General features: G+C 68.5%; 59 protein-coding genes and 1 pseudogene (1 of these 60 cut by a window edge). 40 read left to right on the plus strand and 20 right to left on the minus strand.

Features of this window, described 5'->3' with window-relative positions:
- From secY to truA, 15 genes are all read left to right on the plus strand, one after another.
- Positions 1–935: the 3' portion of a preprotein translocase subunit SecY gene (gene secY / locus ABGB08_RS18005; RefSeq protein ID WP_155361225.1), read on the plus strand. The gene continues 379 nt to the left of window position 1, outside the view; 935 of the gene's 1,314 nt are visible here — the last part of the coding sequence; its start codon lies off the left edge, out of view; its stop codon occupies positions 933–935.
- Positions 935–1,588 (plus strand): adenylate kinase, encoded by a 654-nt coding sequence (locus tag ABGB08_RS18010; RefSeq protein WP_155361224.1) that lies wholly within the window; start codon positions 935–937, stop codon positions 1,586–1,588. The genes secY and ABGB08_RS18010 overlap by 1 nt, the downstream gene beginning before the upstream one ends.
- A gap of 108 nt (positions 1,589–1,696) precedes the next feature.
- Positions 1,697–2,512, plus strand: coding sequence for a type I methionyl aminopeptidase (gene map, locus ABGB08_RS18015; protein ID WP_347591643.1), 816 nt, complete (start codon positions 1,697–1,699; stop codon positions 2,510–2,512).
- Positions 2,513–2,576: 64 nt separating this feature from the next.
- The gene (locus tag ABGB08_RS18020; RefSeq protein ID WP_347591644.1) at positions 2,577–3,026 is read left to right on the plus strand and encodes a DUF1707 domain-containing protein; all 450 of its coding nucleotides are present in this window, start codon (positions 2,577–2,579) and stop codon (positions 3,024–3,026) included.
- A 77-nt stretch (positions 3,027–3,103) separates the two neighbouring features.
- A complete protein-coding gene (locus ABGB08_RS18025) occupies positions 3,104–3,622 on the plus strand; it encodes a hypothetical protein (RefSeq protein WP_155361221.1) in 519 nt (172 codons plus the stop codon).
- A gap of 489 nt (positions 3,623–4,111) precedes the next feature.
- Positions 4,112–4,252 (plus strand): hypothetical protein, encoded by a 141-nt coding sequence (locus ABGB08_RS18030; protein ID WP_347591646.1) that lies wholly within the window; start codon positions 4,112–4,114, stop codon positions 4,250–4,252.
- A gap of 77 nt (positions 4,253–4,329) precedes the next feature.
- Positions 4,330–4,752 carry a hypothetical protein gene (locus tag ABGB08_RS18035; RefSeq protein WP_347591648.1) on the plus strand — a complete coding sequence of 141 codons (423 nt, stop codon included), beginning with the start codon at positions 4,330–4,332 and terminating at the stop codon, positions 4,750–4,752.
- A 632-nt stretch (positions 4,753–5,384) separates the two neighbouring features.
- Entirely contained in the window at positions 5,385–5,606 is a 222-nt protein-coding gene (gene infA / locus ABGB08_RS18040) for a translation initiation factor IF-1 (RefSeq protein WP_030451477.1), read from the plus strand.
- 41 nt (positions 5,607–5,647) lie between these two features.
- The gene (rpmJ, locus tag ABGB08_RS18045; protein ID WP_003956441.1) at positions 5,648–5,761 is read left to right on the plus strand and encodes a 50S ribosomal protein L36; all 114 of its coding nucleotides are present in this window, start codon (positions 5,648–5,650) and stop codon (positions 5,759–5,761) included.
- A gap of 211 nt (positions 5,762–5,972) precedes the next feature.
- Positions 5,973–6,353 (plus strand): 30S ribosomal protein S13, encoded by a 381-nt coding sequence (rpsM, locus tag ABGB08_RS18050; protein WP_155351297.1) that lies wholly within the window; start codon positions 5,973–5,975, stop codon positions 6,351–6,353.
- Between the two features lie 35 nt (positions 6,354–6,388).
- Complete coding sequence (gene rpsK, locus ABGB08_RS18055) at positions 6,389–6,793, plus strand: 30S ribosomal protein S11 (RefSeq protein ID WP_020542285.1); 405 nt, start codon at positions 6,389–6,391, stop codon at positions 6,791–6,793.
- 88 nt (positions 6,794–6,881) lie between these two features.
- Complete coding sequence (gene rpsD / locus ABGB08_RS18060) at positions 6,882–7,508, plus strand: 30S ribosomal protein S4 (protein ID WP_155351298.1); 627 nt, start codon at positions 6,882–6,884, stop codon at positions 7,506–7,508.
- Positions 7,509–7,630: 122 nt separating this feature from the next.
- Complete coding sequence (locus tag ABGB08_RS18065; RefSeq protein ID WP_155351299.1) at positions 7,631–8,647, plus strand: DNA-directed RNA polymerase subunit alpha; 1,017 nt, start codon at positions 7,631–7,633, stop codon at positions 8,645–8,647.
- Positions 8,648–8,741: 94 nt separating this feature from the next.
- Complete coding sequence (gene rplQ / locus ABGB08_RS18070; protein ID WP_347591668.1) at positions 8,742–9,272, plus strand: 50S ribosomal protein L17; 531 nt, start codon at positions 8,742–8,744, stop codon at positions 9,270–9,272.
- A 72-nt stretch (positions 9,273–9,344) separates the two neighbouring features.
- Positions 9,345–10,157, plus strand: a complete 813-nt coding sequence (truA, locus tag ABGB08_RS18075; protein ID WP_347591670.1) for a tRNA pseudouridine(38-40) synthase TruA — start codon at positions 9,345–9,347, stop codon at positions 10,155–10,157.
- A gap of 174 nt (positions 10,158–10,331) precedes the next feature.
- Here the strand turns inward: truA and ABGB08_RS18080 are convergent, their stop codons facing one another.
- The 3 genes from ABGB08_RS18080 to ABGB08_RS18090 form a co-directional block, all read right to left on the minus strand.
- Entirely contained in the window at positions 10,332–12,131 is a 1,800-nt protein-coding gene (locus tag ABGB08_RS18080; protein WP_347591672.1) for a hypothetical protein, read from the minus strand.
- 938 nt (positions 12,132–13,069) lie between these two features.
- Positions 13,070–13,807 carry a hypothetical protein gene (locus tag ABGB08_RS18085; RefSeq protein WP_347591674.1) on the minus strand — a complete coding sequence of 246 codons (738 nt, stop codon included), beginning with the start codon at positions 13,805–13,807 and terminating at the stop codon, positions 13,070–13,072.
- A 61-nt stretch (positions 13,808–13,868) separates the two neighbouring features.
- Positions 13,869–14,597: a CAP domain-containing protein gene (locus tag ABGB08_RS18090; protein WP_347591676.1), complete on the minus strand. Its 729-nt coding sequence runs from the start codon at positions 14,595–14,597 to the stop codon at positions 13,869–13,871.
- 371 nt (positions 14,598–14,968) lie between these two features.
- Between ABGB08_RS18090 and rplM the strand changes: the two genes are divergently transcribed.
- Genes rplM through glmM form a run of 3 tightly spaced genes read left to right on the plus strand, consistent with a single transcriptional unit; the run spans position 14,969 to position 17,297 of the window.
- Entirely contained in the window at positions 14,969–15,412 is a 444-nt protein-coding gene (gene rplM / locus ABGB08_RS18095; protein ID WP_155361213.1) for a 50S ribosomal protein L13, read from the plus strand.
- 30 nt (positions 15,413–15,442) lie between these two features.
- On the plus strand, positions 15,443–15,964 hold the full coding sequence (gene rpsI / locus ABGB08_RS18100) for a 30S ribosomal protein S9 (RefSeq protein ID WP_155351306.1): 522 nt from the start codon (positions 15,443–15,445) through the stop codon (positions 15,962–15,964).
- 1 nt (position 15,965) lies between these two features.
- On the plus strand, positions 15,966–17,297 hold the full coding sequence (gene glmM / locus ABGB08_RS18105; protein WP_347591679.1) for a phosphoglucosamine mutase: 1,332 nt from the start codon (positions 15,966–15,968) through the stop codon (positions 17,295–17,297).
- Between the two features lie 88 nt (positions 17,298–17,385).
- Here the strand turns inward: glmM and ABGB08_RS18110 are convergent, their stop codons facing one another.
- From ABGB08_RS18110 to ABGB08_RS18140, 7 genes are read right to left on the minus strand one after another with little or no spacing between them, the layout of a single operon-like run.
- Positions 17,386–18,102 (minus strand): ABC transporter permease subunit, encoded by a 717-nt coding sequence (locus ABGB08_RS18110; protein ID WP_347591681.1) that lies wholly within the window; start codon positions 18,100–18,102, stop codon positions 17,386–17,388.
- Positions 18,099–19,007: an ABC transporter ATP-binding protein gene (locus ABGB08_RS18115; RefSeq protein ID WP_347591683.1), complete on the minus strand. Its 909-nt coding sequence runs from the start codon at positions 19,005–19,007 to the stop codon at positions 18,099–18,101. The genes ABGB08_RS18110 and ABGB08_RS18115 overlap by 4 nt, the downstream gene beginning before the upstream one ends.
- Positions 19,004–19,870, minus strand: a complete 867-nt coding sequence (locus ABGB08_RS18120; protein ID WP_347591685.1) for an ABC transporter permease — start codon at positions 19,868–19,870, stop codon at positions 19,004–19,006. The genes ABGB08_RS18115 and ABGB08_RS18120 overlap by 4 nt, the downstream gene beginning before the upstream one ends.
- The gene (locus ABGB08_RS18125) at positions 19,867–20,757 is read right to left on the minus strand and encodes an ABC transporter ATP-binding protein (RefSeq protein WP_347591687.1); all 891 of its coding nucleotides are present in this window, start codon (positions 20,755–20,757) and stop codon (positions 19,867–19,869) included. The genes ABGB08_RS18120 and ABGB08_RS18125 overlap by 4 nt, the downstream gene beginning before the upstream one ends.
- Before the next feature lie 36 nt (positions 20,758–20,793).
- Positions 20,794–21,375 (minus strand): DUF389 domain-containing protein, encoded by a 582-nt coding sequence (locus tag ABGB08_RS18130; RefSeq protein WP_347591689.1) that lies wholly within the window; start codon positions 21,373–21,375, stop codon positions 20,794–20,796.
- Positions 21,376–21,423: 48 nt separating this feature from the next.
- Positions 21,424–21,759 carry a hypothetical protein gene (locus tag ABGB08_RS18135; protein ID WP_347591691.1) on the minus strand — a complete coding sequence of 112 codons (336 nt, stop codon included), beginning with the start codon at positions 21,757–21,759 and terminating at the stop codon, positions 21,424–21,426.
- A 13-nt stretch (positions 21,760–21,772) separates the two neighbouring features.
- Positions 21,773–24,757, minus strand: coding sequence for a BTAD domain-containing putative transcriptional regulator (locus ABGB08_RS18140; protein WP_347591693.1), 2,985 nt, complete (start codon positions 24,755–24,757; stop codon positions 21,773–21,775).
- 234 nt (positions 24,758–24,991) lie between these two features.
- Between ABGB08_RS18140 and ABGB08_RS18145 the strand changes: the two genes are divergently transcribed.
- On the plus strand, positions 24,992–25,216 hold the full coding sequence (locus tag ABGB08_RS18145) for a hypothetical protein (RefSeq protein WP_155351734.1): 225 nt from the start codon (positions 24,992–24,994) through the stop codon (positions 25,214–25,216).
- Positions 25,217–25,260: 44 nt separating this feature from the next.
- Here the strand turns inward: ABGB08_RS18145 and coaA are convergent, their stop codons facing one another.
- Positions 25,261–26,184, minus strand: a complete 924-nt coding sequence (gene coaA, locus ABGB08_RS18150; RefSeq protein WP_246268974.1) for a type I pantothenate kinase — start codon at positions 26,182–26,184, stop codon at positions 25,261–25,263.
- A gap of 123 nt (positions 26,185–26,307) precedes the next feature.
- Here coaA and ABGB08_RS18155 point away from each other — a divergent pair, with 123 nt between their 5' ends.
- The 13 genes from ABGB08_RS18155 (at position 26,308) to tsaD (ending at position 38,465) form a co-directional block, all read left to right on the plus strand.
- Positions 26,308–27,729, plus strand: a complete 1,422-nt coding sequence (locus ABGB08_RS18155) for an alkaline phosphatase PhoX (RefSeq protein ID WP_347591696.1) — start codon at positions 26,308–26,310, stop codon at positions 27,727–27,729.
- 9 nt (positions 27,730–27,738) lie between these two features.
- Positions 27,739–28,089, plus strand: coding sequence for a holo-ACP synthase (locus ABGB08_RS18160; protein WP_347591698.1), 351 nt, complete (start codon positions 27,739–27,741; stop codon positions 28,087–28,089).
- A 44-nt stretch (positions 28,090–28,133) separates the two neighbouring features.
- Positions 28,134–29,585 carry an NAD(P)H-hydrate dehydratase gene (locus tag ABGB08_RS18165; protein WP_347591700.1) on the plus strand — a complete coding sequence of 484 codons (1,452 nt, stop codon included), beginning with the start codon at positions 28,134–28,136 and terminating at the stop codon, positions 29,583–29,585.
- Between the two features lie 46 nt (positions 29,586–29,631).
- On the plus strand, positions 29,632–30,783 hold the full coding sequence (gene alr / locus ABGB08_RS18170; RefSeq protein ID WP_347591758.1) for an alanine racemase: 1,152 nt from the start codon (positions 29,632–29,634) through the stop codon (positions 30,781–30,783).
- Positions 30,780–31,829 (plus strand): alpha/beta hydrolase, encoded by a 1,050-nt coding sequence (locus ABGB08_RS18175; RefSeq protein WP_347591702.1) that lies wholly within the window; start codon positions 30,780–30,782, stop codon positions 31,827–31,829. Before alr ends, ABGB08_RS18175 begins: the two co-directional genes overlap by 4 nt.
- Positions 31,830–32,043: 214 nt before the next feature.
- Positions 32,044–32,592, plus strand: a complete 549-nt coding sequence (locus tag ABGB08_RS18180) for a hypothetical protein (RefSeq protein WP_347591704.1) — start codon at positions 32,044–32,046, stop codon at positions 32,590–32,592.
- 407 nt (positions 32,593–32,999) lie between these two features.
- Positions 33,000–34,394 carry an IS607 family element RNA-guided endonuclease TnpB gene (gene tnpB, locus ABGB08_RS18185; protein ID WP_347591706.1) on the plus strand — a complete coding sequence of 465 codons (1,395 nt, stop codon included), beginning with the start codon at positions 33,000–33,002 and terminating at the stop codon, positions 34,392–34,394.
- A 28-nt stretch (positions 34,395–34,422) separates the two neighbouring features.
- Positions 34,423–34,881, plus strand: coding sequence for a tRNA (adenosine(37)-N6)-threonylcarbamoyltransferase complex ATPase subunit type 1 TsaE (gene tsaE / locus ABGB08_RS18190; RefSeq protein WP_347591708.1), 459 nt, complete (start codon positions 34,423–34,425; stop codon positions 34,879–34,881).
- 113 nt (positions 34,882–34,994) lie between these two features.
- On the plus strand, positions 34,995–35,633 hold the full coding sequence (locus tag ABGB08_RS18195) for a hypothetical protein (protein WP_347591710.1): 639 nt from the start codon (positions 34,995–34,997) through the stop codon (positions 35,631–35,633).
- A 38-nt stretch (positions 35,634–35,671) separates the two neighbouring features.
- Positions 35,672–36,190, plus strand: coding sequence for a class F sortase (locus ABGB08_RS18200; RefSeq protein ID WP_347591712.1), 519 nt, complete (start codon positions 35,672–35,674; stop codon positions 36,188–36,190).
- Between the two features lie 85 nt (positions 36,191–36,275).
- Positions 36,276–36,986 carry a tRNA (adenosine(37)-N6)-threonylcarbamoyltransferase complex dimerization subunit type 1 TsaB gene (tsaB, locus tag ABGB08_RS18205; protein ID WP_347591760.1) on the plus strand — a complete coding sequence of 237 codons (711 nt, stop codon included), beginning with the start codon at positions 36,276–36,278 and terminating at the stop codon, positions 36,984–36,986.
- Positions 36,987–37,018: 32 nt separating this feature from the next.
- Positions 37,019–37,450 (plus strand): ribosomal protein S18-alanine N-acetyltransferase, encoded by a 432-nt coding sequence (gene rimI, locus ABGB08_RS18210; RefSeq protein ID WP_347591762.1) that lies wholly within the window; start codon positions 37,019–37,021, stop codon positions 37,448–37,450.
- Positions 37,443–38,465, plus strand: coding sequence for a tRNA (adenosine(37)-N6)-threonylcarbamoyltransferase complex transferase subunit TsaD (gene tsaD / locus ABGB08_RS18215; RefSeq protein WP_347591714.1), 1,023 nt, complete (start codon positions 37,443–37,445; stop codon positions 38,463–38,465). Before rimI ends, tsaD begins: the two co-directional genes overlap by 8 nt.
- Here tsaD and ABGB08_RS18220 read toward each other — a convergent pair whose 3' ends face one another.
- From ABGB08_RS18220 to ABGB08_RS18245, 6 genes and pseudogenes are all read right to left on the minus strand, one after another.
- The gene (locus ABGB08_RS18220) at positions 38,466–39,071 is read right to left on the minus strand and encodes a response regulator transcription factor (RefSeq protein WP_347591716.1); all 606 of its coding nucleotides are present in this window, start codon (positions 39,069–39,071) and stop codon (positions 38,466–38,468) included.
- Positions 39,068–39,631 (minus strand): annotated as a pseudogene (locus ABGB08_RS18225) (histidine kinase); the annotation flags it as partial. The pseudogene ABGB08_RS18225 and the gene ABGB08_RS18220, both read right to left, overlap by 4 nt.
- 222 nt (positions 39,632–39,853) lie before the next feature.
- Positions 39,854–40,738 (minus strand): ABC transporter ATP-binding protein, encoded by an 885-nt coding sequence (locus ABGB08_RS18230; protein ID WP_347591718.1) that lies wholly within the window; start codon positions 40,736–40,738, stop codon positions 39,854–39,856.
- 75 nt (positions 40,739–40,813) lie between these two features.
- Positions 40,814–42,196: a hypothetical protein gene (locus ABGB08_RS18235; RefSeq protein WP_347591720.1), complete on the minus strand. Its 1,383-nt coding sequence runs from the start codon at positions 42,194–42,196 to the stop codon at positions 40,814–40,816.
- A gap of 185 nt (positions 42,197–42,381) precedes the next feature.
- Positions 42,382–43,569, minus strand: coding sequence for a class I SAM-dependent methyltransferase (locus ABGB08_RS18240; protein WP_347591722.1), 1,188 nt, complete (start codon positions 43,567–43,569; stop codon positions 42,382–42,384).
- A gap of 21 nt (positions 43,570–43,590) precedes the next feature.
- On the minus strand, positions 43,591–44,271 hold the full coding sequence (locus ABGB08_RS18245) for a Uma2 family endonuclease (RefSeq protein WP_347591724.1): 681 nt from the start codon (positions 44,269–44,271) through the stop codon (positions 43,591–43,593).
- Positions 44,272–44,564: 293 nt separating this feature from the next.
- On the opposite strand from ABGB08_RS18245, the gene groES reads away from it, so the two are divergent.
- The 4 genes from groES (at position 44,565) to ABGB08_RS18265 (ending at position 47,658) form a co-directional block, all read left to right on the plus strand.
- Positions 44,565–44,879 (plus strand): co-chaperone GroES, encoded by a 315-nt coding sequence (gene groES, locus ABGB08_RS18250; RefSeq protein WP_204044442.1) that lies wholly within the window; start codon positions 44,565–44,567, stop codon positions 44,877–44,879.
- 103 nt (positions 44,880–44,982) lie between these two features.
- Positions 44,983–46,605: a chaperonin GroEL gene (groL, locus tag ABGB08_RS18255; protein WP_347591726.1), complete on the plus strand. Its 1,623-nt coding sequence runs from the start codon at positions 44,983–44,985 to the stop codon at positions 46,603–46,605.
- Between the two features lie 268 nt (positions 46,606–46,873).
- The gene (locus tag ABGB08_RS18260) at positions 46,874–47,500 is read left to right on the plus strand and encodes a sigma-70 family RNA polymerase sigma factor (RefSeq protein WP_155351735.1); all 627 of its coding nucleotides are present in this window, start codon (positions 46,874–46,876) and stop codon (positions 47,498–47,500) included.
- Positions 47,497–47,658 (plus strand): hypothetical protein, encoded by a 162-nt coding sequence (locus ABGB08_RS18265; RefSeq protein ID WP_155336793.1) that lies wholly within the window; start codon positions 47,497–47,499, stop codon positions 47,656–47,658. Before ABGB08_RS18260 ends, ABGB08_RS18265 begins: the two co-directional genes overlap by 4 nt.
- On the opposite strand, the gene ABGB08_RS18270 is transcribed toward ABGB08_RS18265, so the two are convergent.
- Positions 47,619–47,996: a DUF5319 domain-containing protein gene (locus ABGB08_RS18270; protein WP_155336792.1), complete on the minus strand. Its 378-nt coding sequence runs from the start codon at positions 47,994–47,996 to the stop codon at positions 47,619–47,621. The two genes, ABGB08_RS18265 and ABGB08_RS18270, sit on opposite strands and share 40 nt — an antisense overlap.
- A 49-nt stretch (positions 47,997–48,045) precedes the next feature.
- The gene (locus ABGB08_RS18275) at positions 48,046–49,056 is read right to left on the minus strand and encodes a LuxR C-terminal-related transcriptional regulator (RefSeq protein ID WP_347591729.1); all 1,011 of its coding nucleotides are present in this window, start codon (positions 49,054–49,056) and stop codon (positions 48,046–48,048) included.
- Positions 49,057–49,591: 535 nt separating this feature from the next.
- On the opposite strand from ABGB08_RS18275, the gene guaB reads away from it, so the two are divergent.
- The 4 genes from guaB to ABGB08_RS18295 all read left to right on the plus strand — a co-directional run bounded on the left by guaB (position 49,592) and on the right by ABGB08_RS18295 (position 54,335).
- Entirely contained in the window at positions 49,592–51,073 is a 1,482-nt protein-coding gene (gene guaB, locus ABGB08_RS18280) for an IMP dehydrogenase (RefSeq protein ID WP_347591764.1), read from the plus strand.
- Between the two features lie 401 nt (positions 51,074–51,474).
- Positions 51,475–52,842, plus strand: a complete 1,368-nt coding sequence (gene iscB, locus ABGB08_RS18285; RefSeq protein WP_347591731.1) for an RNA-guided endonuclease IscB — start codon at positions 51,475–51,477, stop codon at positions 52,840–52,842.
- Between the two features lie 27 nt (positions 52,843–52,869).
- Positions 52,870–53,985 (plus strand): GuaB3 family IMP dehydrogenase-related protein, encoded by a 1,116-nt coding sequence (locus ABGB08_RS18290; RefSeq protein WP_174889903.1) that lies wholly within the window; start codon positions 52,870–52,872, stop codon positions 53,983–53,985.
- Positions 53,986–54,176: 191 nt separating this feature from the next.
- Positions 54,177–54,335 (plus strand): hypothetical protein, encoded by a 159-nt coding sequence (locus ABGB08_RS18295; protein WP_347591733.1) that lies wholly within the window; start codon positions 54,177–54,179, stop codon positions 54,333–54,335.
- Positions 54,336–54,554: 219 nt separating this feature from the next.
- Here ABGB08_RS18295 and nagA read toward each other — a convergent pair whose 3' ends face one another.
- Positions 54,555–55,688 carry an N-acetylglucosamine-6-phosphate deacetylase gene (gene nagA, locus ABGB08_RS18300; protein WP_347591735.1) on the minus strand — a complete coding sequence of 378 codons (1,134 nt, stop codon included), beginning with the start codon at positions 55,686–55,688 and terminating at the stop codon, positions 54,555–54,557.
- Positions 55,689–55,706 lie beyond the last annotated feature (18 nt).

Consider the following 55,706-nt stretch of genomic DNA (forward strand, 5'->3'; position numbering starts at 1 on the left):
CTGTGCTCCAGTCGACGGCTTTCGTGGCGCTGGCCCGATCGGGGCAGCTGTTCCAGAACAGCGCTGATCTCCCGGTGCTCCTGAACGACGACATCTTCACCGTCGTCACCATGGTCGTCACCATGACCGCGGGCACCGCCGTCATCATGTGGCTGGGCGAGCTGATCACCGACCGTGGTGTCGGCAACGGCATGTCCATCCTCATCTTCACCCAGATTATCGCGGTCTTCCCGTCCGAGCTGATGAACATCTTCCGGACCAAGGGCTGGTTCACGTTCGTCATCGTGATGATCGTCGGCGTCTTCATGGTCGCCGCGGTGGTCTTCGTCGAGCAGGCGCAGCGCCGCATCCCCGTGCAGTACGCCAAGCGTATGGTCGGCCGCAGGATGTACGGCGGAACCTCGACCTACATCCCGCTCAAGGTCAACCAGGCCGGCATCATCCCGGTTATCTTCGCCTCCTCGCTGCTCTACCTGCCGCAGCTGGTCGTCACGCTGTTCGCGAACAGCACCACGCCCAACGTGGTGGTCGAGTGGATCGCGCAGAACATGGCCACGGGGGATACCCCCATCTACATGGCCACGTTCTTCCTCCTGATCGTCTTCTTCACCTACTTCTACGTGTCCATTACCTTCAACCCCGTTGAAGTGTCCGACAACATGAAGAAGTACGGTGGGTTCATTCCGGGCATCCGTCCGGGCCGGCCGACCGCTGAGTACCTGAACTACGTGCTCACCCGGTTGACGGCGCCAGGCTCGTTGTATCTGGGCGCTATCTCCATGGTCCCGATCTTCGCGCTGGCGCTGGCCGGGGCGAGCCAGAACTTCCCGTTCGGAGGAACCAGCATTCTGATCATGGTGGGTGTGGGCCTGGACACGGTCAAGCAGATCGAGAGCCAGCTCCAGCAGCGTAATTACGAGGGCTTCCTGAGATAGTGCGCGTCGTCCTGGTCGGGCCCCCCGGAGCGGGCAAGGGGACGCAGGCCCAGTTCATCGCATCGCATCTGTCGATCCCGAAAATCTCGACAGGTGACATTTTCCGCGCCAACGTCTCGGGGGGCACGGAACTTGGGAAGCTCGCCAAGGGATTCATGGATCGCGGGGACCTGGTCCCCGACGAGGTGACGATCGCGATGGTTCGCGATCGGCTGGCGGAGAACGACGCGCAGGAGGGTTTCCTGCTCGACGGCTTCCCTCGGAACGTGGCCCAGGCCGAGGTGCTCAAGAAGATGCTGGCCGACTTCGGCATCGGGCTCGACCTGGTGCTGGAGCTGGTGGTCGACGACGACGAGGTGGTCCGCCGCCTGGCGGGCCGCCGTACCTGCCGATCCTGCGGCAAGGTGTGGCACGTGGACTTCGATCCGCCGAAGGTGGACGGGATCTGCGACGCCTGCGGCGGCGAGCTGTTCCAGCGCGACGACGATCGCGAGGAGACCATCAGGCACCGGCTGGAGGTCTACCAGGAGCAGACCGCTCCTTTAATCAGCTTCTATGCCGACGAGGGCATTCTGCGCGGGGTGGACGCGACCGGTCCGGTCGAGGAGGTCACCCAGCGCGCGATGTCGGAGCTTCGCCGGTTCGCCGACTAGGCGCTGGACCGGCCCAACCGATGACCGAGAACGCCACCCCATACCGTGGGGTGGCGTTCGGTCATTTTGCGGGAACATTCACGAAAACCACCCCAGGGGGTGCTGTAGGTGTTGAAGAAGAACAGGCACGGGATCCAGATCAAGACGCCGGAGCAGCTGCGCGGGATGCGCGCCGCCGGTCTGGTGGTGGGCCGCACGCTCGAACTGCTACGTGAGTCCGTCGAGCCGGGCATGACGCCGCTGGATCTGGATGTGATCGCCGAGAAGGCGATCAGGGACGCGGGCGCCGTGCCGTCCTTCAAGGGCTACCAGGGCTTTCCCGCGACCATCTGCGCCTCCGTGAACGCCGAGGTGGTGCACGGCATCCCGAGCCGGGCGCGGGAGCTGCGCGCCGGGGACATCATCTCGATCGACTGCGGGGCCATCCTGGACGGCTGGCACGGGGACGCGGCGATCACGGTGCCGGTGGGTCCTGCGGAGGAGCTGGATCCGAAGCTGACCGAGCTGATGCGGGTCACCGAGGAGGCCATGTGGCGCGGAATCAGCGCGTTGCGGGCTGGGGGGTATCTGTCCGACATCGGCCATCAGATCGAGCGTTACGCGCGCTCTCAGGGCCGCTACGGGATCCCGCACGAGTACGGCGGGCATGGGATCGGCACCGAGATGCACATGGATCCGTGGGTGGCCAATCACGGGCGTCCCGGGCGGGGGCCGCGGCTGGAGGTCGGCATGTGCCTGGCCATCGAGCCGATGCTCAATCTGGGTACGGACAAGACCCGGGTGCTGGCCGACGACTGGACGGTGGTGACGCTGGATGGGAAGGCGTCGGCGCATTTCGAGCACAGTGTGGCGGTGACCGAGAGTGGGCCGTGGGTGCTGACGGCGCTGGATGGCGGGGAGTCCCGGTTGAGGTCGCGCGAATGATGGCCGCGGTGGGCGGCTTTCACCGTACATAATGGGGTTTATTACGCAGAGCGAGGAGATGGCTATGGTGGCTAGCCCCGAGATGCGGGCCTCCGACGGCGATCGGGAGCGGGTCGCGGCCGCGCTGCGCGAGCACATGGTCGATGGCCGCCTCGATGTGGACGAGTTCAACGAGCGCCTGGAGCAGGTCTACAAGAGCCGCACGTACGGCGAACTGGCCAAGGTGACTTCGGATCTGCCCGCGACCGATCTGCACACGCTGTCCGCCACAACGCCTCAGCCGAGCCCGAAGTCGCGCAAGGACCCGAAGAAGGCCCGGGAGGAACTGCGCGCGAACTGGGCGATCTGGGCCTTCGCCAGCTCGATCAACTGGGTGATCTGGCTGATCGTGAGCACCACCTCGGATGGGCCCGTGTATCCGTGGCCGCTGTGGGTGATGGGTCCGTGGGGTGTGGTTCTGCTGCTCGGCACGCTTTCCGCGGCGGCGGGTGGCAATCGGCGGGAGCCATCCTGAATGTGCCGTTGTGCACCCTCGGGGGGTTATGCGTATTCGTCCACAGAACGAACGCTTGATGCTTCATAACGTGAGCGATGTCCGGAGATGAGCAGCATCCCGGAGTGGTCTCCCTGGAGGACATCGTGCGAAACATTCGCAGCATCATGGTCGGCACCGCGCTCGCCGGCGCACTCGCCGCCGGCGCCCTGGCCGCCCCCGCGGCCAACGCGGCCGCCGCTCCCGCTGCCGCCGCCTCGGCGTCGGCCCCCTCGAAGCACTTCTTCGGCAACTTCTACTCCAAGTGGCACCCGAGCGAGGACGACGACTTCGGTCACCGCTCCTACTTCAAGGGCTACTGGTACAAGAAGGACGGCTACTACTGGTTCTACGGCGACCTGTACGACCGTGACCGGGACAACGAGTACTCCTACGTGTGGTACCGGTACCACGACGGCAGTGGCTACCACGAGAAGTACTTCGGCAAGACCAAGAACCACCTGAAGTTCAACAAGTTCTTCAAGTTCAAGTCCGGCAAGTTCGACGACTTCGACATCAAGGTCTGCGAGGGCGACAGCCGCTTCGAGGACTGCGGGAACTGGGGCGACGCTTTCTAGAGCGCCCTGACTCGAGCTGAGTCGTGTGTAACGGGGGGTAATCCCTAAATCCAGCGGGGCCCGTAAATCTCGGGACGGGCCCCGCTTTCCGCATGCCCGGCTGTTTCACCTGTTTGTCCTGCCGGAACTTCGCCCGCTTCGGCTGTTGCCGTGGTTGTACCCCCCCCGCCCAGCCCTCTGTTTTCCCTCGGGCTCCGCCCGCCCCCGCCATCTCCGTGGTCGCCCCAATGAAGCGGCAGCTTGACCCGGGTGGGGTTCCCCACCCGCCCAGCCCTCTGTTTCCCTCGGGCTCCGCCCGCCCCCGCCATCCCCGTGACCGCACGAATGAAGCGGCAGCTTGACACGGGTGGGTTTCCCCAGCCCGTTGTTCCCCTTGGGCTTCGCCCGATCCCGTCATCTCCGTGGTCGCCCGGATGAAGTGCCATCTTGATCCGGGTAGTTCTCCCGTGGGTTCTAGTGGTTGTCGCAGTACCCATCTGAGGAGATGCGATGGACTTCGAGATCCGTATGGACCGCAAACCACAAGGGCGGAAGAAACTGACCCGTGAACGGGTGGGATATTTCCAGTTCATGCACCAGGGCTACAGCAGCATGCACGCCCGCCGAATCGTCGGCATCGACCCGGGTTAGACGGACTCTTTGCCGCTTCCGCGCCCTCGCTCGGTTCGTCCCCGGGTAGATGATCTCCATCGAGCCAGGGGAGGGACATGTCCGGGTATTTCGCGCCAGCTGTCCTGGCCGCCGCGCTGCTGTTCCCGGCCGCCATCCCGGATACCCGGCATGTCACGATCTCGCCTGGTTCGGTCGCGCCCGGTGGCATCGTTCAGGTCGCCACGTCCAGTTGCTCCAGCGCGGCCCCCAGCGTGACCGCCACCTCCTCGGCGTTCGCCGCCTACACCACGCTGACCCGGTCGGGGTCCAGGTGGCACGGCACGGCCAAGCTCAGCCCGTACTCCGCCAGCGGTCTGAAAACTGTGTACGTCTACTGCGCGGGCGGCCCGTTCACGGGTGAGTTCACCGTTGGCGCGGCGGGCTCCAGGGGCGCTGGCCGGGTGCCTTGGCTGCTTGGCGCGGTCCTCGCGCTCGGCGGCGTGGTGGCGGTTGTGGTGCGCAGGCGCCGTAGGACTTGAACCACGTGCCCATCCGGGCCGACAAGCCGGATCCAACTGCCGCTTCGTCTGGGCGACCACGGGGACGGCGGGCCGGGCGAAGCCCGAGGGGAACAACGGGCTGGGGAAACCCACCCGGGTCAAGACTGTCACTTCGTTCGGGCGGTCACGGGGATGGCGGGGTCGGGCGGAGCCCGAGGGAAACAGAGGGCTGGGCGGGTGGGGAACCCCACCCGGGTCAAGCTGCCGCTTCATTGGGGCGACCACGGAGTTGGCGGGGGCGGGCGGAGCCCGAGGGAAAACAAAGGTGGGTGGGAGAACCACCCGGGTCAAGCTGGGATCTCATCCAGGTGACCACCGGGATGGCTGGGGCGGGCGGAGCCCGAGGGGAGGCAGAGGGCTGGGTGCGTGGGTACGGGTAGCTCGTGGACTGAGGTAAGCTATTAGACGGCTGTGTACTGGCTCCGCAGAACACGAGGGAATGCGCGATCGTTTCGCTTTCCTCGGCGGGTTGTCGTACACTCCTTTGTCGGTTCACTATGACCTTTTGCGCAAGGCGGCCTGGCTGGCTGCCGCTCTCTGGAAGCGCGGAAAGGTCGCGGCTGATTAGTGTTCCGAAGCCTCAGACGACCGATCAGTGAAACGCGAGGGACATGGCCAAGAAAGACGGCGCCATCGAGATCGAGGGCACTGTGGTTGAGTCGCTCCCGAACGCGATGTTCAGGGTGCAACTTGACAACGGCCATAAGGTCCTGGCCCACATCAGCGGGAGGATGCGGATGCACTACATCCGGATTCTTCCTGACGACCGGGTTGTCGTCGAACTGAGCCCCTACGACCTGACTCGTGGGCGGATCGTCTACCGGTACAAGTAGGTCGCCCTCCCGGGTGACCGTCTGAGGAACGAATAAGGACTATGAAGGTCAAGCCGAGCGTCAAGAAGATCTGTGACAAGTGCAAGGTGATTCGCCGGCACGGTCGCGTCATGGTGATCTGCGACAACCTGCGCCACAAGCAGCGCCAGGGCTAGTCGCGGAAACGGCCCTCATGAGTCCGCCCAGGGTGGCGGACTCGACGCATGTGGGCTGAAAAGTAAACGCGCGTCACACTCGCGTAGGCGTCCTCTTCGGAGGGCGAACCGCGCGGGCGACCCCCGGTCGGAGGCCGGGGCCCTCACCCCGGGCATGGGGAGGGGAAGTGAGGCGCAGGACCTCCGCCCAAACGAAGGAGAATGCCCGACCATGGCTCGCCTGGTTGGCGTCGACCTCCCCCGCGACAAGCGGCTGGAGATCGCTCTCACCTACATTTTCGGAATCGGTCGCACCCGCGCCCTGGAGATCCTCAAGGCCACCGGCGTCAGCGGTGACCTGCGCGTGCACCAGCTCAGCGACGCCGAGCTCGTGCCCATGCGTGACTACATCGAGGCGAACTTCAAGATCGAGGGCGACCTCCGTCGCGAAGTTCAGGCGGACATCCGTCGCAAGATCGAGATCGGCTGTTACCAGGGCATCCGGCACCGCAAGGGCCTGCCTGTCCACGGTCAGCGGACGCAGACGAACGCGCGTACCCGCAAGGGCAAGAAGAAGACCGTGGCCGGTAAGAAGAAGCCGGGCAAGAAGTAGTCCTTAGCAGCCACATTCCAGGAGAAGCGCTTTAAATGCCGCCGAAGAGCCGCCAGGGCGCACCGAAGAAGGTGCGCCGCAAGGAAAAGAAGAACGTCGCTCACGGGCACGCCCACATCAAGAGCACGTTCAACAACACGATCGTTTCGATCACCGACCCGAACGGGAACGTGATCTCCTGGGCCAGCGCCGGCCACGTCGGGTTCAAGGGCTCCCGTAAGTCCACCCCGTTCGCCGCGCAGATGGCGGCCGAGAACGCCGCCCGCCGGGCCATGGAGCACGGCATGCGCAAGGTCGACGTCTTCGTGAAGGGCCCTGGCTCCGGCCGGGAGACCGCGATCCGCTCGCTGCAGGCGACCGGGCTCGAGGTCGGGTCCATCCAGGACGTGACCCCGGTTCCGCACAACGGTTGCCGTCCGCCGAAGCGGAGGCGGGTGTGACCGCCTCCGCGAGCGCAATCGCCGTTCACGGTTGCCGTCCGTCTGCGCTCATGATGCGCCGCCGCGTCTGACCAGGAGATAGAGAACAATGGCTCGTTACACGGGTGCGGACTGCAAGCTCTGCCGTCGGGAGAAGACCAAGCTCTTCCTCAAGGGTAAGAAGTGCGAGTCCGCGAAATGCCCCATCGAGATCCGTCCTTACCCGCCGGGTGAGCACGGCCGAGGCCGTCCCAAGGAGTCGGAGTACCAGCTCCAGCTCCGGGAGAAGCAGAAGACCCGCCGCATCTACGGCATCCTCGAGCGGCAGTTCCGCAACTACTACGAGGAAGCCAACCGCAAGTCCGGCAAGACCGGCGAGAACCTCCTCCAGATCCTGGAGAGCCGTCTCGACAACGTGGTCTACCGCGCCGGATTCGCGGAGTCCCGCGACGCCGCCCGCCAGCAGGTCCGCCACGGGCACGTGCTGGTGAACGGCAAGAAGGTCGACATCCCGTCGTACCGCGTGCGCGAGCACGACATCGTCGAGGTGCGGGAGAAGTCGCGCAACCTGCTGCCGTACGAGGTGGCTCGGGCCACCGCCGGGGACAAGACCGTTCCGGCGTGGCTGGGGGTCTCCTCGGAGGCCATGCGCATCCTCGTGCACCAGCTCCCGGTCCGCCAGCAGATCGACACGCTGGTCCAGGAGCAGCTCATCGTCGAGCTTTACTCGAAGTAAAGCTTTTCTTCGCGTAAAGCTTGTCTTTGCCGCACGGCCCGCGCATCGCGGGTCGTGCGGCATCATGGTTGTAGGCGAGCGGCGTCAAATAGCGGGCGTCGCCGTGAAAGAGGAGAAAACGCATGCTTATCGCACAGCGTCCCAGCCTCGTCGAGGAATCTCTCGAAGAGCACCGCTCCAAGTTCGTCATCGAGCCGCTGGAGCCGGGCTTCGGCTACACCATCGGCAACTCGGTCCGCCGCACGCTGCTGTCGTCCATTCCGGGCGCGGCCGTCACGAGCATCCGCATCGAGGGCGTGCTGCACGAGTTCTCCACCGTCCCCGGGGTCAAGGAGGATGTCACCGACATCATCCTGAACCTGAAGGCGCTGGTCGTCTCGTCCGAGCATGACGAGCCGGTGGTCATGTACCTGCGCAAGCAGGGCCCTGGCGAGGTCACCGCCGCCGACATCGCGCCCCCGGCCGGTGTCGAGGTGCACAACCCCGACCTGCACATCGCCACGCTGAACGGCAAGGCGAAGCTGGAGATGGAGCTGACCGTCGAGCGCGGTCGCGGCTACGTCTCCGCCGCGCAGAACAAGCAGCCGGGCCAGGAGATCGGGCGCATTCCGATCGACTCGATCTACTCCCCAGTCCTCAAGGTCACCTACAAGGTCGAGGCCACCCGTGTCGAGCAGCGCACGGACTTCGACCGCCTGATCCTCGACGTCGAGACCAAGCCGTGCATGAAGCCCCGCGACGCGGTGGCCTCGGCCGGTAAGACCCTCGTCGAGCTCTTCGGCCTGGCCCGCGAGCTCAACGTCGAGGCCGAGGGCATCGACATCGGCCCGTCGCCGACCGACGCGGCCCTGGCCGCCGATCTGGCGCTGCCGATCGAGGAGCTGAACCTGACGGTCCGCTCCTACAACTGCCTCAAGCGCGAGGGCATCCACACCGTGGGTGAGCTCGTGGCGCGCAGCGAGCAGGACCTGCTCGACATAAGGAACTTCGGTGCCAAGTCCATCGAAGAGGTCAAGCAGAAGCTGCACGAGATGGGCCTCGCCCTCAAGGACTCCCCGCCCGGATTCGACCCCACCGCGGTCGCCGGCGGTGGGTACGACGATGAGGACGGCGGCTTCATCGAGACCGAGCAGTACTAATCGACACTAGGAATTCACAGAACGATCGGCTCGCCGATCGGCCCGACCCCGGTACCTGATACGGCCGGGGCGGGTTATCTCCAAGGAGCATTCCATGCCCAAGCCCACCAAGGGCGCCCGCCTCGGCGGTGGCCCGGCGCACGAGCGGCTGATCCTGTCGAACCTCGCCACTCAGCTGTTCCAGCACGGCCGGATCCGTACCACCGAGGCCAAAGCCAAGCGGCTCCGCCCGCTGGCCGAGCGGCTGATCACCAAGGCGAAGAAGGGCGACCTGCACAACCGTCGCCAGGTCATGACGATCGTCCGCGACAAGGGTGTCATTCACCACCTGTTCGCGGAGATCGCCCCGACGTTCGCCGAGCGTCCCGGTGGCTATACCCGGATCACCAAGATCGGTCCCCGGAAGGGCGACAACGCCCCGATGGCGATCATCGAGCTGGTGACCGAGCCGATGAACCCGGTCAAGGTCGCGAAGGCGGCTCCGGCTGAGCAGGTCGCTCCGAAGGCCGACGCGGAGGTCGAGGAGGCTCCGGCCACGGCTGAGGCTTCTGCTGAGGCCGCCGCTGAGACCACCGAGGCTCCGGAAGCCGCCGAGGCTCCCGAGGCCAAGAAGGACGAAGCCTGATATTTCAGGTTCTTGATGGGTCCGGTGTCCGCTCAGGGCGCCGGACCCGTTTGTTTGATGGGAGAGGATCCGATGGTCAGGTTGCGCCTGGATCTGGGGTACGACGGCACGGATTTCTCCGGATGGGCGCGACAGCCGGGCCGCAGGACCGTGCAGGGCGAGATCGAGCAGGCGCTCGGCCGAATTCTCCGGGTGGATCCGGCGCCCGCACTGACGGTAGCCGGCCGCACCGACGCCGGAGTGCACGCGCGCGGCCAGGTCGCGCACGTGGACCTGGAGGCCGACGTGGAGCTCCCTGCGCTGTTGCGGCGCCTCGCCGGGGTATTGAGCCTAGATGTCAGAGTTCATCGGCTGTCCGTGGCTCCTACCGGTTTCGACGCCCGCTTCTCCGCCCTTTCCCGCCGGTACGGCTACCGCGTCGCGGACGCCCCCGGCGGCGTGGATCCGCTACGGCGGCGCGACATCTACTGGCACAACCGCCCACTCGACGTAGACCTGCTGAACGCCGCCGCCACCCGCCTCCTCGGCGAACACGACTTCGCCGCATTCTGCAAGAAACGCGAAGGCGCCACCACGATCAGAGAACTCCAGCGCCTGGACTGGACCCGTGCCCCCGACGGCGTGCTCCTGGCCACGGTCGTCGCAGACGCCTTCTGCCATTCAATGGTCCGCGCCCTGGTCGGCTCCCTCCTAGCAGTCGGCGAGGGCCGCCGCCCAGTCGAATGGCCCGCCGAAGCTCTAGCCCGCGCAGAACGCGACTCCGGCATCCACGTGGCACCCGCTCTCGGCCTCACCCTGGAAGAAGTCCGCTACCCACCAGACGCCGAACTGGCCCTACGAGCACGGCAAACCCGACGAGTGCGCGATCTCGCCGCGAACACCTAATGGAATGAGCAGGTCGCCGGTATCCGGCGTCGTTCACGCAGGCGGCGCTTCTCGCCGCACCGGCACCAAGAGCGGCAGTCTGTAGCGCGCCCTGTCAGAGCCCGCAAACATAGATTTCAGGCCTCTGGCCTCGGCGAACACTTGGTGAGCACGCAGGTTGGTTCGCTGCGGGCCCTAAGAGTCGGCGATGCGTTTTTCTATTATTTCGGCGGTGTGATCGCGGAAGGCGCCGCTGACTGGGCCGAGGTCCTTTTCCTTTTCGACTGGGGTGTGGCCGTCGGCGTAAGTGGCGTAGCTGAAGACGATGTAGCGGCCCCAGACCATGCCTGCCGCGTAGCCGCCGGAGATGGAGACCCGGTCGGCGCCGGTGTCGGGGTCGCCGTCCAGGCCGCGGAACCAGAGGTTGCCGCCCAGGTTTTTGGTTTTGTCGACCACCAGGGCGGCTTCTTTGGTGGGGAGGACGGCGATGCCGGTTGTAACCGCGTACTGCTTGCGGTTGTCCACGTAGGTGGCGCGGAGCACTCGGCGGCACTGTTGCTGGGCGAGGGCCTCGGCGAAGGCGCCGGCGGCGGCCTCCTCGCACTTGTCGGTGATGTTCACCTTGACGCGGCGGAAGGTTCGGCCGTCCACGCTGATCCGGGCGTCCGGGAACGCTTCGGCGAGGGTGAGTTTGCGGGGGTCGGTGGCTTCTGAGTCCAGTACGGCCGCTGTCACGGGTGCGGGATCGGGGGCTTCGGCCGAGACGGCGGGTGCGCCGGTGACCGTGGGGGCTTTTCCGGCTGTGGTCGGGTCGCCCGCGTCGGTGTAGGCGAAGTAGGCCGCGGTGCCGATCGCACCCACCACGATCACCGAGCAGAGCGCGAGCACCGCCTTGCGGCCCGCGCCGCCGGACGAACGCTCCTCGGTTTTGGCCGGAGGAGGCAGTTGCTGGCGGCGGACGGCCTGCTGCTGCGGTACGGGCGGCAGGACGATGCCCTCGGCCGGGGTGTTCTCGCCGTGAATGCGCCGGAGCGGCGGGGGCGTCGAGTCGGTGACCGGGAACATCACCTCGCGGCGCGGGATCGTGGTCTCGGCCACGGTTTCCTCGGCCGGTGGCGGCATCGGCACCGCGGAACGCCACCTGCCCGGGCCTGGCGGCCATTCGGTGGACTCGGCGGGCCAGGTCAGCCCGGCTTCCCGCTCCCCAGGCAGGGTGACCTGATCCCGCTCATCCGCCTGAGCCTCGTCCGGGCTGCCGCTCTGACCGTCCGGGCCCTCCAGGCTGCCCTGGCCGTCCGAGCCGCCTTGGCCGTCCGAGCTGCCCTGGCTGTGCAGGTTGCCCGGGGTGCCCTGGCTGTCTGGGATGTTCTGGCTGTGCGGGATGTTCTGGTCTTCGGGGCGTGCTTCGGGCCAGGACGGCACCCCGGCGCTCGTCTCCGGGATGACCTCATGCGATTCTTCGGCCCCGTCCGCCAGCTCCTCCGCCGGTACGGCTTCCGCCACCCGAGCCTCGGGAACGGACGGCCAGGAACCGAAACTAGGCCACTGCTGCCCGACCGGCTCCGGTTCGAAGGCACCCGAAGTGCCGGGCGCGGCAGGCTCGGTGGCCAGGGCTTCGGTGGACATGGCTTCGGAGACGGCCGGTTCGGTAATGGTGGGCTCGGAACTCGCGTGCGCGCCTACCGCCGACGGCCACGCTGGCGCATCCGGCTCCGGGGAGGGCGGCAGTGTCTCCCCGGGCGGCTCGTTTTCCGAGGTGGCGGGCAACCGGCCGGGCGCGGACCACGGGCGCAGGGTCGGGCCGGGGTTCTCGGTGGGCGGCCAGTGCCGGGGCACCACCGGAGGATCGTCGCCCTCGGCATCCTCGTCGTGCACGGCCTCGCCGGGCAGGCGCGGCGGCCAGACCGGAACGTCCCCGCGCTCACCAGACCGGACCGGCTCCTGCACCGCCTCAGCCTCCGCCTCGACGGCGGCGCTCTCGGGCCACTCGGGCAATAATGGCAGCCCCGACCTGGAAGCCTCGGGGGACTCGGACTGAGGCTCCGACGAGGGCGAGGACGAGTAGCCGGACGAGTGCGGGGGCGACGGCTCGGACGGGGGCAAGGATGAAGACGCGGATGCGGGCGAAGGTTGAGGCGAAGCCGGAGATGAAGGCGCGGTCGGAGGCGGCCATCCGACGGGGTCGCCCATCGACTCGCCAGTGGCAGCGGGCCAGACGGGCTGATCGGCGGAGTCGTTCGCGCCGGGCCACACCTGCATCCCAGCGGCTGCCGCGGTGAACGCGGGCGGCGGTTGCCACGGCGGAACCCCCGGAATCACCGGCGGCGCGGCCTCCACCGCGGGCCCAGAAGCTCCCGGGACGGAGGACGACCATGCAGTTGGCGCGGTTTCTGCGACGGGCCCGGGAGCTTCTGGGACGGACGACCATGCGGTTGGCGCGGTTTCTGCGACGGGCCCGGGAGCTTCTGGGACGGACGACCATGCGGTTGGCGCGGTTTCTGCGACAGGCCCGGGGGCTTCCGGGACGGAGGACGGCCATGACAGGTCATTCCGGCTGGACGCGCTCTCCACAACAGGCCCGGCAACGTCCGGGACGGAGGACGGCCATGCCGGGTCATGGTTCCTGGCGGGCGCGGACTCCACGACAGGCCCGGCCACGTCCGGAGCAGAGGGCGACCACGTCATGTCGTCTTCCCGGATCGGCGCCGCGAACCAGCTGTAGCCGGGGCGCCACGGGGAGCCCACGTTCAACTGCAGGTCGTCGCCACGACCGGACTGCCCGAAGCTCGGCGGAGGGACCGCCGAGGCCGCGGGACCGCTGCGGTCGTAGTCGTGTTCGGAACCCGGATCCTGGCCACGCATAGGCGGAAGCGTATCGGCGCAGACGAGATCGGCGTGCCGCTATGGGCGTTTCCGCAGGGCTCCCGAGCCCCTCAGGAGGGGACGCCGCTGATGGAACGGGTGTCCAGGGCCGCGAAAACGGTCAGGTTGGTGATGTCCACGGCGGCCTGGTTGAGCCGCTTGAGCTCGGACTTCTTCGGTTTGTGCCCGTCCTTGAACTGGAACCAGAGCAGCACCGCGTAGTGCCCGTGATACCAGCCGCCCGCGTACGCCTCGCCCTGGCCGAGGAACTTGCTGAACTCGTCCTTGCCGGGCAGCGGCTTGAGGAAGTCCTTCCTTTCCGCCCCGGCGCCCGCGTTCGCGACCTTCTTGGCGCCCGCGGAGGTTTTCAGGTTGGCGACCCCGACGGTGCCGATGACCAGGCCCTTGGCGTCCCGGAAGCTGGCCCGGATGAGCTGGTTGCAGCCCGCGTCCTTGAGCGCCTTCTCGAGTTTCGCCCCGGAGATGGCGCCCTTGCAGACCTTGTCGTACTTGTGGGTGGTTCGCTGGTAAGTCCGCCCCTCGCTGGTGAACTTGGTCTTGCCGAAGAGTTCTTTGGCGGTGAGGGGTTTCGGGTCGGTCTTGCGGGCCGCGGCGTAGCCGTACTGGCCGGTGGGGCCCTCGGGGAGTGATGGGGTCGCCTTCGGGGTGGCGTTCGCCTCGGGGGCCTTCTCGCCGCTGGCGGAGACCCAGAAGGTGACGGCCACGACGAGGACCAGGCCGATGGCGATGGCGGCGATGATCACCGGGGGGCGCCAGAGGGAGGATGTCGGGTAGTCGCGGGAACCCATGGCCTGAGATTAGCCGCCTATCCCATCAGATGCGGACCGGTCAGGAATACCGTCAGTGCCGTCAGGGGTAGCCGAAGTCCTGCGTCCACCAGGGGCCTTCCGGGCCGAGGGTGACGCCGACGCCGGTGGCGGTGAGGCGGCAGTTGAGGATGTTGCCGCGGTGGGTGGAGCTGGCCATCCAGCCGCGTACGGCCTCCTGGGCGGTCTGGTAGCCGCGGGCGATGTTCTCCGCGCCGCCGTGCTGGTAACCGGCCCGGGCCATGCGCTGCCAGGGGGTGGCGCCGTTGGGGGACTCGTGCACGAAGGAGCCGGAGGCGGCCATCTCGTCCGAGTGGGTCCTGGCCGACTGGACCAGGCGCTGGTCGATCCGGAGCGGGACGCAGCCGTTCTTCTTCGCGCGCTCGGCGTTGACCAGGGCGACCACCTCGTTCTCCAGCGCGACCAGGGAGCCGCCGTCGGAGGAGGAGAGCTCGTCGCCGTTGTGGGTGCTGGTCTGGTCGCCGCCGTACGAGCCGTCGATCATGTTGTTCGAACGGTTGCGCGGCTTCTCGCCGGGGGTGGCGGCCTGGCCGGTGGCGGGGGCGCTGTCCGGGGTGACGGCGCGGGCCACCGGGGCGAGCGCGGACAGGTGCCGCCGCTTGGCCGGGGCCGGCGTGGTGGACGCCTTGGCCTGCGGTGTCGGCTCGTTGTTGCGCAGGAAGACCTCGTCGCTGCCGGCCGGGGTCATGGTCAGGCGGCCGATCACGATGCCGAGCAGCAGAACCGCCGTGACGCATGCGACAAGGCCCAAGAGCGTCCCGCGCCGGGACGTCCATTGGGTATGCCGGGTGTGAGGGGGCTGCGACATTCCGCAGCCAAATATAGGGATTTCCTGGCGTGTTGAAAATGAGAACAGGGTGACGGGATTGACGAGTCAGGTCGGTCAGGCCCTAGACTCGCGCGACTCGGGCTGATCGTTTTGCCGTTTGGCCGGTAGACCGGTAGTCTGCTAGTTCGTTGTGTGTGGATCAGTCCTTCGCTGACTGATGCACGGCGCGTCCGGCGTCATCTCCCGTAAATGGTCCTCCCCACGCTCGTGGGGGTGAGTCAGTGGAGACGGAAGGTTGTCGCCGTGTGCCTGCGCAACCTACCGAGAGTTCACATCCAACAGAAGGCACTGCCGTGCGCACGTTCACACCGAAGCCCAACGAGGTCGAGCGTCAGTGGTACGTCATCGACGCGACCGACGTCGTGCTCGGCCGGTTGGCCAGCCACGTCGCGGTCCTGCTCCGTGGCAAGCACAAGCCGATCTTCGCGAACCACGTCGACACCGGTGACTTCGTCATCGTCATCAACGCCGACAAGGTCGCCCTCACCGGCAACAAGCTGCAGCAGAAGAAGGCGTACCGGCACTCCGGCTACCCGGGCGGCCTGCGGTCCGTCACGTACGGCGAGCTGATGGAGAAGCGCCCCGACCGCGCCGTCGAGAAGGCCGTCAAGGGCATGCTGCCCAAGAACGCCCTCGGCCGGAAGATGGTCAAGAAGCTCAAGGTCTACGCCGGTCCCGAGCACCCGCACCAGGCCCAGACGCCGGTGCCCTTCACGATCACCCAGATCGCCCAGTAACGCCGAGCCAGGAAAGTTAAGAGGAGAACCGTGGCTGAGACCACCGGTACCGAGACGCTCGTCGAGGGCGAGCTGGAAGACTTCTCCGCCGAGGAGTTCCCGTCGGAGTACACCACCGAGTCGTCGCCCGCGTCCGACGCCCCCGTGCGCAAGCCGGTCACCACCGGCAACTCGTACGGCACCGGCCGCCGCAAGGAGGCCGTGGCCCGGGTCCGCATCGTGCCCGGCACCGGCAAGTGGACGATCAACGGCCGCTCGCTGGACGCCTACTTCCCGAACAAGGTGCACCAGCAGATCGTGAACGAGCCCTTCGTGGTGCTCGGCGCCGAGGAGCAGTTCGACGTCCTGGCCCGCATCGACGGCGGCGGCGTGACCGGCCAGGCCGGCGCGCTGCGCATGGGCCTGTCCCGCGCGCTGGCCGTGCTGGACGCCGAGACCAACCGCCCCCCGCTCAAGAAGGCCGGCTTCCTCACCCGGGACGCCCGCGCCACCGAGCGGAAGAAGTACGGCCTGAAGAAGGCTCGTAAGGCTCCGCAGTACAGCAAGCGTTAAATTGGGCCGCCTTTTCGGCACCGACGGGGTACGTGGGGTCGCGGGGCGCGACCTCACGGCCGAGCTCGCCATGGACCTGTCCGTGGCGGCCGCGCACGTGCTCCGGGACGCCGGGAGGAGCCGCCCGCTCGCCGTCGTAGGCCGGGACCCGCGGGCTTCAGGAGAATTCCTGGAAGCCGCCGTGGTCGCCGGCCTCGCGTCGTCGGGCATGGACGTGCTCCGGCTCGGTGTGCTGCCCACCCCGGCGGTCGCCTACCTGACACCAGCGCTGGGAGCCGACCTCGGGGTCATGCTCTCGGCCTCGCACAATCCCGCGCCCGACAACGGGATCAAGTTCCTCACCCGGGGTGGCTTCAAGCTGCCCGACGCGGTGGAGAACGAGATCGAGGATCGGCTTGGCGAGCCGTGGGAACGCCCGGTCGGCTCCGCCGTGGGCCGGGTCCGGGAGGCGTACGGGGAAGCCAACCGTTACGTCGCCCATCTGCTCACCTCGCTGCCGCACCGGCTGGACGGCCTGCGGGTGGTGGTGGACTGCGCGCACGGCGCCGCCCACATGGTCGCCCCGGAGGCGCTGCGCCGGGCGGGTGCCCAGGTGGACACCATTGGGACCGCTCCAGACGGCCTGAACATCAACGACGGGGTGGGCTCGACCCATCTCGATCCGTTGAAGAAGGCGGTGGTGGCCACGTCGGCCGATCTGGGCATCGCCTACGACGGCGACGCCGACCGCTGCCTGGCGGTGACCGGCGACGGCGAGGAGATCGACGGCGACCAGATCATGGCGATCCTGGCGCTGGAGATGCGGGCGCAAGGCCGCCTCCAGCGGGACACGGTGGTCGCCACGGTGATGTCCAACCTCGGCTTCAAGCTGGCCCTGCGCGAGGCGGGCGTCACGGTGGTGGAGACCGCCGTCGGTGACCGTTACGTGCTGGAGAAGATGCAGGAGAGCGGCTACAACTTCGGCGGCGAGCAGTCCGGGCATGTGATCATGCTCGACCACGCCACCACCGGGGACGGACTGCTCACTTCGCTGCATCTGCTGGCCGCCGTCGTGAGCTCAGGCCGCAGTTTGGCCGAGCTCGCCGCGGTCATGACCAAGCTCCCGCAGGTGCTGGTCAACGTCCGCGACGTGAGCAAGGACAAGGCCGCGCATCCGGAGCTGCTGGCCGCGGTGGCGCTGGCGGAGGAGGAGCTCGGCGACACCGGCCGGGTGCTGATCCGGCCGAGCGGCACCGAGCCGATGATCCGCGTGATGGTCGAGGCGCAGTCGCACGACCACGCCGAATCCGTGGCCGCCCGCCTGGCGGACACCGTCCGCCAGGTCTGCGATTAATCAGAAACCCGTCCCATAGACAGCCGCATAGCCGCCGACCAGCGACTCACCGCCGCGGCTGTCCAGATCACGACTTTCTAATTAATAGTTACTCATCGCCGGTCAGCGACAGCCCACGCAGTCGCTGACCGGCCCACAGCACCGCGACCACCGTCACGATCACGATGGCCGGCGCGGCGAAGCTGAGCGCCACGTCCGCCTTCAGGAACGGCGAGGACGACACCTGGTCGGCCAGGGTCTGCCCCCACTGCTGGATCGACAGCTTGCGCGCCCCCGGGACGTACCCGCCGATCGCGCCCTCCCAGACCAGCGCGTAGATGATCCCCACCACGACGGCGTGCTTGGTGAGCACCCCCACCAGCAGGAACACCGCCGCGTACGCGATTCCGGCGAACAGCGCGCCGAGCGCGAAGCCGGAGGCCACCCCCGCCTCCATGCCGATCAGCAGGTAGGCCGCCAGGAATGTCGGCACGGCCGAGAAGACCACGATCAGCGAGGCGGCCACCGCGAACTTGGTGAGCGCGATCGACGGCCGGGAGATGGGCTTGGACAGCAGATGGATGATCGTGCCGTCCTCGATCTCGGGGGAGATCACGCCGGTGCCCGCGATCAGGCCGAGCAGCGGCAGGATCGTGCCGATAGCGAACTTCTCCATGAGCGTGACGGCGGTGTTCTCGTCGCCGCCGCCGATCAGGCGGAGCAGCACCGCGACGGCGATCAGGGCCAGCGGGAGCGCGGCCAGCAGCCAGATCCGCTTGCGGCCCAGCATCGCCCGGTAGGTGATGGACGCCACGACGGAGTTCATGAGCGCCCGCTCAGGTAGGAGAACACGCTTTCCAGGTCCTCGTCTGTGGGGGACACCTGCCAGAGGTGCACGTTGAGGTCGCGGGCCAGGCGGGGGAGCAGCCGGGTGAAGCGGCGGAAGTCCTCGGTGCGGACCTCCAGGCCCTGCGCGGTGAGGGACACCCCGCCGGAGGAGGCGTCGGCGATCAGCGCGGCGGCCAGGCGGCGATCGTCGCTGGAGCGCACCCGGAAGAGGTGCGGGCGGTCGGTCATCCGCCGCCGGATCTCCCGGTAGTCGCCGGAGGCCGCGTGCCGGCCCGCGACCAGCACCTCGATCTGCTGGGCGACCCGCTCCACCTCCTCCAGGATGTGCGAGCTGAACAGGATCGTCCGCCCGGCCGCGCCCAGCTTCCTGACCAGGTCCATCAGGTGCAGCCGCTGGCGCGGGTCCATGCCGTTGAAGGGCTCGTCCAGCAGCAGCACCTGCGGCTCGTGCACGAGCGCCCCGGCGACCTTGACGCGCTGGCGCATGCCCTTGGAGTAGGTCTCGATCCTGCGGTCCTTGGCGGCCGTCATCTCGACCAGGTCGAGGGCGCGCTCGGCGGCGTCGTCCTGCAGGCCGTGCAGGCGGGCGGCGGAGCGCACGAACTGCCAGCCGGTGAGGAAGCCGTAGACGCCCTCCCGTTCCGGGACCAGGCCGATGGTGCGGTAGATCTCGTGGTTGCGCCAGATCTGCTTGCCGTCCAGGGTGGCGGTGCCGCCGGAGGTGGCCAGGAAGCCGGCCATCAGGTGCAGCAGGGTGGACTTGCCGGCGCCGTTGGGGCCGAGCAGGCCGGTGACGCCCGGGCCGATGGTCATGGTGACGTCGTTGACGGCCACCACGTTGCCGTACCAGCGGGAGACCTGCTTCAGCTCGATCACGCTCATGAGGCCGCGGCTTTCCGGTAGCGCAGGAACAGGGCGGACAGCGCGAGCGCGATGACCGCCAGGGTGATGGCCGCAGGCCCGAACCCCGGCGGATAGCCCTCGCCGTTGCTGGGATCGGTGCCGAACAGATTCACCTGTACGGCATCCACCAGGAAGAAGGGATTGATGAGAATGCTCCACTTGGCGGCGTTGTCGAGCCCTTCCGACAGGAGCACGCCGAAGAACACCGCCGAGGCGGCCAGCGTGAACATGTAGAAGGCGATCACCGAGGCCACGCCGAGTCCGCGCCGGGGCGTGAACGAGGCCAGCGCCAGCCCGATCGACGCCAGCAGCACCGCGAAGATCAGGCTGCCGCCCATCGCGGCCAGGTAGTCGCCGTGGTGCACGGGGGTCTCCAGCTCGACCAGCAGCTCGCCGATGTAGATCAGCGTCAGCGGCACGGCCATCAGCAGGAACAGCGCCACCGTCAGCGCGACGAACTTGGCGCCCACGTAGTCGAGCACCGTGACCGGCCGGGACAGGTAGAGCGGCAGCACCCGGAACCGCAGATCCGGCGCCACCAGGTACGGCGACTGCGCGGCCAGGAACACCGCCAGCACCGCCTGCATGGTCACCGCGAGCCCGGTATAGGGCAGCGGCTGCTGCTTGAGCAGGGCCATCACCGCGATGGACACCACGGCGGGCAGCAGCATGGTGGCCGCCACCAGGAATGGAATGATCTTCGATCGGGCCGGTCGGCCCAGGCCGAAGGCGCCGCGCAGGCTGTGCAGCGCGAGCGCGGTGGCGGCGTAGCCCCGGCTGAGCCGTACGCCGTCGTAGTGGCGATAGCCGATGTCGTGGATGACACCTGTGGGTTGGGTCACTTGAACACGTCCTCGATGCGGCCGTGCCGCTGTTCCAGCCGTACCAGATTGAGGTCCAGGTCGCAGAGCGCGTCTCTGAGCACGTCGAAGGTCTCGTCGGCGCGGACCTGGACGGTGATCAGGCGGCCTTCCACGGCGACCGCCTCGCCCGCCTCGGTGAGGTGGCCGGCCAGCAGCTCCCAGCCTTCCTCGACCTCGACGGAGACGGCCTGGGTGACCTGGGTGAGCTCGCCGATGGCGGAGGAGCGCAGCAGCCGGCCGCCGTCGATGACGATGACGTGGTCGCAGATGCGTTCCAGCTCGCCGAGCAGGTGCGAGGTGACCAGCACGCTGATGCCGAACTCGCTGCCGATCCGGCGGATCAGGGCCAGCATCTCGTCGCGGCCCTGCGGGTCCAGGCCGTTGGTGGGCTCGTCCAGGAAGACGACCTTCGGGTCGTGCACCAGCGCCTGGGCCAGCTTCACCCGCTGCTTCATGCCGGTGGAGTAGCCGCCGATGGGGCGGTAACGCTCCTCGTGCAGGCCGACGTGGCGGAGCGTGTCGGCCGCGCGCTCCCGGGCGGCGGTGCGCGGCAGGCCGGACATCTGGGCCATGTGCACGACGAACTCGGTGGCCGACACGTCGGGCGGCAGGCATTCGTGCTCGGGCATGTAGCCCACGATGCGCCTGATCTCCAGGCCTTGCGCGGCCGAGTCCATGCCGAGCACGGACGCGCGGCCCGCACTGGCGGGGAGCAGCCCCAGCAGGATCTTGATCAGCGTGGACTTGCCCGCGCCGTTGGCGCCCACCAGGCCGGTGACGCCCGTTCCGGCGGCGACCGTGAGCTGGTCGAGCGCGGTGACGCGGGGGAACCGCTTGGTGAGACCCTCGGTTGCGAGGATTGTCATGATCCGGACAGTACCGCTCCGACCAGCCGGGTGGCCTCAGTCAAAAGGAGGAGGTTGCTCGCGTCGCCCTCGTCCTCGGTGGGTAAGCGGGACGGCGCGGTGGTAGCGGGCGCCGAGGTAGTGCTGGGTGAGCAGGGTCAGGGTGCCGGCCACGATCATGCCGAGGATGTTGACGGCCAACTGGAGCGCGGACGCGCCCACGTCCCCCCAGGCGCCGAGCGCGAGCGCCACCGAGGCGTATCCGGCGGCCGGGACCGTGGTCACCGAGATGAACACGCCGACCAGCGCGGACGACTTGCCCGCCGTGATCGAGAGCACCCCCGCCGTCCCCGCCAGCAGCGCCACAATAAATGACCATTTATCGGGCTTTACGATGAACTCGACTTCGGGGTGGCTGTCGAGCATGGTGGCGTCGATCCAGCCGAGCCAGGTGGACACCAGGGCGCAGGCGAAAGTGATCGCCATCGCGACCGCGAAGCCGACGGCCAGCGCGCGGACCGCGCGGGCGATCAGGTCGGGGCGGCGGCGCAGCAGGCCGAAGGAGATGGCCGCGATCGCGCCGAACTCGGGGCCGAGCACCATCGCGCCCACGATCAGGATCGGCGAGCCGACGACCACGCCGATTCCGGCGATCTGGGTGGCGATGGCGAGAAACGTGAGGAAAGCTCAGGTGATCCGGGTGTCGTCGTCCACCCGCTGGGCGAGCTCCTCCCAGACGACCGCGTCCTCACCCTCGCCGGGCGCCTCCTGTTCGGCCCGGTCGGCGGCGTCCGACAACATCAGATCCACGTTCTCGACCGCGATCGACATGCCCAGCTTGGTGAGGTGTTCGATCACCTCGTTGGCGGCCTCCCTGGCGAGGTCGAACATCAGCAGGTCGCCGGGGGGTTCCTGGGCGACGCCCGGCAGGACGACAAGGTTGGTCAGCCCAGGGGACTGCCGCAGCAGGGCAACCGCCGCGTCGGTGTGTTCCCGGGGGCTGATCACACGCAGATGGAGCACGAGCACACAGTACTCACGGCGGAACGGGCAGTCCGGCATACCGGAGGGCTTCCGCGGTGCTCATCGCGCGGCCCCGGGCGGCCGCCCAGGCGTAGGAATCCTCCGCCAGGATGGCCCGCAGGCGGGCGCGCAGCGAGTTCGCCCAGCGGACCTGCGGGCGTTCGGCGAAGGCGCCGCCGGAGGTGAGCGTGACGTCGGCGGCGTGCAGCAAAATGGCCGCGTGCACCGGCCGATCCTGAGCCGCCGCGAGCGCCGCCGCTAGATCCAGCGCGGGACCCAAGATGCGCTGGGCGGCGTAGGGACCTTCGTGCTGGTCGAGCACCGCGGCCAATCCCTCCCGCAGATGGCCGGGAACCTGGTCATAGCGGCCCTCGTGCAAAGCCAGCCAGGCGTGGCTCAGCCAATAGGACGCCACCGCCGCCGGTGGGAAACCGGCCACCTCGACCGCGCCGAGGGCCCGCGCCACCGCGTCCGCGTCGGCGTAGATCCAGGCCAGCTCGGCCCGCGCCACCTCGACCTCGGTCCCGCCGAACCGGTCCCCGAGACCGCGGAACAGCGCCTGCGCCTCGTCCAGGTCCGCGGCCACGCTGTCCAGGTCGCCGATGTGGCCCCGGGTGAGCGCGCACGCCATCAGCGTCCGCGCCAGCGAATAGGGCTCGCCGTGCGTCCGGGCCAGCGCCACCGCCTGGCCCCCGAACTCCGCCACCGCGCGCCGATCCCCTCGGTAGACGCTCACCGACGCCAGGCACGACAGCGCGAGCACCTGCCACTTTCCCGCACCCTGCTTCTCGGCCAGGTCGAGCGCGGCCTGGAAATACCCCTCCGCCTCGTCGACCGACGCCCGCAACGACAGGAACCCGGCGCCGATCAGCGCACGCGACAGCAACTCGGGCGGCCCATCCGGAATCTCCAGCAGGCGCCGCAACCAGGCCAGCGCCTCCCCGATCGCGGTGTGCCGCCAGAACCAGCACAAGGCCGCCGCGAACCGCAGCGCCACCTCGTGAGGATGCGCCGGTGTCTGGACTGAGGAGCGGAGCGACGAGGGAAGACACCGGGGTTGAGCATCCGAACCGCGATGCGAAGCATCGCAATCAACGCAGCGCTCCCCGGCGGCCAGCGTCCACGCCGTGGCGACCCGCAGGTTCGCGTACTCCTCCCGGAGCACACCTAGCCAGTGCCCCCGCTGGCTGCCGCGCCGCTCCTCGTTCGCCTGCTCGGCCAACCGGCAGAAATACCGCGCGTGCCGCGCCCGGATGGCCTCGGGCTCCACCAGCCGCTCCTCCGCGTACTGCCGGAGCGCCACCAGCATGCGATACCGCGACCCCGGCTCGGCCAGCACCAGCGACCGCTCCACGAGCGTCCCAAGCCCATCCAGTACGGCTGTCGCGGACAGCCCGTCATCCGCGCACACCGCCTCGGCGGCCTCCAGCGTGAACCCATCCCGGAACACCGCGAGCCTGGCGAAGACCAGCCGCTCGGTCTCGCTCAGCAGCACATGGCTCCAGTCCACGGCGGCGCGGAGCGACCGGTGCCGGGGGCCAGTGCGCGTGCTCGCCAGCAGGTCGAGCTGGTGATCCAGCCGGTCGGCGACCTGGGCGGCGGAGAACGCGCGCAGCCGTCCGACCGCGAGCTCGATCGCCAGCGGCAGCCCGTCCACCGCCCGGCACACGCGGGCCACATCGGCGGCGGGCACCTCGAACTCGGGGTCGATCTGGCGTGCTCGGGCCAGGAACAGGCGGCCGGCCCCGGAGGCCGCGACCGCCTCGGGGGTGTCGGTGGCGGGCACGTCCAGCGGGCGGAGCAGGTGCACCCGTTCGTCGCCGAGGCCGAGAAGTTCGCGGCTGGTGGCCAGGACGCGGAGGTTCGGGCAGGCGGTCAGCAGGGCGGCGATCACGCGGCGGACCTCCGCGATCAGGTGCTCGCAGTTGTCCAGCAGGAGCAGGGCGCGGCGGCGGCCGAGCCAGCGGGTGACGCCGGTGAGCGGGTCGCCGTGCGGGTCGCCGGGGGCGCCGAGGGCGGTCAGCAGGGCGGGGGCCACGCTGTCGGGGGTTTCCACGCTGCCCAGCCAGATCACGCCCACCCCGGCGGGCGGGTCGGCGGCGGAGGCGGCCTCCAGGGCCAGGCGGGTCTTGCCGACGCCGGGCGGGCCGATCAGGGTGACCAGGCGGTGGGCGGCGAGCAGGGCGGCGATCGTGGTCAGGTCGCCGGTGCGGCCGACCAGGGTGCCGGGGGTGGGGGCGGGGAGTCCTGGCAGGTGGGCGGGTGGGTGGGGGGAGAGGGTGGGGTCCTCGTTGAGGATGGAGAGGTGCAGGTCGCGGAGTTCGGCGCCGGGGTCCAGGCCGAGGGTGTCGTCGAGGTGGCGCTGGGCGTGCAGGTAGGTGTCCAGGGCCTCGGGGCGGCGGCCGGAGCGGTAGAGGGCCGTCATTAGCTGGGCGGTCAGGTGCTCGCGTAGCGGGTTGCGGGCGGTGAGGTCGGTGAGCTCGTCGATGATCTCGTGGTGGTGGCCGAGCTCGAGTTCCAGGTCGAAACGGCGCTCCCAGGCGAGGAGGCGGCGTTCGGTGTAGCGGTGGGCGGCGGCGGCCAGGGGCGCGCTGTCCAGGTGGGCGAAAGGCTCGCCTCGCCACTCCTGGAGCGCCGTGCGCAGGATGTCGGCCGCTTTCTGAGGGTCGGGCGCGTGGCCGGCCTGGACTACCAGGCTGTCGAACACGTGCGCGTCCAGCCGGTCGTGGCCCAGGTTCAGCCGGTACGCCCCGGGCAGGGTCTCGATCACCGGGCCCAGGGCCTTGCGGAGGTTGCCCACGCAGATCTGGATCTGGGTTCTGGCGGTGCGCGGGGGCGTGCCCCAGATCGCATCGACGATCTGGTCGGACGGCACGGGGGTTCCGTCCGCGAGCAGGAGCAGCCCGAGGATCACCTGCTGGCGGCGTCCGCCGATGTCCACGGGCACGCCGTCGCGGTGGACCGTGAGCCGGCCGAGGATCGCGTAGTTCACATCCATTCGGACGAACAGGACTCGCGATTTGCTACCCAGCAGATCATCCGGGGGCGACAGTCCAGGAGATTGGGCGAATTATCCGGTTTCACCGATGAAAGTTTCATGTGTTGGGCGGGCGCGATAGCGGCGTGAAAGCGCTGCGGTTAGCGGGATATTTCAGCATTTCCGTGCGGGGGACGAAGTCCCTCGTCTTCGGGGACGTCAGCTTCGGGGACGTCGGAGAGCATAGGAGAACTTGTGCGCAAAATCGCCAAGATGGCTGCCGCGCTGGGGATCGGAGTCAGCACCCTGGCATTGACGGCCACGCCCGCCCTGGCGGCCGGCTACCACATCTACGGGACCTGGCCGGTCAACCAGTCACAGTCCTGCTACTACGCCGAGTACTACCACCCGGACGCGCCGGGGCACCCTGACTTCTGCCAGGTCATCGGCAACCAGATCCACCTCTTCGTCTGGTACTAGGCCATATCTGAACGGCCGCCGGTGTCGCCCACGCCGGCGGTCGTTCAGCTTCTGCGCAGACGTACGCGGGTGACGGAGTGGTCGGCGCCCTTGCGGAGGATCAGGCCCGCGCGGCCGCGGGTGGGGGCGATGTTCTCGACCAGGTTGCGCTCGTTGATGTCGCGCCAGACGTTGCGGGCGAACGTGGTGGCCTCGGCTTCGGACAGGTCGGCGAGGAATTTGAAGTACGACTTCGGGTCGGCGAACGCGGTGGCGCGGAGCTGGTGGAAGCGGGCCACATACCAGGTGCGGATGTCCTCGATGCGGGCGTCGACGTAGATGGAGAAGTCGAAATAGTCGTTGACGGCCAGCGCGGTCGGGGGCGCGGGCTGGAGCACGTTGAGCCCTTCGACAATAAGGATGTCTGGATTTTTCACCACCTGCTGGGCGCCCGGAATGATGTCGTATTCGAGGTGGCTGTAGACGGGGGCAGTGACCTCGGGTTTTCCCGCTTTCACGTCGGCGACGAAACGCACCAGCGCCCGGCGGTCGTAGCTTTCCGGGAAGCCCTTGCGGTGCATGATGTCGCGCTCGGTCAGCACCTGGTTGGGGTAGAGGAAGCTGTCGGTGGTGATCAGCTCCACCTTGGGGTGCTCCGGCCAGCGGGCCAGCAGCGTGTGCAGCAGCCGCGCGGTGGTGGACTTCCCGACGGCCACGCTGCCCGCGATCCCCAGAATGTACGGCGGCGGCGCGGTGTCGTCCCCCAGGAACGTGCCGATGGCCGTCCCCCGCTGCCGGGCTCCGGTGAAGTGGAGGTTCAGCAGCCGGGTCAGCGGCAGGTAGATGTCGGTGACCTCGGCCAGGTCGATCGGATCGTCGATCCCGCGCAGCTCCTCCAGTTCGGCCTCGGTCAGCGTGAGCGGCGTGTTCCGCCGCAATCCCCGCCACTGTTCCCGGCTGAGCTCGACGTACGCGTCCCCGACTGCCACGCCGCCCAACATTACCGACGCGTCCCCGTACGACAGCGACCGGCCACCGAATTGGCGAGATCTGCCATATAGCCCTACTTCGCGGGGACATTAACGTTTCGTGAACGACGGAGGGAGTCTCGGATGGACCGGCGCAAATTCCTGACGGCTTCGGCGGCTTCGGCCGGGGTGGCGATGTTCGGCGGACCGTTCGCCGGCGTCGCGGCCGCGGGCGAGCGGGGAACCCTGACCCACGGCGCGGATTACGGCCCGCTGGGACCCGTGCCCGACCTGCGCGACGGCGTGGTCCGCCTGCAGCTGCCCGCCGGATTCACGTACCGCTCGTTCAACCCGGTCGGGGAGGCGTTCACCGAGGGCGGCCTGACCCCGGGCCGCCACGACGGCATGGCCGCCTTCCGCGGCCCCAAGGGCAGCACCATCCTGGTACGAAACCACGAGGTCAACGGCCCGGTAGGCGCCTTCGGCGACGTGTCGGACGCGTACGACACCGCGGCGGGCGGCGGCACGGCCACGCTCCGCGTCACCCGGTACGGCGAGCTGATCAAGAGCGCCGCCAGCCTCAACGGCACCCAGATGAACTGCTCCGGCGGCCCGATGCCCTGGGGCGCCTGGGTCACCTGCGAGGAGACCGTCAACGGCCCCGACGTCGGCAACGACTTCACCGGCGCCGACAACACGCTGCTCAAGCAGAAGCACGGCTACATCTTCGAGGTCCCGCTCGACCGCGCCGCCAGCCGCAGGCCGATCCGCTCGGCCGGCCGGTTCGCGCACGAGTCGGCCGCCTTCGACCCGAGAACCGGCGCCATCTACCTGACCGAGGACAACTTCGGCTTCGCCTCCGGTTTTTACCGCTACCTCCCGCCGAAGAACCCCCTCAAGGCCGGCCGCATCCTCGACGGCGGCAAGCTCCAGATGCTGGCCGTCAAGAACGCCCCCGGCAAGGACCTCTCGGTCGGCCTGCCCGCCGGCGCGAGCTTCCAGGCCACCTGGGTGACCATCGACGACCCCGACCCGACCTTCACCACCAAGCCAACCAACGACGAGGCCATCCAGTACGTCGGCAAGCAGGGCCGGGCCAAGGGCGCGGCGCTCTTCTCCCGCCTGGAGGGCGCGGTCTACGACTCGGGCACGATCTACTTCGTCTCCACCCAGGGCGGCGCGACGGCCGCGGGCGACACCCCGCCGTCGGGTTTCGGCAAGGGCCGCGGCCAGATCTTCGCCTACGACACCTGGAGCGACCGCCTCCGCCTGGTCTACGAGTCCCCGGGTTCGCTCGTGCTGGACCTGCCCGACAACGTCACCACCAGCAAGCGCGGCACCCTGGTGCTCTGCGAGGACGGCGGCGGCGACAACTACCTGCGCGGCCTCACCAGGCGCGGCGAGATCTTCGACTTCAGCCGCCTGATGCCGGTCTCCGGCGACTCGGGCGCCGAATTCGCCGGCAGCACGTTCGGTCCCGACGGGCACACCCTGTTCGTGAACGTGCAGTCCTCCCAGGGTGTCTCGTTCGCCATCTGGGGCCCGTGGCACAGGGGCGGGTTCTAAAGTGAGGTAGTGATCATCGGCATCGGGGTGGATCTTGTGGATGTGGCCAGGTTCGCGGCCACGATCGAACGAACGCCCGGCCTGCTCACCCGCCTCTTCACGGCGGACGAGCAGGCCGAGCCCGTGCATTCGCTGGCCGCCCGCTTCGCGGCCAAGGAAGCCGTGGCCAAGGCGCTGGGCGCGCCGGCCGGGCTTTCCCACCTGGACGCCGAGGTCCGCAAGGATCCGGAGGGCCGCCCGTCGCTGCACGTCGGCGGCCGGGCGGGCGAGCTCGCCGACTCACTCGGGGTGCGCAGCTGGCACGTCTCACTCAGCCACGACGGCGGTTTCGCCCTGGCGTTCGTGATCGCCGAACGTTGACGTGGCGGATGGCTTCGGTGATCGTCTGCGGCTAGCGTCGAAGCATGCGGACCGCCTACACCTCTGATCAGATCAGGACGGCCGAGCGGGCGCTCATGGCCACCGTGCCGGAGGGCACGCTGATGCGCCGGGCCGCGACCGGGCTGAGCGTCGTCTGCGCGGGCCTCCTGCCCGGCGTGTACGGCTCGCGCGTGGTCCTGCTGGTCGGCAGCGGCGACAACGGCGGCGACGCGCTCTACGCGGGGGCCCGGCTGGCCCGGCGGGGGGCGCGGGTGGAGGCGATCCTGGCCGGTTCGCGTACGCATGCGGGCGGGCTGGCCGCGTTGCTTGACGCCGGTGGGCGGACGGCCGGGATGGACGTCATCGAGCAGGCTGATCTGATCGTGGACGGCCTGGTCGGGATCGGGGGCACGGGGGAGCTGCGGGAGCCGTACCGGACCCTGGCGCTGGCGGCCGAGGGCGCGCCAGGTCTTGTGGTGGCCGTGGACGTGCCCAGCGGGGTGGACGCGAGCACCGGGCGCGTGGACGGGGGGGCAGTGCGGGCACAGCTGACGGTGACGTTCGGAGCGCACAAGAACGGGCTGCTGGTCGATCCGGGGAAGTCGTTCTGCGGGCCGGTCGAGCTGGTGGACATCGGGCTGGGGCCGTACCTGCCGGATCCGGACGTGGCTTCGCTGACCGACGACGATGTGGCGGATCTGCTGCCCAGGCCGGCGGCCGAGTCGGACAAGTACCGGCGTGGGGTGATCGGGATCGTCGCCGGGAGTGATCGGTTCACCGGGGCTGCGGTGCTCGCGGTCGGGGGAGCCATCCGGGCCGGGGCCGGTCTGGTGCGCTTCGCGAGCGCGGAGACGGCCGTGCGGCAGGTGCGGAACCGCTGGCCGGAGGCGATCACGACCGTGCTGGACGGTCCTTCGGTGGCCGAGGTCGGGCGGGTGCAGGCGTGGGTGCTCGGGCCCGGGATGGGCACCGGGGAGGAGGCCGTGGCACTCGCCCGGGCGGTGCTGGCCACCGACGTGCCGGTGCTGGTGGACGCCGACGGTTTGACCATTCTGGCCAACGATCGGTCGCTGTTGCGCCGCTCCGCGCCGACCGTGCTGACCCCGCACGCGGGCGAGCTGTCCCGGCTGCTGGACGTGCCCAGGGAGCGCGTCGAGGCGGCCAGGATGGAGCACGTCCGGCGCGCGGTCGCCGAACTCGGAGCGATCGTGCTGCTCAAGGGCTCCACCACGCTGATCGCGGAACAGGATCGCCCGGTTCGCGTGAACGCGACCGGCACACCCTGGCTGGCCACGGGCGGGACCGGCGACGTGCTGTCCGGAATCGCGGGCACGCTGCTCTCCGGCGGCCTCAGCGGCTATGACGCGGTGTCGTGTGCGGCACATTTGCATGGACTTGCCGCACAGGCCGCGTCGACCGGCATCTCCGGCGGACACGGGCCAATCGCCGCGATGGACGTGGCGACGATGTTGCCCCAGGTCATCCGGAGTCTGTGAGTTGGTCGCGGCCACCAGAGGCGGCTGCGAAAATTGACGGATGGACATGCTGACTCCGGCCGAGGCCCGCGTGGATCTGGCGGCCATCCGCCACAACATCGGGCTGCTGGCCGCCCACGCGCCCGGCGCCGAACTGCTGGCCGCGGTCAAGGCCGATGCGTACGGGCATGGGCTGGTCGCGTGCGCCCAGGCCGCGCTGGAGGGCGGCGCCACGCGGCTGGGGACGGCATACGTCCGGGAAGCCCTGGAGCTGCGCGCGGCCGGAGTCACCGCGCCCATCCTGGCGTGGATCATCCCGCCGGGGGAGCCGCTCGACGAGGCCGTGCGGCAGGACATCGAGCTGTCGGCGGGGGCGGAGTGGCTCATCGACGAGATCGCGGCGGCCGCGCGAGCTACCGGGAAGACCGTTCCGGTTCAGCTCAAAGTGGACAGTGGCATGTCGCGGGGCGGGGCGCCGGTGGCCGCCTGGGGAGCGTTGGTGGATCGGGCGCTGGCCGTACAGGCGGAGGGGTTGATCAAGGTGACCGGCCTGTGGTCGCACTTCGCGTGTGCGGATATTCCGGGCCATCCATCCATTGACGCCCAGCTCGCGGCGTTCGAGGACGCCGTCAAGCACGCCGAGCAGGCCGGCGTCTCCGACGCGATCCGGCACATCGCCAACTCCGCCGCCACCTTCACCCTGCCGCAGGCCCGCTACGACCTGGTCCGCCCCGGCATCGCGGTGTACGGCTTGAGCCCCATCCCCGAACTCGGCGACTTCGACCTGGTCCCCGCCATGACGCTGGTCGCCCGCCTCGCCATGGTCAAGCGCGTCCCCGCGGGTTCAGGCGTCTCCTACGGCCACCTCTACCACACCGAACGCGAGACCGCGCTCGGCCTGGTGCCGCTGGGATACGCGGACGGGATCATGCGTGCCGGGACGAACCTCGCCGAAGTCCTGGCCGGAGGGCGGCGGTGCCGCGTGGCCGGGCGGATCTGCATGGACCAGTTCACGGTGGATCTGGGCGACGACGCCGTCACCACGGGCGACGAAGTCATCCTGTTCGGCCCCGGATACGAAAATGAACCGACATGTCAGGAATGGGCGGATTCCCTCGGCACGATCACTCATGAGATCGTGACCGGGATCGGATCCCGCGTGCCGCGTGTTCACCTCAACGTATGGCCGAGGGACGGGCGACGAGGAGATCGACAATGACGGCACGGCGGACAGTCGGGATCGCGGGGGCCATCGTCGGTGCGGCCTCCGCCGGCGTGGCGGCGGGCACGCTCGCCAAACGGTATGCGGTGGGGCGGATCCGGCTGCGCCCTGACCCGGAGGCGAACGAGCCCTTCGGCGAGCTACGCGGCCGGGAAACGACGCTGACCACCTCGGACGGCCTGGAGATCCACGCCGAGGTGGACGGGCCGGAGGACGCGGAACTGACCGTCGTGTTGTGCCACGGCTACTGCCTGACCTCCGATTCGTGGCATTACCAGTGGCGGAACCTGCGGGATCGGTATCGGGTCGTGCTGTGGGATCAGCGCTGTCACGGGCAGTCCTCCCGGGCGGAGGCCGCCGACTGCACGATCGACCGGCTGGGCGAGGATCTGGCCCTGGTGCTGGCCGAACTCGTGCCAGGGCCGTGCGTGCTGGTCGGCCACTCCATGGGCGGAATGACGATCATGGCCCTGGCCGACCGGCGGCCGGAGCTGTTCGGGGATCGGGTGCGCGGCGTCGCGCTGATCTCGACCTCGGCCGGGAAACTCGCCGAGCTGAGCCTGGGGCTGCCGGCGCTGGTGTCGAAGGTGGTGAACTTCGCCGTTCCCGGTGCGGTTTCGGTGATGCGCAAGCGGTCGGCGCTGGTGGATCGCGGGCGGCAGGTGGGCAACGACGTGTCCTTCCTGGCGCTGCGCCTGCTGGGCTTCGGCGACTCCAAGTCGGTCAGCCCGACCGTCGTCGACTTCGCCGAGTCGATGATCCGGGCCACCCCGTCCGAGGTGATCGCGGATTTCTATCCGGCGCTGATGTCGCATGACAAGCTGACCGCGCTGGACGTCCTGAACAAGGTGCCGACCGCGATCGTGGTCGGCGAGCGCGACTGGCTCACCCCACCCGACCACAGCCGCGCCATCGCCGCCGCCGTGCCGACGGCCGAGCTCACCCTGGTTCCGGGGACGTCGCATCTGGTGCAGCTGGAACGGCCTGGCGTGGTGAACGACGCGTTGCGGACGCTGCTCGAACGGGCCGCGAACCTTCATTAGGCGGGTTTCCCCACCACGCTCGACGTGATGCCGTGACCGTGCTCTCCGGCGGGGCGAGTTAACCGATGGTGACTCTTAGTGTTCAAATGATCGCACTAGGGTACCGGCTCGGTGCCCGAGGCCGCCGCGGCCGTGGCCGCTCCGTAGAGGCGCGCGTCAGCTACCGCAGTGGCCTGGATTGGTCTGAACACCGACCTCAAAGGACTGGGGATCAATGGGCAAGACAGCATGGGTGAAGCCGGCCGTCGCAGTCGCCGCGGTAGCGGTTGCCTTCGCGGCGGTCGGGGCCACCGTTCCGGCGTCGGCGGCCACCGTCGCCTCGGAGCAGGCGTGTTTGGCGACGAAGAAGTTCGGCAGGACCTCATCGGGGTCCAGAATCGAGTTCACGCCCTGCGTGAAGACCGACGGCAAGGTCATCGTCCTCGACCCCGGCGTGGCCTGCTTCGCGACCGGAATCTCCAAGGTGCTCCGGCTCAAGGATTGCCGCGCCTCGGGCGAGTGGTCGCTGTACAAGGACGGCGAGCGGGTCGCGGCGAGCTCCTCGCGGGGCACGCCGTACCCGGGGCCCGGCACGTATACCCTGGTGGCCGACCTGCAGGGCTCGGGGAGCGGGCGGATGAGCAACTCCCGGGGCCACAGCGGGAACGTGCAGATCAGCGCGGGCGGATCGATGGAAGGGACGGTTACGCTCGCCGACCCGGTGCGCACGACGTCAAGCTCTGACTCGCGCAAGCGCATCCGTTCGTCGGCCGGTAACCGCTGACCGCGTTAGCTCTGGATCTCGGTCTTCGCGGCTGGCAGGTGTCCGGCCAGCCGCGGACCGTCGAGTGATCTTCGCGTGGTCGTCGCTGGGTGGTGGTGTGATTGGGGTTACGAACTGCTGCGCGGTACATCAGTGTTTGTCAGTCCGATTTCGGTTTCCTGGATCTGGTGGGTGACCGGCTTACCAGGCGTGGAGTTGGTCGGCGGGCCGCGGCAGGGCTGGGCCTGCCTTGATGGTTGTGGGACCCCTCGGATTGTTTGGACCGGTGGTCGTGAAGTCGTCAGGTGATCCCCAGACGGGCGCACGTCTGTCCCTGCTCAGATGGCCCCCGATCACGACCACCCTGGTAGACTGTAGTCACTTGTTCACCATGGGTTTACCTAGGTTGCCATGGCCGGGGAGGGTTGGTGCAGGTCGTCCATGCCTACCGATACGCGCTCGACCCCACCCCGCGCCAGGAACGTATGCTCCGTTCCCACTGCGGCGCCGCCCGCCTCGCGTTCAATTGGGGTCTTGCGCGGGTGAAGGCCAATCTGGCCCAGCGGGAGGCCGAACGCTCCTACGGCATCCCCGACTCCCAGCTCACCCCGCCGCTGTCGTGGTCGATGTTCTCGCTGCGCAAGTCGTGGAACGGGGCCAAGCAGGAGGTGGCGCCGTGGTGGGCGGTGAACTCCAAAGAGGCCTACGCCTGCGGTCTGGATCGGCTGGCCACGGCGTTGACGAACTGGAGCGAGTCCAGGAAAGGTACGCGCAAGGGTCCGAAGGTGGGATTTCCCCGGTTCCGGTCCAAACGCAAGAAGGCCATGTCGGTGCGGTTCACCACCGGGACCATCCGCCTGGACGGCCGCACCCACGTGGTGCTGCCGGTACTCGGGCGGATCAAAACCCACGAGTCCACCCGCAAGCTGGCCCGCCGGGTCGAGGCGGGCACCGCGAAGATCCGCTCGGCCACCGTCCGGCTGGAAGCCGGGCGCTGGCTGGTGTCGTTCTCCGTCCAGGTCGAACGCGCCGAGGCAACCCCCACGCGGCCGGATGCGGTGGTCGGGGTGGACTTGGGCGTCAAGACCTTGGCCGTCTACTCCGACGGCCGCCCACCTACCGCCAACCCTCGGCACCTCGCCGTCGCATCCCGCAAGCTGCGCCGCCTGTCCCGGGCGGTCTCGCGCAAGCAAGGCCCGGACCGGCGCAGCGGGCAACAGCCGTCCGGCCGGTGGCGCAAGGCCGATGCCTCCCGTAACCAGGTCCACCACCGGGCGGCCGCGTTGCGTCGCGATGCCATCCACAAGCTCACCACGACGCTGGCGGGGGAGTACGGCACGATCGTGGTCGAAGATCTCCACATCGCCGGGATGGTGAAGAACCGGCGGCTGGCCCGCGCGATCTCCGATGCCGGGTTCGGCGAGATCCGCCGCCAACTCGCCTACAAAACCGAGTGGAACGGCGGCCGGCTGGTGGTGGCCGGCCGCTGGTTCGCATCCAGCAAGACCTGTTCCGGGTGCGGCGCGGTGAAAGCCAAACTCGCCCTCTCCGAACGCACCTACACCTGCGCGGACTGCGGCCAGGCCCTGGACCGGGACCTCAACGCCGCGCTCAACCTGGCTTCCCTGGTGAAGCACACCGTCGAGCACACCGTCGCCGGGAGTGGCCCGGAGACGACAAACGGACGTGGAGCCGACCATAAGACCCCGCCTGCCGGGGCCGGTGGCTGGGAAACGTCTACCCCGCACCGGGCGCCGCCCGGGTCGGACGGGGACCTCCGCCCAGCAATGGACGGATCACTGAGAGACACTGAAACTCAGTGAACGGATGGACTCTGCGAATGGAGCTGGGATGAGGGCCGAGGTGCGGAACGCGGAGGAGATGCGGGAGCTGGGGGTCCGGATTGCCGGGCTGCTGGGTCCGGGAGATCTGGTCGTGCTGACCGGGGCGCTGGGGGCGGGGAAGACCACCTTGACGCAGGGGATCGGGGAAGGGCTGAAGGTGCGGGGGCCGGTTACCTCGCCCACGTTCGTGATTGCTCGCGTGCATCCTCCGTTGGGGGAAGGGCCCGCGCTGGTGCATGCGGACGCGTACCGGCTGGGAGGCACGCTGGAGGTCGACGATCTTGATTTGGACGCGTCGATCGCCGATTCGGTAACGATTGTGGAGTGGGGGGAGGGCCTCGTCGAAGATCTTTCGGAGCAGAGGCTCGAAATCCTGATCGAATCCAGCCCCGATGATGATCGGCGAATCGTGCATGTTCGGGGTGTTGGCAGTCGTTGGTCCGATATCTCTGCCGCATTGATCTAGGCCGTTACCCGCTGGACCCTTCCACAACTCTGGAGATCAAGAGAAAATGAAGATCTTTGGTAATGGATTGGCCTAGGTTTTCGGGGTACAGGTGCGGTGAGAGGGGTGCGCCGATGGGCAAGCTGAGTCAGGCCGCGTGTGCGGGGGCGATGTTGATCGGCGTGGTCGGGTGCTCGGCTGAGGCCCAGACCGGCACGCCTACGGGCTCCCCGTCCCCGTCGGCCTCGTTACCCACCCCGACGGCGTCGCTGTCGGTGATACCCCGGCAGAACATCCGGGTCGTGGTGGATCCGACGTCGATAGCCGGAGGGGCCACCAAGAACGTCCGGGTGACCGCGTTCTGCCCGCCCGCCCAGCCGGGCACCACGTACAAGGCCAATGCCCGGTCCGACGCGTTCACCGGCGTCGTCAGCCTCATGCCCCCGACCGTCGCGACCCCCGCCGCGGCCACCCCGGCGGCCACCGAACCCAGGCTGACCGGTGTCGCGCTGCTCAACCCCAACGCCAAAGCCGGGGGATACCGGGTCGAAGTGCGCTGCGAGGCCACCAACGACGTCGGCAGCGCCCGCTTCCGGGTGACCGCTCCACCCGACGACACCTTCCCCACCAAGGCGCCAGGCGCCGGTGGCGGCGGCACGGCCGCGGGCGGCCCCGAGGAATCCTCCGGCCTGCCGATCACCCCGATCACGCTCGGCCTGCTGACCGCGTTCTTCGTCGGCATCGGCGTGGCCCGCAGGCGCAACCGGGGCTGAGATTGGCCAGCTCCACCCGCTCGTGGATCATCGCGGGAGTGATCACGGGATTCGTCCTGGTCGCGATCGGCAAACCACACACCGAAGAGCAGACCGCGACCCGCTCCTCCGCCGTGCCCGAACGCATCGACATCCCCACCCTCGACCTCAAGGCCCCGCTGATGGAACTCGGCCTGACCGGCGCGGGCGACGTCGAACTCCCCCCCTACGAAAAGCCCAAAGTCGCCGGCTGGTACACCGGCAGCGCCGTCCCCGGCGACACCGGCGCCTCCGTCATCATCGGCCACGTCGACACGAAATCCGCCCCCGCCGTCTTCTACCGCCTCCGCGAACTCCGCAAAGGCGCCACCGTCAAAGTCCACCGCGACGACGGCAAGACCATCTCCTACACCGTCGACTCAGTCGAACAAATCCCCAAAGACAGATTCCCCGCCAGAAGCGTCTACACCGGCGAGGGCCTCCGCCTGGTCACCTGCGGCGGCACCTTCGACTGGAAAAACCACGAATACCAAGACAACATCATCGTGTACGCCTCCCGCGTGACCAGCTCAGCCTGACGAAGGTCTTCGCGATAACCCTCTGAAACGTGACGATCCGGTCTTCCGGCGGGCGGGCTCGGTGGAGCGGCTAGGCTTGTTGTTCGTGCTGGTCCTGGCCTTTGATACCGCGACCCCTGCCGTGACGGCCGCGTTGCATGACGGAACGCGGGTGCTGGCCGAGTCCACGACGGTTGACGCGCGACGTCATGGGGAGTTGCTCGCTCCGGCGATTGAGGCGGTGCTCGCTGAATCGGGGGCTTCGCTGGGTGAGGTGACCGCGGTCGTGGCGGGGGCCGGGCCGGGGCCGTACACAGGGCTGCGGGTTGGGTTGATCACGGCGCGTGCGTTGGGCGCGACCCTGGGTGTGCCGGTGTTTGGTATTTGTACGCTTGATGCGCTGGCGTATGCGACGGAGTCGGCCGATCCTTTCGTGGTGGTGACGGACGCGCGGCGGAAGGAACTCTTCTGGGCGCGGTACGGCGATGCCAGGACCAGGGTCGATGGGCCGAGGGTGGCGCGGCCGCACGATGTGCCGGATGGTTTGCCGATCGTGGGTGTCCGGCTTTATGAGGAGATCGTCGGTGAGGTGAGCGGGCCGGAGCATCCGTCGGCGGGTGCGTTGGCCGCTTTCGCCGCTGAGCGGCTGGCGGGGCTGACGCCCGAGCAGGCGTTGGCGGTGGCGCGGTTGCCCGAGGGCAGGATCGACTCCGAGGAGGCCGCGCAAGGTCGGGGAGTCCTGGGTCCGGCCGTCCCTATCTACCTGCGCCGGCCCGATGCTCAGATCCCGGGGGCGCCGAAGAAGGTGACGGCGTGATCGGCCAGGCGCCGGTGGCCGCCCTCCGGCCGATGACCGAGCGCGACATCGCCGATGTGGTCGCGGTCGAGCGGGCCACCTTCCCCTTGGACGCGTGGACCGAAGGCATGCTCCGCGGCGAGCTGGCCGACCAGCCCCGCACCCGCCACTACCTGGTCGCCGAAGTGGAGGGCAGGATCGTCGGCTACGCGGGCCTCGCCGTCGCCGCCGACCAGGCCGACGTGCAGACCATCGCCGTCTACGCCGACCAGCGCCGCGCCGGCATCGGCTCCCAGCTCCTGACCGCGCTCCTCGCCGAAGCCGCCCGCCGCGGCGCCACCAAGATCTTCCTTGAGGTGCGGGCCGACAACCCGCCCGCCCAGACCATGTACACCAACTTCGGCTTCGAGGCGTACGGCGTGCGCCGCGCCTACTACGACGACGGCACCGACGCGATCACGATGATGAGGGAACTCGATGGCTGACCAGCCGATCGTCCTGGGGATCGAGACATCCTGCGACGAGACGGGCATCGGCATCGTGCGCGGGCACACGCTGCTCGCCGACACGATCGCCTCCAGCATCGACGAGCACGCCCGTTTCGGCGGGGTGGTGCCCGAGGTGGCCTCCCGCGCGCATCTGGACGCGATGTCCCCCACCGTGGAAAGCGCCCTGGCCAAGGCCGGTCTGCGGCTGGCCGACATCGACGCCATCGCGGTGACGGCGGGTCCCGGTCTCGCGGGCGCGCTCCTGGTCGGGGTCGCGGCGGCGAAGGCGTACGCGCTGGGGCTTGGCATCCCGCTCTACGGGGTCAACCATCTGGCCGCCCACGTCGCCGTCGACCAGCTCGAACACGGGCCGCTCCCCAAGCCCTGCCTGGCCATGCTGGTCTCCGGCGGCCACTCCTCGCTCCTGCTCGTCCCCGACGTGGCCAAGGAAGTGATCTCGCTCGGCTCCACCGTGGACGACGCGGCGGGCGAGGCTTTCGACAAGGTCGCCCGCGTGCTCGGCCTGCCCTTCCCCGGCGGCCCTCATATCGACCGCGCCGCCCGCGACGGCTCCGGCACCGCGATCGCCTTCCCGCGCGGCAAGGCCGACGACGGCACTCTCGATTTCTCCTTCTCCGGCCTTAAAACCGCCGTCGCCCGCTATGTCGAGAAGCATGGCGGCTCTCTGTCCATCCCCGACGTGGCCGCCTCCTTCCAGGAAGCCGTCGTCGACGTCCTCACCCGCAAGGCCCTGGCCGCCTGTGCCCAGCACGACGTCCACGACCTCCTCATCGGCGGCGGCGTCGCCGCCAACTCCCGCCTCCGCGCCTTGGCCCAGGAGCGCTGCGACGCGGCAGGCGTGCGTTTGCGCGTTCCCCGCCCGGGTTTGTGCACCGACAACGGCGCCATGGTCGCGGCCCTCGGCGCGAACCTCCTGGAGGCCGGGACCGCGCCATCCCCGCTGACGATCCCAGCGGACTCCTCCCTCCCCATCACCACCATCCACATCTGATCAAAGCCACCCTTGATCTCCGGCTCGCTGGAGGGCTTCGGTGCGGTTGCGGGCGCTGGTCTTCTGGATCGCCGAGGACAGATAGTTGCGTACGGTGCCCTCCGACAGGTGCAGGTGAGCCGCGATGTCGGAGATGGTGGACCCGTTGGCCGAGGCGATCAGGACGTCCCGTTCTCTTGGGGACAGCGGGTTCGGGCCGGCGCTCAGGGCGGCTGCGGCGAGGGCGGGATCGATGACGCGTTCGCCCGCCTGCACGCGCCGGATCGCCGCCGCCAGTTCGCGGGCTGGGCTGTCTTTGACCAGGAACGCCGAGGCTCCGGATTCCATCGCGCGGCGCAGATATCCCGGTCGCCCGAAGGTGGTCAGAATCATCACCCGGCACCCAGGGAGGCTTTCCCTCAGTTTCCCGGCGGCCGTGATCCCATCCATTCCGGGCATTTCAATGTCCAGCAGCGCGATGTCCGGCTGGACTCTGGCGGCGACGGTAAGCAACTCGTCTCCGGAGGCGGCCTCACCCACCACGTCGATGTCCGGCTCCAAACCGAGCAACGACGCCAGCGCGCCCCGGACCATCGCCTGATCCTCTGCCAGCACCACCCGGATCATGAGGCGTTGATCCCTATCTCGACTGACTCTGCGACCCGGATGGGGACCTCGACGCGCAAACGGAATCCTCGGGCGTCGAGGGATGCGGCCTGCAAGGTTCCTCCGGCCGCCTCGACGCGTTCGGACAAACCCGTCAAGCCGCTGCCCGGTTGGGCCGCGCTGCCCTGACCGTCATCGGTGATGTCGAGGATGGCCGTTGAGGTGTCGTGGGCCACCTCGATCAGGCAGCGGGTGGCTCGCGCGTGCCGTACCACGTTGGTGGTGCCTTCACGGACCGCCCAGCCGAACAGGCCGTCGAGATCGGCGACCAGTGGTGGGCCGGATCTGCGGATGGTCACCGTTACCCCGGCCGCCTCAAGAGTGGATCGTGCGTTGTCGAGTTCATCGCTGAGGGCGCGTTGCCGGTAGCCGGTTACGGCTTCGCGCACCTCGATCAGGGCCTGGCGGGCGACCGATTCGATGTCGGCGATCTCCCGGCGGACCGGTTCCGTGCCCGAGTCGGTTTCGGCCAGGCGGCTGGCCAGCTCGCTCTTGAGCACGATCAGCGAGAGGCTGTGGCCGAGGAGATCGTGCGCTCGACATCATCGAGGCGGCGAGCGCGCCGTACGCGGCCATGGAGACCATGAGGATCACGCTGGCGGGCTGCCCGGTGGTCGCGTCCAGCTGGCCGCCCCAGAGGCTGGAGTAGAGCAGGTAGAAGCCGACGGGGAAGGCGACGACGAAGATGACATACCGCTTGTTGCGGAACATCCGCAGGGCTTCGATCCTGATGTAGTTCGGCATCACGCCTCCCGGGTGAGCGCGACGAACGCGTCTTCGAGATCGGCCCCGCTGATCCGCAGGTCGTGCACGTCGAGAGGGGTGCCCCGGTAGAGCGCGGCGATCGTGGCATCCGGGTCGGCGGTGCGCAGGATCGCCCGCCCCGAGCGCAGTTCGACCCCGCTGACCTGGGGGAGCGCGGCCAGCGCTGCGGACGGCTGGTCGCCGATCGCGAAACTCACGGTCTGCCCGCCGACCCCCGCTTTGATCTCGGCGGCCGTCCCGTCGGCGACCACCCGCCCGCGGGCGATCACGATCACCCGGTCGGCGTTCTCGTCCGCCTCTTCCAGGTAGTGCGTGGCGAAAAGCACGGTGTGCCCGTCCGCCGCGTACGTCCGCATGCTCTCCCAGAACCGGCGCCGGGACTCCACGTCCATCGCGGCCGTCGGCTCGTCCAGGACCAGCAGGCGAGGCGCTCCGGCGATCGCGAGCGCGAACCGTACCCGCTGGATCTGGCCGCCGGACAGGCGGTCGGCGCGCCGCTTCGCGATCTCGGTGAGGTCGGCCACCCGCAGGATCGCGTCGAGCCCGAGCGGCCGTGGATAGAGGCGCCGGATGAAGTCCACCGTCTCGGCGACCGTGAGCTCCGGGATCAGCGTGCCCTCCTGGAGCATCGCGCCGATCTCCCCGCCGCTCACGGCCTCCTCGGGGGTACGGCCGAAGACGCGTACCGTGCCCGACGTCGGCTGGATCAGGCCGAGCAGCATCGAGATCGACGTGGACTTGCCCGCTCCGTTCGGGCCCAGCAGGGCGACCGTCCGCGCCCGTGGAATCTCCAGGTCGAGCCCGGCCACGGCGACCACGTCCCCGTAACTCCGGCTGACCTTGTCAAATGCGATGGCGTTCATGCCGTCAACGCTAGAAATCCAGCGGGACAGCCGTTAGTGCGGATCTTCCGGGGTACGCGGTGACATTTGTCAGACCTAGTCCTTGGTCGTACGCGTGGGGCGGAGGAGGGCCTCGGCGAGGGCGAGCATGGTCTCTTCCAGGGCGCCGAGGCGGCGGGTCATGTCGGTGTGGGCGGGTTCCACCGTCTTGGTGAGGGTTTCGGTGAGCTGGTCGCGGTCGGGGCGGGCGGTGATGAGCGGAGTCAGGGCTTCGGCCGCCTCGGTCAGGCGGAGCTCGACCGTGTCGAAGCGGGTGGCGTGGTGTGCCCCGAGCTCGCCGAGGTTCTTGTGGAGTTCGCTGATCTCCAGGGTGGCGGGCAGCTGGCCGACCCGCTGGTTGACCGCCTCGACCCGGTCGTCGACTCCGTCGAGGCGCTCGGCGACCTGCTCGTCGAGCGTGGTGAACCGGGCCCGCAGACCTTCGTCCAGGAAGTCCATCCGCTCGTCCTGGCGGTCGAGATGCCCGTCCACCGTCAGCAGGCGGGCGTCGACGCCGGTCATCCGGGTGTCGATGTCGGCCAGGCACTCGTCGGCGGTCTCGATCCGCCCGTCGATCCGGTCCAGCCGCGCGGTCACCCCGGCGACCTGGCCCTCCAGCGCGTGGAACTGCGCGCCGGTCTCCGACTGCCCCTCGCCGACCGTCGCGAGACCGGCGCTGACGGCGGCCAGGCCGGTGTCCAGCCGGTCCAGCCGGGTGGTGACGACCGCCTGGCGGCTCTCGACGTCGCCGATCCGCACCGCGATCTGCTCGACCGCCGTGGTCACCCGGTCGGCGGCGGCCTCCACCGCGCCCCCGAGGCCCGAGTTCAGGTCGAGCACGCCGCCTTCCAGCCGCTCGGTCCGCTGCGCCAGCTCGCCGAGCGCCTTGTCCAGCCGGGTGAACCGGTTGGCGGCCGTCTCCATGCTGGCCTGCAGCTGCCCGAGCCGTTTGGTGAATTCCACCATGCGATCGGCGACGTGCTGGGTGCCGTCAAGGACGGACTGGAGCCGGGCCAGCGCCTCGTCGACGCTCTCCCCGACGGTGCCGATGTCGGCCCACAGGCTCGGCAGTTCCGCGATCGGCTTGACCCGCTCCCCGACCGCGCCGACCCGCTCGCTCACCGCGTCCACGTGGTCGCGGACCAGTTCGACGTGCTGGGCCAGCCCTTCCGCCCAGGACGGCGGCCGGTTGGTGATGTCGTCGAGGCGGCCGCTGACCGCCTCCATGGTGCCGCTGAGCCCGCCCAGCTCCCGCTCGCGCACCTCGCGGAGCAGCCATTCCATGCCTTCGAGCCGCTGCCGGATCTCGTCCAGCACCGCGCCCTGGGTGCGCTGCTCGTAGACGTGGTCCTGGGCCGCGCGGGCCAGCAGCTCGCGCATCCGGTCGGAGATGGCGGCCTGACTGCCCGCCTGGAGGAGGGTGTGGTTGGAGTGGTCCACCGAAAGCTCCTTCACTCGCCGACGTTCGATGGCAGCGGTGGGAAATGGTCCGGTCCGATGAGGAATGCGACCGCGCGAACACGCGCTGTCACCGAACTGTAGCCCTTCGTGGGCGGCCGTTCGGGCCGGACTGAAAAAGATCGCACTTCCCGGTGGATTGCCCGAATGGAGAGCGTTTTACCTGCTCATAGGGCCATTTCAGTGGCGAGTACGGCGATCGGCCGCTCCCCGATCCTGGTCAGAATCACCACGATCGCGTTCTCTCCCGACAGCCGCAGATCCTTACGCAACCGCTCCACATCCACCGCCGACCCCCGCTTCTTGATCGTCGCCACCCCGACCCGCCGCTCCCGCAGCGCGGCCCGCAGCCGCTTCAACGAGAACGGCATGACCTCCTCGACCTCGTACCCGGCCACCCACGGACTGGCCACCGCCACATCCCCGGTGAGGTACGCGATGCGCGGATCGATCAGCCGCCCCTCGATCAACTGCCCCACTTCACCGATCAGATGCGCCCGAATCGCCGCTCCATCCGGTTCGTACACATACCGCCCGATCGCCCCGACCGCCGCCTCTACCCCCTTCGCGACCATCGTCTCCCCGCTGGGAAGCAGAGTCGCGCGTCGCACCGAGCCGATCGGCGGTGATCCGGCCTCGCTTCCCAACCACAGCGCGGCCTCTTTCACCTCCCCTCGGAAGGAGACCCACTCGGCCTCCGCTCCCAGCGGAATGAACTCATCTGGAATCCCCGGCGCGACTTTGAGACACGCGCCCCGAGCCCGGCCGGCCATGTCCATCAACATCGGCCATGTCGGCGAATACGCCCTCGGATCGAACGTCCGTCGATTCCCCGACCTGCGCGCCGGATCCGCGAACAACACGCCGTATGCCCCCGGATCAAGTGAAGACGCATCCTCCACCCGTACAGAAGCGCGCAACCCCAGCGCCTCCACGTTCGCCCGAGCGACCGCCACGGTCACCGGATCGACGTCGACCGCATCCACGGCACAGCCCGCCCGCACCAGCGCGATCAGATCCCCGCCGATCCCACAACAGGCATCCCCGACACTCGTGACCCCCCACCGCTCGACCAACCGTCCGGCGCGGTGCTCGGCCACCTCTGTCCGGGTGGCTTGTTCGAGCCCATGGGGCGTGAAGTACATCACGTCCGCATCCGTCCCGAACTTGACCGCCGCACGCCGCCGCAGGTCCGCCTGGGTGAGCGCCGCGCCAACCAACGCCGGGCCGTACTCCCGCCGCAACGTGCCGACCGCCCGCATTGGATCGGTGCCACCCCTGACGAGCTCTACCGCCTCGCCCAACGCCTTCTGCCCTATCGGCGTGAGCAGCAGCTCAAACCCCTCCAGCTCCACGCCAAGAGGCTATCGGCCCTTCTATCCGGCCCGGACGGACAGATTGTCGAGGTCGATGTCGATGGGGAAGGGTACGTCCACGGAAAGCCGACCGCGATGGATGGCGACTAGTCCGTATGCACTGGTGGCCGGATCCAGTTGGAAGACATATACGACAGGCTTGTTCTCGTGGTTCTCAACCCGCCAGTAGTAGGGGATTCCACTCTTGGCGTACTTCGGTGGCTTGACCGATCGATCCCGGTGCGCGGACTCAGGTGAGACGATCTCGACCACGAGATGCACTTCGTCGGCCTCATAGAAGGTGCGCGCCATGTCGGCGACCGCAGCCGCGTCTGCTACCACGATGTCCGGGCAGGGTCGCCAATTCGTGTCGAGCTTGAGGTCCATCTGGCTGACGGCGCCGAGCTTCTCGGGAGCCTGCTGATCCAGCCTGACCCGCAGGCCGATGAGAACATGCTCATGGAATCGCTTCTGGGGGGACATGAAAACGAGAGCTCCATCGACGAGTTCGACGCGTGCGAAGAAATCCGGTTCACCGTGGGGCCCGTCGAGGGGCAGCCGATCGAGGTCGTCGGCCGTCCATCCCCCCTCTGGGGGATAAGGCCAGTTGGCCAGAACGTCCTCAGCCGAATGGCTCAACTGTTCCGCTGTGCTGGTCACATCACGCATCGTAGGACGATCGTCGTCGCCGTTCGTGGTCATTCGGCTACGTTCCCGTCGACTGGAGTCTCTGATGATTCATCATCATGCCGGTGGTGTTCCCGTTGTTGGGGTCTTCGTCACTCTACGACGGTGTTCGCGAGGGGCGGACGGCAGAGCTGACCTGCATATGGAGTTCGTGTTGACTGCGTCGGGGGTTGTGCATACTGTTTCGTGTTGGCACTCACCTAGGGAGAGTGCCAAATCAAAACGCGACGAGGCAGGTCTGACACCCGCGACGGCAGGCCACTGGTCGCCTCTTCAGCTCACTCATCGCAATCTGAAGGGGAGGTCCGATCATGACGACCGCCACTAAGGTTCCCGTTAAGCCGCTCGGCGACCGTATCGTGGTTCAGCCGCTTGAGGCCGAGCAGACCACGGCTTCCGGCCTGGTCATCCCGGACACCGCCAAGGAGAAGCCGCAGGAGGGCAAGGTCCTCGCGGTTGGTCCGGGCAACTGGGACGAGTCCGGCAGCAAGCGGGTTCCGCTCGACGTCACCGAGGGCGACGTCGTGCTCTACAGCAAGTACGGCGGGACCGAGGTCAAGTACGGCGGCGAGGAGTACCTGGTGCTTTCCGCCCGTGACGTGCTCGCCATCATCGAGAAGTAAGCCGTGCAAGAGCCCCGGGTGCCGCCAGTGCCCGGGGCTTTCACTTCTGTGGAGTTTCTGTCCGGTGTTCCTCCCCTGAGACCCGGACGCTGAGAGGACTGCTATGCCGAAGATTCTGTCGTTCGACGAGGACGCCCGGCGCGCTCTTGAGCGTGGCGTGAACGCCCTCGCGGACGCTGTGAAGGTGACCCTCGGCCCGCGTGGCCGCAACGTGGTCATCGACAAGAAGTTCGGGGCGCCGACGATCACCAACGACGGTGTCACGATCGCCCGTGAAGTCGAGCTGGACCGGCCGTACGAGAACCTGGGCGCCCAGCTGGCCAAGGAAGTGGCCACCAAGACCAACGACGTCGCCGGCGACGGCACGACGACCGCGACCGTGCTGGCTCAGGCCATGGTGCGCGAGGGTCTGCGCAACGTGGCCGCGGGCGCGCAGCCGATGTCGCTGAAGCGCGGCATCGACCTGGCCGCCAAGGCGATCAGCGAGAAGCTGCTGGACTCGGCCCGCCCGGTCGAGGACAAGAAGGAGATCGCGCACGTCGCGACCATCTCCGCGCAGGACGCCAAGATCGGCGAGCTGATCGCCGAGGCGTTCGACAAGGTGGGCAAGGACGGGGTCATCACCGTCGAGGAGTCCAACGCGCTCGGCCTCGAGCTGGAGTTCACCGAGGGCCTCCAGTTCGACAAGGGCTACCTGTCGGCGTACATGGTGACCGACCAGGAGCGCATGGAAGCGGTCCTGGAGGATCCGTACATCCTGCTCACCCAGGGCAAGATCGCCTCGATCGCCGACTTCCTGCCGCTGCTGGAGAAGGTCGCCCAGACCAAGAAGCAGCTGCTGGTGATCGCTGAGGACGTCGAGGGTGAGGCCCTGGCCGTCCTGGTCACCAACAAGATCCGCGGGACCTTCACCTCGGTCGCCGTCAAGGCGCCCGGGTTCGGCGACCGCCGCAAGGCCATGCTGCAGGACATCGCCACCCTCACCGGCGGCCAGGTGGTCTCCGAGGAGATCGGCCTCAAGCTGGAGCACGTGGGCCTGGAGGTGCTGGGCACCGCCCGCCGGGTGGTCATCACCAAGGACGCCACGACCGTCGTCGACGGCGCCGGCGACGCGTCCGCGATCGCGGACCGGGTCAAGGAGATCAAGCTCGCCATCGAGCAGTCCGACTCCGACTGGGACCGCGAGAAGCTGCAGGAGCGGCTGGCCAAGCTGTCCGGCGGTGTCTGCGTGCTGAAGGTCGGCGCGGCCACCGAGGTGGAGCTGAAGGAGAAGAAGCACCGCCTGGAGGACGCGATCTCGGCCACCCGCGCCGCGATCGAGGAGGGCATCGTCTCCGGCGGCGGCTCGGCGCTCGTGCACGTGGCCAAGGAGCTCGACAACCTCGGCCTGACCGGCGACGAGGCGACCGGCGTCTCCGTGGTCCGCAAGGCCCTGGTGGAGCCGGCCCGCTGGATCGCCGAGAACGCCGGCCACGAAGGCTACGTGGTCACCTCGAAGATCTCCGACCTGAAGCCGGGCCACGGCCTCAACGCGGCCACCGGGGAGTACGGCGACCTGATCGCCCAGGGCGTCATCGACCCGGTCAAGGTCACCCGCTCGGCTGTGCAGAACGCCGCGTCCATCGCGGGCATGCTGCTCACCACCGAGGCTCTGGTGGTGGACAAGCCGGAGGAGGAGGCCCCCGCCGCCGGCGGTCAGGGCCACGGCCACGGGCATGGCCACTAGCGGACAGTAGAAATCAGGGAAGTACGGCTCTCGCCACTTGAGGCGGGGGCCGTTCTTCTATATAGGAACCGGTAAACCTAACAACCAGATAAGACGTCGCACCCGCTCTGACCTGTCAGAACATCTGACACAATTGCCGCGATTTTGGCTTTCTTCTGAAACGTTCAAACGCCTCGGTGATCGGACGATTACCTGGGGTTATCGACGCGTCAATGTGACCAATCCGTATCCGTCCACCATGGGGACATGCACGATCGTGGCGGGCATCATGCCTAACGTGACCGAGGGATGCGTCGCCGACGCCGCAACTGGGGTAAGGCTTGCGACGAGATCGGATGAGTCCGACCTCAGGGAACTGACCAGCCTTGCCGTGTCAGGAGATCGCAAAGCAATTGAATCGCTGTTGGGCCAATTGCGCCCGATGGTGGTGCGCTACTGCAGGGCCCGGCTGGGGAGGGTCTCCGGTCATTACCACATCGCGGACGATGTGGCCCAGGAGGTGTGCATCGCCGTACTGTCGGCGTTGCCGCGCTACCGCGACATGGGCCGCCCGTTCGCCTCGTTCGTGTTCGGGATCGCCTCGCACAAGGTGGCGGACGCGCTGCGGAGTTCGGTGCGCAGCGCCGTACCGACCCAGGATCTTCCGGACGGGCCCGATGAGGGGCCCGGGCCTGAGGAGACGGTAGTGCGGTACATCGAGGCCGAGCACGCCCGCGCGCTGCTGTCCCGGCTGCCGGATAACCAGCGGGAACTGCTCATTCTGCGGGTGGTCTCCGGGCTGTCCGCGGAGGAGACCGGAAACGTGCTCGGCATGTCGCCGGGAGCGGTCCGGGTGGCTCAGCATCGCGCTCTTGCCCGGCTTCGTCAGATGGCAGAGCTAGAGTCGATTGCGTGACACACGACGTTGACGTGGTGCTCGACGCGCTGGCCCGCCGCGAGGCGGTCCGGTCGTCGGATCCGGCGATCCTGGTGCTCCGCGCCCTGGTCGCCGATGTGGACAGCTTCTACGACGCTCAGCGGCTCTCTTCGGTGTCGATGACACCGTCCACGTAGCCGCGGGCGTATTCCCAGCTGACGTAGTCGGCCGGGTCGGGCTGGAACGCGGGTTCGTGCACCTGCGGACGGCCGTTGTCGATCATCTGGCGGAGATTGCCGCGCAGAAGGTCCCAGTCGAAGTAGTGCTGTTCCCCGCATTCCGGGCAGTCCAGGACAAGCCCCAGCACTCCCTGCGGTTCCAGCAGGGAGCGGAACACCTCGACGTCGGCCAGGTCGGTCAGCGCTTCGTCGCGCTCCGAACTGGTGAGCGGCTCGGGGTCGTCAAGCTCGCCCAGCTCCACGGCGGGGTCGTTCGGGTCGTCCGCGAACGGGTCGCGGGGGACGTCTTCCAGCACGATCCCACCATATGACCAGGACCCGACTTGGTGGGCTCGATGGGCCTGTTTAGAGCCAGCCGCGCCGCGTGGCCTCGACTCCGGCCTGAAATCTGGACTGAACGCCGAGTTCGGTCATCGCCTCCGCGAACCTGGTTCTGACCGTCCGTACGGAGAGGTTGAGCAGGCGGGCGATCGTGTCGTCGCACAGGCCCTGGGAGGCCAGCCGGAGCACCTGCACGGCGCCAGGGGGATAGCGGATCGGGGTGGCGCGCGCCCACAGCGCGTCGAACAGGGCACGCAGCGCGTCCACCACGCTCGGGGCGCGGACCAGATAGCAGTTGTACGCGCTGCCGGGCATCGAGCCGCCCCAGTCCGCGGGCAGCCCGGCCGCCTCCCGGCCCAGCGCGAAGAACCAGCTCGGCACCCGGTCCAGCACCCGCACCCCCGCGCCGGCCTGGGTGAGGCGCTCCAGCGCCTCCTTCACGCCCGGTACGGCCAGCGACTCCGCGGGGATCACCGCACGAGCGGAGAGCAGCCCGTCGTCGAGGGCCTTGATCCAGGGGTCGGCGTATTTCTGGACGAAATCATTCATCGTTCTTTGGTCGGGGATTGCCGAGACTAGATCGGCGGGGGGTGACTGGAGGGCCAGTCCGACGATGCTTTCGTAGAGTTCGTCCGCGCCGCTGACGAACTCGATAGGGAAGGTTTCGGTCTGGTGGTCGCGGCCCGCGTCGTACTGGTCGGTGAGGCCGTCGATGGAGGCGAGCACCTCGTCGATCTGGCGGCTCTCCTCGGCCAGCCGGTCCAGCCGGGCGGCGATCAGGCGGCCGATCGCGGCCGCCGGGTGCCTGGCCAGGTATTCCCCCGCCTGTTCGTGCACCGCGCCGAGTCGGACCAGGCTGGCGAGCTCTCCTTCGATCTCTTCCGGCGGGGTGTCGGCGGCCTTCGCGATTTCGCTGAGCCCTGCTCGGTGGAGCCGGAGCACGGCGGTGTAGAGGGCGGTCTGGGCCGGGCTGAGCCCGAGCTGCGCCAGCGGGTCGGCGCTCGGTTCGCCGGCCCGGGTGCTGGTCGTGCGCATCGGCATTCGTCCCCAGGTCGTGGCGGTAAGTGGCGAGAATAACCCGGCATTCCAGGGTTGTCCTGGCGTTCACTGATTGCGGTCCGGAGTGGTGCAGCTTCGTGTAGTTGCAGGTTCGGACATTGTGGTGGGACTTACGGTGACGCATTCTTGACGCAGCGTCGGCACGATGGGGTGTCGAGGTCACTCGGGCGCGGAGGGGGGCTCGGCGACGTGTGGTGCGCCCCATCGTGAACTGGCCGAGCCCCCGACGCTCCCGGGCTCGGCCTCTGTGTTCATAACCCACCTCGGCAACCTTCGCGCCGTAAGTCGTATGTCCCGGCTTGGCCGCGCCTGTGTCTGGACTGAGGAACGCAGGTCGCGGAGCGGCCGGAGTGACGAGGGAAGACGCAGGCTGAAGGCGGCCAAGGCCGCCGTGCCGGAGGCGCGGCCATGTCACTGCTATCCACAGGTTGAGAGGTGGGAGTTGGGGTGGGCCACTACACTGACCAGCGGGGGGCTTAGGGCGGGTCTCCTGGTGGGAGGGGCGCAGATGATGGGGAAGTTCACCGAACCGGGGCTCACGTTCGATGATGTTCTGCTCGTGCCTGCGTATTCGGATTTGCAGCCGGGGGATGCGGATACCTCGACGCGGTTGTCGAGGAATATCACGTTGCGGATTCCGCTGATTTCGGCGGCGATGGACACGGTGACCGAGGCCCGGATGGCGGTGGCGATGGCCCGCCAGGGAGGGATCGGGATTCTGCACCGCAATCTGTCCATTCAGGATCAGGCGCAGCAGGTCGATCTGGTGAAGCGGTCCGAGGCGGGGATGGTGAGCAATCCGGTCACGTGCACGCCGGATGCCACCCTGGCCGACGTCGAGAAGTTGTGCGCGCGCTACCGGATCTCCGGGGTGCCGGTCACCGATGAGGCGGGCGTGCTCGTCGGCATCGTGACCAACCGGGACATGCGCTACGAGAGCGATCATTCGCTGCTGGTGCGCGACGTCATGACGAAGATGCCGCTGGTCACCGCGCCGGTGGGGGTCTCCAGGGACGAGGCGTTCCGGCTGCTGCGCTCGCGCAAGGTCGAGAAGCTGCCGCTGGTGGACGAGCAGGGGCGGCTGCAGGGCCTGATCACGGTCAAGGACTTCACCAAGAGTGAGCAGTATCCGCTGGCCACCAAGGACGCCGACGGGCGGCTCATGGTCGGCGCCGCCGTGGGGGTGGCGGGCGACGCCCAGGAACGGGCGCACGCGCTGATCGAAGCCGGTGTCGATGTGATTATTGTGGACACCGCGCACGGCCACTCCAAGGGCGTCTGCGACATGGTCGCCAAGATCAAGGCCAACAGCCGGGTGGACGTCGTGGGCGGCAACATCGCCACCCGCGTGGGCGCTCAGGCACTGGTCGAGGCGGGCGTGGACGCGGTCAAGGTCGGCGTCGGCCCCGGCTCGATATGCACCACCCGGGTGGTGGCGGGCGTGGGCGCACCGCAGGTCACCGCCATCTACGAGGCCTCGCTCGCGGCCGGCCCCGCCGGGGTCCCGGTGATCGGCGACGGCGGCCTGCAGTACTCGGGGGACATCGCCAAGGCGATCGCGGCCGGCGCGTCCTCCGTCATGCTCGGCTCGCTGCTGGCCGGCTGCGAGGAATCGCCCGGCGAGCTGATCTTCATCAACGGCAAGCAGTTCAAGTCCTACCGGGGCATGGGCTCGCTGGGCGCGGTCCGCAACCGGGAGCGCGGAGGCGCCTCCTTCAGCAAGGACCGCTACGCCCAGGACGGGATCTCCAGCGAGGACAAGTTCATCCCCGAAGGCATCGAGGGGCAGGTGCCCTACCGTGGCCCGGTCTCCGCCGTCGCCCACCAGCTGGTCGGGGGAGTCCGCCAGGGCATGTGGTACACCGGCGCACGTACCATCGCCGACCTGCGGGAACACGGCCAGCTGATGCCGATAACCGCTGCCGGGCTCAAAGAGAGCCACCCGCACGACATCCAGATGACAGTCGAGGCTCCCAACTATCACCGTCGTTAGAGTACGTAGGGCAACACCTAACGCACACGTACTGGGCGAGGAACGCACGTCAATGACCCCGGCCTGAGGGCCGGAGCTTGAGATGCGGCTCTTGTTGTATCGACTAGCTCCACGTTGACCAGACCAGCCATCATCATTGGAGGTGCAGCCAGATGGCTTCGTTGAACACAAGATCGCAGACCCACCAGTGGATGCTTCCTCAGTTCGCTGCTCTGGAATCCGCGCCCGCAGAAAACGCTCACGGGGTGAGCACGGAACGGGGCTCGGACGTCGCCGATTGCTCGGTGGCACCTGGTGTTCAACACGGTCGAGGGGAGATCGGGCAGTCGGCACCGGCTGTTCGGCGTCACCCCAAGGCGGGTTCGCCCGTTGCGGGAGATCGGGGCGGTAACGCTCCCGTGGTGTTCGTCCTGGACAAGCATGGAACACCAGTTCAACCCACCAGCCCAGCCCGAGCCAGGCAACTCCTGGACTCCGGCCGTGCTGTGGTGGCCCGCCACACCCCGTTCGTGATCCGGCTCAAAGACCGCACCATCGCCGAATCCACTGTTCAAGGAGTGCGGGTGGGAATCGACCCCGGCTCCAAGCACACCGGAATCGCGGTGTTCACCTGCGACGGCGCCGCCCGTACCGGGAAGTACAGCATCCGGCTGGACCACCGGGGCGGACAGATCCGCGACAGACTGGCCTCCCGTGCGAACTACCGGCGTCGGCGGCGCAGCGCGAACCTGCGTTACCGCGCCCCGCGTTTCGCCAACCGCGCCAAGCCGAAGGGGTGGCTCGCCCCGTCGCTGCGGCACCGGGTCGACACCACCATGTCGTGGGTGTCCCGCCTGACCTGGTGGGCTCCGGTCCGCGTGATCCACTTCGAGCGGGTGTCCTTCGACACCCACGCTCTGAGCGCGGGCAGGCCGTTGGACGGCGTGGAATACCAGCAGGGCACTCTGGCGGGGTATGAGGTCCGCCAATACCTGCTGGAGAAATGGGGTCGCGCCTGCGTGTACTGCGGGAGGGAGAACCTGCCGCTGCAGGTCGACCATCTCCATCCCCGCGCCCGTGGCGGCTCCAATCGGATCAGCAATCTCACGTTGGCGTGCCGACGGTGCAACCAGGCTAAGAACGCCACTCTGGTGGAGGAGTTCCTGCAAGACAGACCCGCGCTCCTGGCGCAGGTCGTGAAGAGGGCGAAACTCCCGCTTCGCGATGCGGCAGCGGTCAACGCGACCCGGTGGGTGTTGTGGCGGGCGTTGGAGGCGACAGGGCTGCCCGTGGTCACCGGTTCGGGCGGGCGCACCAAATGGAACCGCTCCCGCACCAGCGCGCCGAAATCCCACACCCTGGACGCACTGCATATCGGCGAGCTCGACACCGTGACCGGCTGGCCCTCGCAGGTCCTCCTGGTCAAGGCCACCGGGCGCGGCACGTACTGCCGGACCCGCACCGACGCTTACGGCTTCCCCCGCCTCCGGCTGCCCAGGATCAAACAGGTTCGCGGCTTCGCCACCGGTGACCTGGTCCGGGCCAACCTACCGAAAGGCATGAACGCTGGACTCCACACCGGCCGGGTCGCGGTTCGCTCCACTGGCCGCTTCAACATCACCACCGCTCACGGCACCGTGCAGGGCATCAACCACCGCCACGTCCGACTGCTCCAACGAGCGGACGGCTACGGCTACACCACGACCGAGGAAAGCACAGTTGAAACCAGCAGTTCAGGACACGCGCAGGCCTCAGAGGGCCTTCCCGCTCCCGTTTCCGCCGCAGCGTGAACGCCAGAGTATCTACGGGAGAATCTGATGACTCAGGTGGAGATCGGCCGGGGCAAGACCGGCCGCCGGGCATACGCGCTGGACGAGATCGGCATCGTGCCGTCCCGGCGGACGCGGGATCCCGAGGAGGTCTCGATCTCCTGGCAGATCGACGCCTACCGGTTCGAGTCCCCGGTGGTGGTGAGCCCGATGGACAGCGTGGTCTCCCCGCACACCGCGATCGAGATCGGCCGCCTCGGTGGGCTCGCCGTCCTCGACCTGGAAGGGCTCTGGACGCGGTATGAGGATCCGCAGCCCCTGCTGGACGAGGTCGCCACCCTGAGCGCCGAGGCCGGAACCCGCCGCCTCCAGGAGATCTACACCGCGCCCATCCAGGACGACCTGATCGGCCGCCGGATCGCCGAGATCCGCGGGGCGGGCGTGACCACCGCCGTCCGGCTCTCCCCGCAGCGCACCGTCCAGTACCACAAGGCCGTGATCGACGCGGGCGTGGACATCTTCGTCATCCGCGGCACCACGGTCTCCGCCGAGCACGTCTCCGGCCGCGCCGAACCACTCAACCTCAAGCAGTTCATCTACGAACTCGACGTCCCCGTCATCGTCGGCGGCTGCGCCACCTACACCGCCGCCCTGCACCTGATGCGCACCGGCGCGGCCGGCGTGCTCGTCGGCTTCGGCGGCGGCGCCTCCCACACCACCCGCAACGTCCTCGGCGTCGTCGTCCCCATGGCCACCGCGATCTCCGACGTCGCCGCCGCCCGCCGCGACTACATGGACGAATCCGGCGGCCGCTACGTCCACGTCATCGCCGACGGCGGCATGGGCGGCTCCGGCGACATCGCCAAGGCCATCGCCTGCGGCGCCGACGCCGTCATGGTCGGCTCCCCCCTGGCCCGCGCCGCCGAAGCCCCCGGCCGCGGCTTCCACTGGGGCTCCGAAGCCCACCACCCCGACCTCCCCCGAGGCCGCCGCGTCGAATTCGGCACCATCGGCACCCTCGCCGAAATCCTCCACGGCCCCTCCTCAGTAGCCGACGGCTCCATGAACCTCATGGGCGCCCTCAAACGCACCATGGCCACCTCGGGCTACTCCGACATAAAGGAATTCCAGCGCGTCGAGGTAGTGGTCGCCCCACCGCAGTAGCAGCCGGAACACACCACGGCGATGGCGGGCTCGGGCGGAGCCCGAGGATGAAACAACAGGCTGGGTGGGTGGGAAACCCACCCGGGTCAAGCTGTCGCTTCATTCGGGCGATCACCGGGATGGCGGGGTTGGGCGGAGTTCCGGGGGAACAGGGGGGTTGGCTGGGAGTACCACGGTGCCGTGGTGCCAGAGTGCTGCGGGAGGACGGCTCGGCCATTCCCGGCCTGCACGCCGCCGACAACACCACCGCCTCGGTCATGCGCCGCCGCACTTACCCGGGCCTCGGCTCGACCATGGGTCCGGCCGTCGTGTTCGGCTACCGAGCCGCCCGTGTCATTTCGTCCCGGTAGCCACGGCGATGGCGGGGTCGGGCGGAGCCCGAGGGGAAACAGAGGGCTGGGTGGGTGGGAGAACCACCGTGTCATGGCTGTCATTTCGGATGGCTGTGGTGGGCGAAGTCCGAAGTAGATGAAGCAAACAGGGTGGTGGGGCATCCTCCGCAAGTGTCAGGCGGGGAAAGTCCGATGTTGGGGGCGTTCGGGCCGGGGTCGGTTCTGGGTGGGGGCGGGTCAGGGTTCGGTGATCCAGGTGCCTTGCTTCATTACTGCCTGGACGGTCAGGTCCTCGTTGAGGATGACCAGGTCGGCGTACTTGCCGGTGGTGATTGAGCCGATCTCGTTGGATAGGCCGAGGACGTGGGCTGGGGTTAGGGCGGTTACCTGGGCGGCTTCGGGGAGGGTCATGCCGTTGATTTGCACGCCTCGGCGAAAGGCGCGGTCCATGGTGAGGGTGCTGCCCGCGATTGCTCCGCCGCCGGCCAGGCGGGCCACGCCGTCGCGGACCTCGACCTTCATGGGGCCGAGGTCGAAGTCGCCGTCTGGCATTCCGGCCGCGTCCATGGCATCGGTGACGAAGGCCACGCGCGCGGCGGGGACGGCGGAGAGGACCAGGTCGATCACGGACGGGTTCAGGTGCACCCCGTCGTTGACGAGCTCGACGGTGACCCGGTCGTCGACCATGGCGGCGGTGATCGGACCGGGGTCGCGGTGATTGAGGGGGCGCATCGCGTTGAACAGGTGGGTGGCCACCGAGGCGCCCAGGTCAATGGCGGCCATGCTCTGCTCGAACGTGGCATCGGTATGCCCGATGGCGGCCACCACTCCGGAATCAACACACTCCCGTACCGCCTCCAGCGCTCCCGGAAGCTCGGGGGCCAGCGTGAACATCCGCACGTGGCCATCGCCAGCCTTGATCAGCTCGGCGAACTCGGCGGCCGAAGGACTCCGGAGCAACTCCGGCCGGTGCGCCCCACACCGAGCCGCCGAAATGTAAGGCCCCTCGTAGTGAATCCCGGCCAGCAACCCCTCCGCGCACAACCCGGCCAGCATCCCCGCCGCGGCCTTCAACCGATCGAGTGGCGCGGTGACAAGGCTGGCCAGAGCCGTCGTGGTCCCATGTTCCCGATGGAACGCCACGGTCCGCCGAGCCTGTTCTTCCGACCCCGCCGGATACCCGGTACCCCCACCGCCATGCACATGAATATCTACAAACCCGGGAACGACGATGCGCCCTCCCAGCCCACGCCCATTCCCAGGCGCCGAACCTCGCCCGACATGAGTGATTCGCCCGTCCTCGATGGTCAGCCATCCATGATGGACGCCATCGGGCGTCACGATCCGCGCGTCGGAGAGAGTGATGCTCATGCGCCTATCCTCCCCGGT

The organism is Acrocarpospora sp. B8E8, assembly GCF_039871605.1.
GTDB classification, from domain to species: domain Bacteria; phylum Actinomycetota; class Actinomycetes; order Streptosporangiales; family Streptosporangiaceae; genus Acrocarpospora; species Acrocarpospora macrocephala.

Bases quoted from the DNA above. Each gene is read 5' to 3' on its own strand.
- ABGB08_RS18230 (WP_347591718.1), bottom strand. From the start codon at position 40,738: ATGAACGCCATCGCATTTGACAAGGTCAGCCGGAGTTACGGGGACGTG.
- truA (WP_347591670.1), top strand. From the start codon at position 9,345: ATGGTCAGGTTGCGCCTGGATCTGGGGTACGACGGCACGGATTTCTCC.
- ABGB08_RS18175 (WP_347591702.1), top strand. From the start codon at position 30,780: ATGACGGCACGGCGGACAGTCGGGATCGCGGGGGCCATCGTCGGTGCG.
- ABGB08_RS18085 (WP_347591674.1), bottom strand. From the start codon at position 13,807: ATGGGTTCCCGCGACTACCCGACATCCTCCCTCTGGCGCCCCCCGGTG.
- ABGB08_RS18195 (WP_347591710.1), top strand. From the start codon at position 34,995: ATGGGCAAGCTGAGTCAGGCCGCGTGTGCGGGGGCGATGTTGATCGGC.
- ABGB08_RS18125 (WP_347591687.1), bottom strand. From the start codon at position 20,757: ATGACAATCCTCGCAACCGAGGGTCTCACCAAGCGGTTCCCCCGCGTC.
- ABGB08_RS18110 (WP_347591681.1), bottom strand. From the start codon at position 18,102: ATGAACTCCGTCGTGGCGTCCATCACCTACCGGGCGATGCTGGGCCGC.
- ABGB08_RS18165 (WP_347591700.1), top strand. From the start codon at position 28,134: ATGCGGACCGCCTACACCTCTGATCAGATCAGGACGGCCGAGCGGGCG.
- ABGB08_RS18290 (WP_174889903.1), top strand. From the start codon at position 52,870: ATGACTCAGGTGGAGATCGGCCGGGGCAAGACCGGCCGCCGGGCATAC.
- ABGB08_RS18065 (WP_155351299.1), top strand. From the start codon at position 7,631: ATGCTTATCGCACAGCGTCCCAGCCTCGTCGAGGAATCTCTCGAAGAG.
- tsaD (WP_347591714.1), top strand. From the start codon at position 37,443: ATGGCTGACCAGCCGATCGTCCTGGGGATCGAGACATCCTGCGACGAG.
- ABGB08_RS18180 (WP_347591704.1), top strand. From the start codon at position 32,044: ATGGGCAAGACAGCATGGGTGAAGCCGGCCGTCGCAGTCGCCGCGGTA.
- ABGB08_RS18260 (WP_155351735.1), top strand. From the start codon at position 46,874: ATGCCTAACGTGACCGAGGGATGCGTCGCCGACGCCGCAACTGGGGTA.
- ABGB08_RS18035 (WP_347591648.1), top strand. From the start codon at position 4,330: ATGTCCGGGTATTTCGCGCCAGCTGTCCTGGCCGCCGCGCTGCTGTTC.
- rpmJ (WP_003956441.1), top strand. From the start codon at position 5,648: ATGAAGGTCAAGCCGAGCGTCAAGAAGATCTGTGACAAGTGCAAGGTG.
- rpsK (WP_020542285.1), top strand. From the start codon at position 6,389: ATGCCGCCGAAGAGCCGCCAGGGCGCACCGAAGAAGGTGCGCCGCAAG.
- ABGB08_RS18155 (WP_347591696.1), top strand. From the start codon at position 26,308: ATGGACCGGCGCAAATTCCTGACGGCTTCGGCGGCTTCGGCCGGGGTG.
- ABGB08_RS18220 (WP_347591716.1), bottom strand. From the start codon at position 39,071: ATGATCCGGGTGGTGCTGGCAGAGGATCAGGCGATGGTCCGGGGCGCG.
- ABGB08_RS18025 (WP_155361221.1), top strand. From the start codon at position 3,104: ATGTCCGGAGATGAGCAGCATCCCGGAGTGGTCTCCCTGGAGGACATC.
- guaB (WP_347591764.1), top strand. From the start codon at position 49,592: ATGGGGAAGTTCACCGAACCGGGGCTCACGTTCGATGATGTTCTGCTC.
- ABGB08_RS18245 (WP_347591724.1), bottom strand. From the start codon at position 44,271: ATGACCACGAACGGCGACGACGATCGTCCTACGATGCGTGATGTGACC.
- groL (WP_347591726.1), top strand. From the start codon at position 44,983: ATGCCGAAGATTCTGTCGTTCGACGAGGACGCCCGGCGCGCTCTTGAG.
- rpsM (WP_155351297.1), top strand. From the start codon at position 5,973: ATGGCTCGCCTGGTTGGCGTCGACCTCCCCCGCGACAAGCGGCTGGAG.
- ABGB08_RS18140 (WP_347591693.1), bottom strand. From the start codon at position 24,757: ATGGATGTGAACTACGCGATCCTCGGCCGGCTCACGGTCCACCGCGAC.
- infA (WP_030451477.1), top strand. From the start codon at position 5,385: ATGGCCAAGAAAGACGGCGCCATCGAGATCGAGGGCACTGTGGTTGAG.
- nagA (WP_347591735.1), bottom strand. From the start codon at position 55,688: ATGAGCATCACTCTCTCCGACGCGCGGATCGTGACGCCCGATGGCGTC.
- alr (WP_347591758.1), top strand. From the start codon at position 29,632: ATGCTGACTCCGGCCGAGGCCCGCGTGGATCTGGCGGCCATCCGCCAC.
- rplQ (WP_347591668.1), top strand. From the start codon at position 8,742: ATGCCCAAGCCCACCAAGGGCGCCCGCCTCGGCGGTGGCCCGGCGCAC.
- rpsD (WP_155351298.1), top strand. From the start codon at position 6,882: ATGGCTCGTTACACGGGTGCGGACTGCAAGCTCTGCCGTCGGGAGAAG.
- ABGB08_RS18275 (WP_347591729.1), bottom strand. From the start codon at position 49,056: ATGCGCACGACCAGCACCCGGGCCGGCGAACCGAGCGCCGACCCGCTG.
- ABGB08_RS18020 (WP_347591644.1), top strand. From the start codon at position 2,577: ATGGTGGCTAGCCCCGAGATGCGGGCCTCCGACGGCGATCGGGAGCGG.
- ABGB08_RS18030 (WP_347591646.1), top strand. From the start codon at position 4,112: ATGGACTTCGAGATCCGTATGGACCGCAAACCACAAGGGCGGAAGAAA.
- tsaE (WP_347591708.1), top strand. From the start codon at position 34,423: ATGAGGGCCGAGGTGCGGAACGCGGAGGAGATGCGGGAGCTGGGGGTC.
- rimI (WP_347591762.1), top strand. From the start codon at position 37,019: ATGACCGAGCGCGACATCGCCGATGTGGTCGCGGTCGAGCGGGCCACC.
- ABGB08_RS18115 (WP_347591683.1), bottom strand. From the start codon at position 19,007: ATGAGCGTGATCGAGCTGAAGCAGGTCTCCCGCTGGTACGGCAACGTG.